Origin of the sequence: Pseudomonas sp. NEEL19 (assembly GCF_028751975.1) — a bacterium.
Lineage (GTDB): Bacteria > Pseudomonadota > Gammaproteobacteria > Pseudomonadales > Pseudomonadaceae > Aquipseudomonas > Aquipseudomonas juntendi.
On record NZ_CP081491.1, the window covers coordinates 173,015 to 228,352 of the forward strand.

Annotated in this window: 52 protein-coding genes and 1 tRNA gene (2 of these 53 only partly in view); 30 read left to right on the forward strand and 23 right to left on the reverse strand. The window is 62.4% G+C overall.

Features of this window, described 5'->3' with window-relative positions:
- The 7 genes from K4A76_RS00715 to K4A76_RS00745 all read left to right on the forward strand — a co-directional run.
- Positions 1 to 512: the end of an FUSC family protein gene (locus K4A76_RS00715; RefSeq protein ID WP_274411332.1), read on the forward strand. It extends 1,576 nt beyond the left edge of the window; the window shows 512 of its 2,088 coding nt (coding positions 1,577-2,088); its start codon lies beyond the left edge, outside the window; its stop codon occupies positions 510 to 512.
- The gene (locus tag K4A76_RS00720; RefSeq protein WP_009682394.1) at positions 509 to 721 is read left to right on the forward strand and encodes a DUF1656 domain-containing protein; all 213 of its coding nucleotides are present in this window, start codon (positions 509 to 511) and stop codon (positions 719 to 721) included. Before K4A76_RS00715 ends, K4A76_RS00720 begins: the two co-directional genes overlap by 4 nt.
- On the forward strand, positions 718 to 1,593 hold the full coding sequence (locus K4A76_RS00725) for an efflux RND transporter periplasmic adaptor subunit (RefSeq protein ID WP_274411333.1): 876 nt from the start codon (positions 718 to 720) through the stop codon (positions 1,591 to 1,593). Before K4A76_RS00720 ends, K4A76_RS00725 begins: the two co-directional genes overlap by 4 nt.
- Positions 1,590 to 3,032 carry an efflux transporter outer membrane subunit gene (locus K4A76_RS00730; protein WP_274411334.1) on the forward strand — a complete coding sequence of 481 codons (1,443 nt, stop codon included), beginning with the start codon at positions 1,590 to 1,592 and terminating at the stop codon, positions 3,030 to 3,032. The genes K4A76_RS00725 and K4A76_RS00730 overlap by 4 nt, the downstream gene beginning before the upstream one ends.
- Positions 3,033 to 3,102: 70 nt before the next feature.
- Complete coding sequence (locus K4A76_RS00735) at positions 3,103 to 4,014, forward strand: RHS repeat-associated core domain-containing protein (RefSeq protein ID WP_274411335.1); 912 nt, start codon at positions 3,103 to 3,105, stop codon at positions 4,012 to 4,014.
- 456 nt (positions 4,015 to 4,470) lie between these two features.
- Positions 4,471 to 4,722 carry a DUF3077 domain-containing protein gene (locus tag K4A76_RS00740; RefSeq protein WP_274411336.1) on the forward strand — a complete coding sequence of 84 codons (252 nt, stop codon included), beginning with the start codon at positions 4,471 to 4,473 and terminating at the stop codon, positions 4,720 to 4,722.
- 580 nt (positions 4,723 to 5,302) lie between these two features.
- Positions 5,303 to 7,246 (forward strand): cytochrome c/FTR1 family iron permease, encoded by a 1,944-nt coding sequence (locus tag K4A76_RS00745; protein WP_274411337.1) that lies wholly within the window; start codon positions 5,303 to 5,305, stop codon positions 7,244 to 7,246.
- 155 nt (positions 7,247 to 7,401) lie between these two features.
- Here the strand turns inward: K4A76_RS00745 and K4A76_RS00750 are convergent, their stop codons facing one another.
- Both K4A76_RS00750 and K4A76_RS00755 read right to left on the reverse strand, forming a co-directional pair.
- Positions 7,402 to 7,647, reverse strand: coding sequence for a TIGR02647 family protein (locus tag K4A76_RS00750; protein WP_003255900.1), 246 nt, complete (start codon positions 7,645 to 7,647; stop codon positions 7,402 to 7,404).
- A gap of 69 nt (positions 7,648 to 7,716) precedes the next feature.
- Positions 7,717 to 8,016 (reverse strand): hypothetical protein, encoded by a 300-nt coding sequence (locus K4A76_RS00755; RefSeq protein WP_274411338.1) that lies wholly within the window; start codon positions 8,014 to 8,016, stop codon positions 7,717 to 7,719.
- Between the two features lie 149 nt (positions 8,017 to 8,165).
- Here K4A76_RS00755 and K4A76_RS00760 point away from each other — a divergent pair, with 149 nt between their 5' ends.
- Positions 8,166 to 8,828 (forward strand): glutathione S-transferase, encoded by a 663-nt coding sequence (locus K4A76_RS00760; RefSeq protein WP_009682192.1) that lies wholly within the window; start codon positions 8,166 to 8,168, stop codon positions 8,826 to 8,828.
- 89 nt (positions 8,829 to 8,917) lie between these two features.
- On the opposite strand, the gene argH is transcribed toward K4A76_RS00760, so the two are convergent.
- The gene (argH, locus tag K4A76_RS00765; RefSeq protein WP_029887272.1) at positions 8,918 to 10,312 is read right to left on the reverse strand and encodes an argininosuccinate lyase; all 1,395 of its coding nucleotides are present in this window, start codon (positions 10,310 to 10,312) and stop codon (positions 8,918 to 8,920) included.
- 296 nt (positions 10,313 to 10,608) lie between these two features.
- On the opposite strand from argH, the gene K4A76_RS00770 reads away from it, so the two are divergent.
- The 7 genes from K4A76_RS00770 to rsd all read left to right on the forward strand — a co-directional run bounded on the left by K4A76_RS00770 (position 10,609) and on the right by rsd (position 17,031).
- Positions 10,609 to 11,352 carry a LytR/AlgR family response regulator transcription factor gene (locus K4A76_RS00770; protein WP_054912030.1) on the forward strand — a complete coding sequence of 248 codons (744 nt, stop codon included), beginning with the start codon at positions 10,609 to 10,611 and terminating at the stop codon, positions 11,350 to 11,352.
- A 163-nt stretch (positions 11,353 to 11,515) separates the two neighbouring features.
- Positions 11,516 to 12,457: a hydroxymethylbilane synthase gene (gene hemC, locus K4A76_RS00775; RefSeq protein WP_274411339.1), complete on the forward strand. Its 942-nt coding sequence runs from the start codon at positions 11,516 to 11,518 to the stop codon at positions 12,455 to 12,457.
- Positions 12,454 to 13,221, forward strand: a complete 768-nt coding sequence (locus K4A76_RS00780; protein WP_029887269.1) for a uroporphyrinogen-III synthase — start codon at positions 12,454 to 12,456, stop codon at positions 13,219 to 13,221. The genes hemC and K4A76_RS00780 overlap by 4 nt, the downstream gene beginning before the upstream one ends.
- A gap of 45 nt (positions 13,222 to 13,266) precedes the next feature.
- Positions 13,267 to 14,367 (forward strand): uroporphyrinogen-III C-methyltransferase, encoded by a 1,101-nt coding sequence (locus K4A76_RS00785; protein ID WP_274411340.1) that lies wholly within the window; start codon positions 13,267 to 13,269, stop codon positions 14,365 to 14,367.
- Positions 14,364 to 15,602, forward strand: coding sequence for a heme biosynthesis HemY N-terminal domain-containing protein (locus K4A76_RS00790; protein ID WP_274411341.1), 1,239 nt, complete (start codon positions 14,364 to 14,366; stop codon positions 15,600 to 15,602). The genes K4A76_RS00785 and K4A76_RS00790 overlap by 4 nt, the downstream gene beginning before the upstream one ends.
- Before the next feature lie 221 nt (positions 15,603 to 15,823).
- Positions 15,824 to 16,330, forward strand: a complete 507-nt coding sequence (locus K4A76_RS00795; protein WP_274411342.1) for a disulfide bond formation protein B — start codon at positions 15,824 to 15,826, stop codon at positions 16,328 to 16,330.
- A gap of 230 nt (positions 16,331 to 16,560) precedes the next feature.
- Complete coding sequence (rsd, locus tag K4A76_RS00800; protein WP_274412256.1) at positions 16,561 to 17,031, forward strand: sigma D regulator; 471 nt, start codon at positions 16,561 to 16,563, stop codon at positions 17,029 to 17,031.
- Positions 17,032 to 17,040: 9 nt separating this feature from the next.
- Here the strand turns inward: rsd and K4A76_RS00805 are convergent, their stop codons facing one another.
- Positions 17,041 to 17,679, reverse strand: coding sequence for an FKBP-type peptidyl-prolyl cis-trans isomerase (locus K4A76_RS00805; RefSeq protein WP_274411343.1), 639 nt, complete (start codon positions 17,677 to 17,679; stop codon positions 17,041 to 17,043).
- A gap of 270 nt (positions 17,680 to 17,949) precedes the next feature.
- Here K4A76_RS00805 and K4A76_RS00810 point away from each other — a divergent pair, with 270 nt between their 5' ends.
- Positions 17,950 to 19,035: an AlgP family protein gene (locus K4A76_RS00810; RefSeq protein WP_274411344.1), complete on the forward strand. Its 1,086-nt coding sequence runs from the start codon at positions 17,950 to 17,952 to the stop codon at positions 19,033 to 19,035.
- Here the strand turns inward: K4A76_RS00810 and K4A76_RS00815 are convergent.
- Positions 19,011 to 19,493, reverse strand: coding sequence for a TIGR02444 family protein (locus tag K4A76_RS00815; RefSeq protein ID WP_274411345.1), 483 nt, complete (start codon positions 19,491 to 19,493; stop codon positions 19,011 to 19,013). The genes K4A76_RS00810 and K4A76_RS00815 overlap by 25 nt on opposite strands.
- A 50-nt stretch (positions 19,494 to 19,543) precedes the next feature.
- Between K4A76_RS00815 and K4A76_RS00820 the strand changes: the two genes are divergently transcribed.
- The 5 genes from K4A76_RS00820 (at position 19,544) to K4A76_RS00840 (ending at position 23,908) form a co-directional block, all read left to right on the forward strand.
- Positions 19,544 to 21,454, forward strand: coding sequence for an ATP-binding cassette domain-containing protein (locus K4A76_RS00820; protein WP_274411346.1), 1,911 nt, complete (start codon positions 19,544 to 19,546; stop codon positions 21,452 to 21,454).
- The gene (locus K4A76_RS00825; RefSeq protein ID WP_029884787.1) at positions 21,454 to 22,041 is read left to right on the forward strand and encodes a mechanosensitive ion channel family protein; all 588 of its coding nucleotides are present in this window, start codon (positions 21,454 to 21,456) and stop codon (positions 22,039 to 22,041) included. The genes K4A76_RS00820 and K4A76_RS00825 overlap by 1 nt, the downstream gene beginning before the upstream one ends.
- Before the next feature lie 103 nt (positions 22,042 to 22,144).
- Entirely contained in the window at positions 22,145 to 22,777 is a 633-nt protein-coding gene (locus K4A76_RS00830) for a LysE family transporter (protein ID WP_274411347.1), read from the forward strand.
- Positions 22,778 to 22,957: 180 nt separating this feature from the next.
- Positions 22,958 to 23,200 (forward strand): DUF2789 domain-containing protein, encoded by a 243-nt coding sequence (locus K4A76_RS00835; RefSeq protein WP_173887193.1) that lies wholly within the window; start codon positions 22,958 to 22,960, stop codon positions 23,198 to 23,200.
- Between the two features lie 69 nt (positions 23,201 to 23,269).
- The gene (locus K4A76_RS00840) at positions 23,270 to 23,908 is read left to right on the forward strand and encodes an NADH:ubiquinone oxidoreductase subunit N (RefSeq protein WP_173887195.1); all 639 of its coding nucleotides are present in this window, start codon (positions 23,270 to 23,272) and stop codon (positions 23,906 to 23,908) included.
- A 6-nt stretch (positions 23,909 to 23,914) separates the two neighbouring features.
- Here the strand turns inward: K4A76_RS00840 and K4A76_RS00845 are convergent, their stop codons facing one another.
- From K4A76_RS00845 to K4A76_RS00855, 3 genes are all read right to left on the reverse strand, one after another.
- On the reverse strand, positions 23,915 to 24,352 hold the full coding sequence (locus tag K4A76_RS00845) for a CBS domain-containing protein (RefSeq protein ID WP_009682213.1): 438 nt from the start codon (positions 24,350 to 24,352) through the stop codon (positions 23,915 to 23,917).
- Between the two features lie 220 nt (positions 24,353 to 24,572).
- A complete protein-coding gene (locus tag K4A76_RS00850; protein WP_274411348.1) occupies positions 24,573 to 26,303 on the reverse strand; it encodes a dipeptidase in 1,731 nt (576 codons plus the stop codon).
- Positions 26,304 to 26,465: 162 nt separating this feature from the next.
- Positions 26,466 to 26,542: transfer RNA gene (locus K4A76_RS00855), tRNA-Arg, on the reverse strand.
- A 315-nt stretch (positions 26,543 to 26,857) separates the two neighbouring features.
- On the opposite strand from K4A76_RS00855, the gene gabD reads away from it, so the two are divergent.
- The 3 genes from gabD to K4A76_RS00870 all read left to right on the forward strand — a co-directional run bounded on the left by gabD (position 26,858) and on the right by K4A76_RS00870 (position 31,158).
- The gene (gene gabD / locus K4A76_RS00860; protein ID WP_009682215.1) at positions 26,858 to 28,300 is read left to right on the forward strand and encodes an NADP-dependent succinate-semialdehyde dehydrogenase; all 1,443 of its coding nucleotides are present in this window, start codon (positions 26,858 to 26,860) and stop codon (positions 28,298 to 28,300) included.
- A gap of 182 nt (positions 28,301 to 28,482) precedes the next feature.
- Complete coding sequence (gabT, locus tag K4A76_RS00865) at positions 28,483 to 29,760, forward strand: 4-aminobutyrate--2-oxoglutarate transaminase (protein WP_274411349.1); 1,278 nt, start codon at positions 28,483 to 28,485, stop codon at positions 29,758 to 29,760.
- Positions 29,761 to 29,895: 135 nt separating this feature from the next.
- Positions 29,896 to 31,158: a response regulator gene (locus K4A76_RS00870; protein WP_274411350.1), complete on the forward strand. Its 1,263-nt coding sequence runs from the start codon at positions 29,896 to 29,898 to the stop codon at positions 31,156 to 31,158.
- A gap of 21 nt (positions 31,159 to 31,179) precedes the next feature.
- Here K4A76_RS00870 and K4A76_RS00875 read toward each other — a convergent pair whose 3' ends face one another.
- Entirely contained in the window at positions 31,180 to 32,208 is a 1,029-nt protein-coding gene (locus K4A76_RS00875) for a GGDEF domain-containing protein (protein WP_029884782.1), read from the reverse strand.
- A gap of 99 nt (positions 32,209 to 32,307) precedes the next feature.
- Positions 32,308 to 33,492, reverse strand: coding sequence for a delta-9 fatty acid desaturase DesA (gene desA, locus K4A76_RS00880; protein ID WP_110678935.1), 1,185 nt, complete (start codon positions 33,490 to 33,492; stop codon positions 32,308 to 32,310).
- A 146-nt stretch (positions 33,493 to 33,638) separates the two neighbouring features.
- Here desA and dibA point away from each other — a divergent pair, with 146 nt between their 5' ends.
- A complete protein-coding gene (gene dibA, locus K4A76_RS00885) occupies positions 33,639 to 35,534 on the forward strand; it encodes a phosphodiesterase DibA (protein WP_274411351.1) in 1,896 nt (631 codons plus the stop codon).
- A 31-nt stretch (positions 35,535 to 35,565) separates the two neighbouring features.
- Here dibA and K4A76_RS00890 read toward each other — a convergent pair whose 3' ends face one another.
- The 9 genes from K4A76_RS00890 to tcyJ form a co-directional block, all read right to left on the reverse strand.
- The gene (locus K4A76_RS00890) at positions 35,566 to 36,210 is read right to left on the reverse strand and encodes a methionine ABC transporter permease (RefSeq protein WP_274411352.1); all 645 of its coding nucleotides are present in this window, start codon (positions 36,208 to 36,210) and stop codon (positions 35,566 to 35,568) included.
- Positions 36,200 to 37,309 carry a methionine ABC transporter ATP-binding protein gene (locus K4A76_RS00895; RefSeq protein ID WP_274411353.1) on the reverse strand — a complete coding sequence of 370 codons (1,110 nt, stop codon included), beginning with the start codon at positions 37,307 to 37,309 and terminating at the stop codon, positions 36,200 to 36,202. Before K4A76_RS00895 ends, K4A76_RS00890 begins: the two co-directional genes overlap by 11 nt.
- A 1-nt stretch (position 37,310) precedes the next feature.
- Positions 37,311 to 38,111: a MetQ/NlpA family ABC transporter substrate-binding protein gene (locus K4A76_RS00900; RefSeq protein ID WP_173887230.1), complete on the reverse strand. Its 801-nt coding sequence runs from the start codon at positions 38,109 to 38,111 to the stop codon at positions 37,311 to 37,313.
- On the reverse strand, positions 38,104 to 39,501 hold the full coding sequence (locus K4A76_RS00905) for an LLM class flavin-dependent oxidoreductase (RefSeq protein ID WP_274411354.1): 1,398 nt from the start codon (positions 39,499 to 39,501) through the stop codon (positions 38,104 to 38,106). Before K4A76_RS00905 ends, K4A76_RS00900 begins: the two co-directional genes overlap by 8 nt.
- Entirely contained in the window at positions 39,501 to 40,682 is a 1,182-nt protein-coding gene (locus tag K4A76_RS00910; protein WP_125855084.1) for an SfnB family sulfur acquisition oxidoreductase, read from the reverse strand. Before K4A76_RS00910 ends, K4A76_RS00905 begins: the two co-directional genes overlap by 1 nt.
- 150 nt (positions 40,683 to 40,832) lie before the next feature.
- Positions 40,833 to 42,074 carry an SfnB family sulfur acquisition oxidoreductase gene (locus K4A76_RS00915; RefSeq protein WP_274411355.1) on the reverse strand — a complete coding sequence of 414 codons (1,242 nt, stop codon included), beginning with the start codon at positions 42,072 to 42,074 and terminating at the stop codon, positions 40,833 to 40,835.
- Positions 42,075 to 42,380: 306 nt separating this feature from the next.
- On the reverse strand, positions 42,381 to 43,139 hold the full coding sequence (tcyN, locus tag K4A76_RS00920) for an L-cystine ABC transporter ATP-binding protein TcyN (RefSeq protein WP_054914111.1): 759 nt from the start codon (positions 43,137 to 43,139) through the stop codon (positions 42,381 to 42,383).
- 2 nt (positions 43,140 to 43,141) lie between these two features.
- Positions 43,142 to 43,810, reverse strand: coding sequence for a cystine ABC transporter permease (gene tcyL, locus K4A76_RS00925; RefSeq protein ID WP_009682229.1), 669 nt, complete (start codon positions 43,808 to 43,810; stop codon positions 43,142 to 43,144).
- Positions 43,807 to 44,601, reverse strand: coding sequence for a cystine ABC transporter substrate-binding protein (gene tcyJ / locus K4A76_RS00930; protein WP_161893222.1), 795 nt, complete (start codon positions 44,599 to 44,601; stop codon positions 43,807 to 43,809). Before tcyJ ends, tcyL begins: the two co-directional genes overlap by 4 nt.
- A gap of 307 nt (positions 44,602 to 44,908) precedes the next feature.
- Here tcyJ and epsC point away from each other — a divergent pair, with 307 nt between their 5' ends.
- Both epsC and betT read left to right on the forward strand, forming a co-directional pair.
- Entirely contained in the window at positions 44,909 to 45,841 is a 933-nt protein-coding gene (epsC, locus tag K4A76_RS00935; RefSeq protein ID WP_110678923.1) for a serine O-acetyltransferase EpsC, read from the forward strand.
- A 330-nt stretch (positions 45,842 to 46,171) separates the two neighbouring features.
- A complete protein-coding gene (betT, locus tag K4A76_RS00940) occupies positions 46,172 to 48,133 on the forward strand; it encodes a choline transporter BetT (RefSeq protein WP_192441754.1) in 1,962 nt (653 codons plus the stop codon).
- A gap of 125 nt (positions 48,134 to 48,258) precedes the next feature.
- On the opposite strand, the gene tauD is transcribed toward betT, so the two are convergent.
- The 4 genes from tauD to tauA are packed head-to-tail and all read right to left on the reverse strand — an operon-like array spanning position 48,259 to position 51,750.
- Positions 48,259 to 49,092 carry a taurine dioxygenase gene (tauD, locus tag K4A76_RS00945; protein WP_274411356.1) on the reverse strand — a complete coding sequence of 278 codons (834 nt, stop codon included), beginning with the start codon at positions 49,090 to 49,092 and terminating at the stop codon, positions 48,259 to 48,261.
- 48 nt (positions 49,093 to 49,140) lie between these two features.
- Positions 49,141 to 49,980, reverse strand: a complete 840-nt coding sequence (gene tauC / locus K4A76_RS00950; protein WP_274411357.1) for a taurine ABC transporter permease TauC — start codon at positions 49,978 to 49,980, stop codon at positions 49,141 to 49,143.
- Positions 49,977 to 50,765 carry a taurine ABC transporter ATP-binding subunit gene (gene tauB, locus K4A76_RS00955; protein ID WP_274411358.1) on the reverse strand — a complete coding sequence of 263 codons (789 nt, stop codon included), beginning with the start codon at positions 50,763 to 50,765 and terminating at the stop codon, positions 49,977 to 49,979. The genes tauC and tauB overlap by 4 nt, the downstream gene beginning before the upstream one ends.
- Positions 50,766 to 50,778: 13 nt before the next feature.
- Positions 50,779 to 51,750, reverse strand: coding sequence for a taurine ABC transporter substrate-binding protein (tauA, locus tag K4A76_RS00960; RefSeq protein ID WP_274411359.1), 972 nt, complete (start codon positions 51,748 to 51,750; stop codon positions 50,779 to 50,781).
- Positions 51,751 to 52,358: 608 nt separating this feature from the next.
- Between tauA and K4A76_RS00965 the strand changes: the two genes are divergently transcribed.
- The 3 genes from K4A76_RS00965 to ssuE all read left to right on the forward strand — a co-directional run.
- A complete protein-coding gene (locus K4A76_RS00965) occupies positions 52,359 to 53,690 on the forward strand; it encodes an OprD family porin (protein ID WP_054913225.1) in 1,332 nt (443 codons plus the stop codon).
- Positions 53,691 to 53,858: 168 nt separating this feature from the next.
- On the forward strand, positions 53,859 to 54,497 hold the full coding sequence (locus K4A76_RS00970; RefSeq protein WP_009682239.1) for a peroxiredoxin: 639 nt from the start codon (positions 53,859 to 53,861) through the stop codon (positions 54,495 to 54,497).
- A gap of 252 nt (positions 54,498 to 54,749) precedes the next feature.
- Positions 54,750 to 55,338, forward strand: partial view of an NADPH-dependent FMN reductase gene (gene ssuE, locus K4A76_RS00975; RefSeq protein WP_029884767.1) — the 5' portion only. Its footprint extends 5 nt past the window's final position; only the first 589 of its 594 coding nucleotides appear in the window; it begins with the start codon at positions 54,750 to 54,752; its stop codon lies off the right edge, out of view.

Genomic DNA, 55,338 nt, shown 5'->3' on the forward strand with positions numbered 1-55,338 from the left:
CTGCCAAGCGCATGACCCGCTTCGCCTGGCGCGACATTGTCGAAATGACCGAGCCGGCGACCCTGGCCGAACACCGCAAGCTTGGCGTACAGATGCTAGACCGCCTGATGCAGCACCTGCCGCGCCTTTCGCAAACGGGCCAGGACAGCGGTGTAGCGCTGCGTGACCTGCGTGTGGGGTTGAACCTGCTCGACTTGCTGGCCTATCTGCCGCGCGCTGGTCAGCAAGCCCGTGACCGCCTCAACACCGTGGTTACCGAGGTGGGTGCGCACTACGCCGCCTGCCTGCATGCTGGCCAGCGGCTGCACGCGCCGGCCGCGCTGCTGCGCAACATGGAGCGGGCGCGGCTGGCACTGAACCTGGATGAACTGTACGAGCGTGGCGATGCCCGCACCCATCTGCTGCATGCGCTGAGCGGCCTGCGCCTTGCCCTGCTGCCAGGTGTGGAGGTGATGCTCGAACCCGCCGAACAACTGCAACTGCCTGCCGGCCTCGACGGAGCGCCCCTGTGATTGGTGAACTGGATATCAGCGGGGTGTTCCTACCCACGCTGTTGGTGATGATGCTTGGCACCTACCTGCTGTTCCTTGGGTTGCACGCGGTGCTGGTGCGCATGCATTTCTACCGCCTGGTCTGGCACCGGGCGTTGTTCAACGTTGCCCTGTATGCCGTGCTGCTTGGCGCGGTGGACCACTTTTGCCGAAACCTGATGCTGCCATGAAAAAACCTTTGCTGACCCTGGGCCGTGTGGTCCTGACCTTGCTGGTAGTGACGTTCGCCGCCGTGCTCGTATGGCAGATGGTCGTCTACTACATGTTTGCGCCCTGGACGCGCGACGGCCATATCCGCGCCGACGTGATCCAGATCGCCCCCGATGTGTCGGGCTTGATTCAGAAAGTCGAGGTGCACGACAACCAGACCGTCAAGCGCGGCGACGTGCTGTTCACCATCGACCAGGACCGCTTCACCCTGGCCCTGCGCCAGGCCAAGGCCACCCTCGGCGAGCGCCAGGAAACCCTGGCCCAGGCCTCCCGCGAAGCGCAGCGCAACCGCAAGCTGGGCAACCTGGTGGCGGCCGAGCAACTGGAGGAAAGCCAGTCCCGCGTGGCCCGCGCCCGCTCGGCCGTCAGCGAGGCACAGGTGGCGGTCGATACCGCCCAGCTCAACCTCGACCGCTCGGTGGTACGCAGCCCGGTAGATGGCTACCTGAACGACCGTGCGCCGCGTAACCACGAATTCGTCACCGCCGGCCGCCCGGTGCTGTCGGTGGTCGACAGTGCCTCGTACCACGTCGACGGCTACTTCGAAGAAACCAAGCTTGGCGGCATCCATATCGGCGATGCCGTGGATATCCGCGTGATGGGCGACAACACCCGCCTGCGCGGCCATGTGCAGAGCTTTGCCGCCGGTATCGAAGACCGCGACCGCAGCAGCGGCGCCAACCTGCTGCCAAACATCAACCCGGCGTTCAGCTGGGTGCGCCTGGCCCAGCGTATTCCGGTGCGCATCGCGTTTGACGAAGTGCCAGAGGACTTCCGCATGATCGCCGGGCGTACCGCCACGGTGTCGATCATCGAGGGCCAGCACCCATGAAACAGCTCATCCTGGCTGGCCTGTGCCTGTCGCTGGGGGCCTGCATGATGGTCGGCCCCGACTATGAGGTGCCGAAGGACGCGGCGATGCAACGCAGCGACCTCAATGGCCCGCTGCGCCAGGATGCCGACAGCGTGGTTTCGGCGCCGGTGCCCGAGGACTGGTGGCAGCTGTATCAGGATCAACGGCTGAACGAGCTGGTGCGCCAGGCCCTGAGTGCCAATACCGAGCTGCGCGTAGCCGCGGCCAACATCGCCAAGGCCCGCGCCCAGGTCGAAGTGGCCGAGTCGCAAGGTGGCTTCAACGGCGGCGTCAAACTGGGTGCCCAGCGCTTGCAGGAGTCTGGCGAAGCTTTCCTGCAGCCTGAGAAGGTGCCGGTGGCCAACATTGGCGAGGCCATCATCAGCGCTTCGTATCAGTTCGACCTGTGGGGCACGTTCAAGCGTGGCACCGAGGCTGCAAAGGCCAATGCAGACGCGGTGCAGGCTGCTGCCGATACCGCCCGCATCACCTTGGTGGCCGACGTGGTCAAGGCGTATACCCAAGTGTGCTCGGCCAACGAGGAATACCACATCGCCCGCCAGTCGCTCGACTTGCAGGAGCAAAGCGTAAAGCTTAACCAGCGCTTGCGTGATGCAGGTCGTGGCGATGAAACCCAGGTCACCCGCTCGCAGACCCAGTTCAAGTCCTTGCGCGCCGAACTGCCGCGCTTCAAGGCCGAGCGTGAAACCGGCCTGTACACCTTGGCTGCGTTATTGGCCAAACCGGTAGACCAGTTGCCCGCCGGCACCGCCGATTGTGCCGAGCTGCCGCACCTGAACCAGTTGGTGCCGGTGGGTGACGGTGCTGCGTTGCTCAAACGCCGCCCCGACGTACGCCAGGCCGAACGCCAGCTGGCCGCAGCAACTGCCTCTATCGGGGTTGCTACCGGCGCGCTGTACCCGGACATCAGCATCGGTGCCCAGGTGGGCACGATTGGTATTCTGGAAAACCTTGGAGAGCCGTCGACCAACCGCTGGGGTTTCGGCCCGCAGATCAGCTGGAGCATCCCCACCAACGGCACACGCGCCCGCATTCGCATGGCTGAAGCCTCTACGCAAGCAGCCTTGGCGAATTTCGACGGCGTGGTACTGAACGCCATCCGCGAGACCCAGACTCGCCTGGCGCAGTACAGTGCCCTGCTGGACCGGCGTGATGCGCTGGCCGAGGCAGAGAAGTCGGCCAAGGATGCGGCTGACCAGACGCACCGGTACTACCAGGCCGGGCGTGAGTCGTTCCTGGCGGACTTGCAGGCAACGCGGACATATACCGATATGCGTGCGCAGCTGGCTGCGGCGAAAAGCCAGGTGACATTGGGGCAGATTGGGGTGTTTCTGGCGTTGGGTGGAGGGTGGAAAGAGGCGGGTAAGCCGTCACTGCAGTTGCATGAAAAACTGTAATTTTTGCTAGTAGACGCTCGGCGCGTGCCGCCATAGGATTTGATGAAACAAAGGATTTTTTGCCGGCACTATGAATATCTATTGGAATTACCTGCCTGCCGCTGTGGTGAGTTATTCACCCTATGGATACGCACCGTCTAAAAGTTTTAATACTGTGCTCGGATTCAATGGGGAGCATCGAAGTGACCGTTCAGGGCTCTACATTCTTGGTAGAGGCGTTCGTTCATTCTCCCCCAGTTTGATGCGTTTTTTGAGCCCTGATCCCTACTCCCCATTTTCAATAGGTGGATTGAATTTTTATGCCTATTGTGCCGGTGATCCAGTTAATCGCATAGACCCAAGTGGCTACTCGTTTACCCCCGCCATGACACAGAAAATTCATCGCTGGCGAATTAGCGCGCAGCTTAATGTAGTGTATCGTAATGCGCCTGGCGCTAAGCAGTCCTTAGATACACGCGCTGCTGGGCTAGCGGAGCGTTATAGGGGAACCTTGATAACCGCTTCGATCAAGCAAAACCGATCAAGAGTTATCGATAATATACAGAGGATGACTGTGCGTCACCCTCGCGTGCTAGGCGACATCGTTCGTAATTCCATAGTTCTTCCACCCGATAATTTACTTGGGGCAGCCAGAGAGTTTGCGAGGCTTTTTAAAACTAAGCCCCAAGTTTTCAACGGTACAGATGCGGGTTTTCATGGAGTCCGTGTCCGCTCTAAACTCAATGCAGGGATACATGGTGAAACACAATTTCTCACCAAGCAGCAAGCGTTTGCGATGTTCTCAGAGGATGTCGCGCGCCCCGCGATAGGGAATGACCTCTATGATACTTGGTCGTCCAAAGCTAGCGCGCAGGGTTTCTCTCCCGGCCAATCCCATGAACTCTATGAAATCTTTCGGAACAGCGAAAATGCCCAAAGCATCAGGCAAGAGGCGTTAGCGAAGAGCAGGAAGTATTGGTCATTTATCGGCTCATTGAATTAGCTGTTAGGTGGTCAGGCCCAACCTTATCCGCTCGCGTCCGTAAGACATTTCCGAACTTGAAACCAAATGCTTCAGTTTGGATGCTCTGTCGAATTATCCTACAGCACCTGTCGGAAGGTGCTGTCTCGGCTGGGAGGTGTTCCCGGACTACTGTCGTGGGGTCGCCTCGAAAGGCGATCGGGCGTGAGACACCCGGTTTTCATTCGGTAGCACCGCTTTGTGGCGGTCGTGTGCGGACAGGCTTCGGCCTGGCCGGGGTTACCGTATGTCCCGGGTCTCACACCGTGCACGACTGCCAGCCAACTTCGTGAGACAAGGAGGAGAGCAGTTCAATCCACAACCCTCCTGGCGATATGCGCAATGCCATGGGCATGAATATTCGATTGCTCTGCCGTCTGATCAACGCCGTGTGTGAACACACACACATGCGACCCACCGAGATCAGGGAGTGGCGACATGAGCAATGATCCGAGAGATTCTGCAACCGCAGGGGTGGAAACCTTCGACCTGTTCCGCCTGCAGCCCAACGTGCCGTTCAGCCATGCCTTTTCGCAGCTATCGGTATTGCTCGGCTGTATCCGCCACCTGACCACCGAAGCGGAAATGGAAAACGACCGTATTGCTGGCAGTGCAGCGCGGATACTCAGTGAGATGGCCAAGGCGCTGATTGATGATATTGAGCTCGGGCTGAAAAAGGTTCTTCAATAGCTTTCAGGCACCTGGGGCCGCTGTGCAGCCCATCGCAGGCAAGCCCGCACCGGGATCGCATCAGGGCTGACAGGTGTTTGCCACAATCCTACGTTTGTTTCGGGCCAGTGAGGCCTGGGGGAGGCGCGCGCGATCGCCTGGTTCATACGACGCGATATCAAGCTCAAGGCATTCGCGCGCAAATCCCACAGGAATAATTGGCCCGAAACGTAGGAGCGGGTTCACCCGCGAAGGGGCCGGGCCTGCTGGCCAATATCTTCTGGGTATTCACCGTTGCAGCCACCACCGTATTCGTGGCTAAAGCCACTCCTACATTGATCGGCGGTGGGCACATATCCGCGATAGCGGTAGCTCTACCCTGCCCGACGAGCGAGAGCAGCTGGCGATGCGCCGCGCGGGCGGCGCTCGACCTCACAGGCGCTGAAGATGCAGTGACGAGCACCTGGCAACCCTGATGTCATTGCCAGGAAACACAGAATTTCCCCATACGTACCGTGCTCTCCCGCTTCGTCTTATTTGTACCAAGATTTTTCATGAAATCCGCCCAGCACCCTTGAGTGAAGCAAAGTGGAAGTGAACAATGTTCTCTTTCGCATTCCCTTCGAGACTGGCCATGAAAACCCGTTCCCGTCCGCTTGCCTGGCTGCCGGCTTTATTGCTCGGCACGGTGCTGGCGCTGTGCAGCGCTGCGGCACAGGCTGAAGCACCTGCCGAGGCTACCAAGGCGCTGCACCTGCTTGACTACATTGGTGCCGACTACCCGCCAACCGTGAGTGACGGCAAGGTGGTCGACAGCGGCGAATACGACGAGCAGCGCGAGTTCGGCGCGGTACTGGCCGAACTGGTCAAAGGCCTGCCTGCAAATGCCGAGCACGCGGCACTGGCGCAGGGCGTGCAAGCGCTGCGCCAGGCCATCGACCAGCGTCTGGACGGCCCAGCGGTATCCAGGCAGGCCCGGCAACTGGGCGCACGCCTTGCGGTGGCTTATGAGGTGAGCCAAGCCCCGATAATCACCCCGGACCCGGCCCGTGGTGCTGCCCTGTACGCACAAAACTGTGCCATCTGCCACGGTGAAAGCGGCGCGGGCGATGGCCCGGCAGGCGTCGGCCTGGAGCCCGCGCCAGCCAACCTGCGCGACGTCGCGCGCCTTGACCAGTTGAGCCTGTTCGACCTCTACAACACCCTTGCCCTGGGCATCGACGGCACCGAGATGCCGTCCTTTGCCGACCAGCTGGACGACCGCCAGCGCTGGGACGTGGCGGCCTACATCGCCAGCTTCACCGCCAAGCCGGAAGCCGGCAAAGGCGACAAAACCTGGAACATCGCCGACCTGGCCCGCCAGACCCCAGCCGAAATCGCCGCCAACGAAGGTACCGCGGCCGTGGAAGCATTCCGCGCCCAGCGTGCCCAGCCGCCGCAGGTCAAGCGTGGCCCTGCGCAATTGCTCGAATACACCGCCAGTACGCTCGACAAAAGCCTGGCCGCGTACCGCGCAGGCGACCGCGACCAGGCTTATGACCTGTCGGTTGCGGCCTATCTTGAGGGCTTCGAGCTGGTAGAAAGCTCCCTGGACAACATCGATACCCAGGCGCGCAAGGCCACTGAAAAGACGCTGATGGCTTACCGCCAATCCTTGCAGGATGGCCTGCCCGTGGCCCAAGTCGAGCAGCGCCTGGGCGAAGCCAAGGTCAAGCTTGAGCAAGCGGCAAAGCTGCTGGGTAGCAATGGCCTGAGTTGGTCGCTGAGTTATATCTCAGGCCTGCTGATTCTGTTGCGTGAAGGCCTTGAGGCGATTCTGGTGCTGGCGGCGATCCTGGCGTTCCTGCGCAACACCGGCCAGCAGTCAGCGGTACGCAGTGTCAACATCGGCTGGGGCCTGGCGCTGGTCGCTGGCTTCGCTACCTGGGCGCTGGCGGCCTATGTGATCAATGTCGGCGGTGCCCAGCGTGAGTTGCTGGAGGGTTGCACGGCGCTGTTTGCGGCCGTGATGGTGCTGTGGCTTGGGGTATGGATGCACGACCGACGCCACGCCGCTGCGTGGACGGACTACATCAAGAACAGCCTGGTCAGCGGTGGCGGGCGCTTTGGCTTCGCGGTGCTGGCGTTCTTCTCGGTGTACCGCGAGTTGTTCGAAGTGATCCTGTTCTATGAAACCTTGTGGCTGCAGGCGGGCCCTGCCGGGCACCAGGCGGTGCTGGCAGGCGGCGCCACGGCGCTGGTGCTGCTGGTGGGCCTGGCTTGGGTGATATTGCGCGGTTCGGCCAAGCTGCCCCTGACGCTGTTCTTCAGCATCAATGCGGCACTGCTGTGCACGTTGTCAGTGGTGTTCGCCGGGCACGGCGTGAAGGCGCTGCAAGAAGCCGGGGTGCTGGGCACGCGCCCGGTAGCGTTCTTCGAGTTCGACTGGTTGGGGATACATGCCGACGCCTACTCGCTGTCGGCGCAGGCGGTGGCCTTGCTGGCGATCATCTTGCTGTACGGGCGCTCGCGCCTGGCAGAGAAGCGCAGGGCAACTGCTAACTAAAACCTTGCGCCGTCCCCCTGTAGGAGCGGCCTTGTGTCGCGATCGGGCCGCAAAGCGGCCCCAGGATTTCGGCAGCGCTGCACAAATTGTCGGGGCCGCTCTGCGGCCCGACCGCGACACAAGGCCGCTCCTACACACTTGACCGCGAAGGGCACTCAGGCCGGCTGTGGCGCCTTGAGAATGTTCTGCAGCAACTGCACACTTTCAACCGCGTCATGACCCAGGCTGGTCAGGTAGCCGCCATCCGGTTGATCGGTCAGCCCCTTTTCATGCAGGCGCTGCGCAGCGGCGATCAGGGCGGGGGATGCAGTGCTGGTTATCTTGATGCCTTCCTGGCTGCTGTCGTGCTTGAACAGCGCGAGTACTTCCATTTCATCAATAAGATCGGGGGTAAAAGGCATGGTAACTCCTGACTTCCAGACAAGGATTACGGCACTTTCTACGGTGCCTGATCTTCGAGTGTAGCCGGGTTATTCGTCCTCGCCTTGATCCATCTCAGGTGGCAGCTGGGGCAGCGCACGCAGGGCTTTTTCGTACCACTCGCCGTTGAACGCGCGGTCTTCTGCCAGCATGTTGTCAATCTCGTAGGCCAGCACATGGGCCATCACGTTGAGAATGTCTTCACGTTCCCAACCAACCAGGGTCAGCTTGTTGAAAGTGGCCTTGGCCGCCGGCGGCTCGCCGCTTTCGATCTGGTTCTCGATGGCTTGGGTCAGCGTTGCCTCGGCGAAGGCTTCGTCGTCATTGTCGATGTCGGTGGGCTCGCTCATTGGCGGTACTCCTGTGGTGGGATGCACAGTGTGCCACGCCTGTAGCGGCAATGCCCGGTCATAGACGAGGTGCATGACGCTGGTCAGGAACAGGCTTACGGTCTATAAAAGCCGAGCCAAACCCCTTACGGCCCGGAGGCTGTTACCTCATGCTCAAGCTTCATGGATTCTCGGTCAGCAACTACTACAACATGGTCAAGCTGGCGCTGCTGGAAAAAGGCCTGCCTTTCGAAGAGGTCACCTTTTACGGCGGCCAGGCGCCAAAGGCGCTGGAAGTGAGCCCGCGGGGCAAGGTGCCGGTGCTGGAAACCGAACACGGTTTTCTCAGCGAAACCAGCGTGATCCTCGACTACATCGAGCAGACTCAGGGCGGCAAGGCGCTGCTGCCGGCCGACCCGTTCCAGCAGGCCAAGGTACGCGAGTTGCTCAAGGAAATTGAACTGTACATCGAGCTGCCAGCCCGTACCTGCTACGCCGAGTCCTTCTTTGGCATGGCGGTAGAGCCACTGGTCAAGGATAAGGCACGTACCGACCTGCTGGCCGGCTTCGCCACGCTCAAGCGTAACGGGCGCTTTGCGCCGTATGTAGCGGGTGAGCAACTGACGCTGGCAGACCTGATGTTCTGCTTCTCGGTCGATCTGGCTTATGCGGTGGGTAAGAAGGTGCTGAACATCGACCTGCTGGCGGACTTTCCGCAAGCCAAGGCGTTGCTCCAGCTGATGGGTGAGAACCCGCACATGGCGCGGATCGTGGCAGACAAGGAGGCAGCGATGCCGGCCTTCATGGAGATGATTCGCAGCGGTAAGCGCTGAGCCTGGTGTTGAGCCCTTCGTGGGCACGCCCGCTCCCACTTTGGGAGCGGGCGGGCCCGCGAACGAGGGCGAAGCCCTCGCCTTGAGGCTTAGCGAGACGCCAACAGGGCTTTGCCACGAACAACGGCAGCCCGCACCTGCGCCGGCGCCGTACCACCAATATGGTCACGCGCATTCACCGACCCTTCCAGGGTCAGTACGGCAAACACATCCTGCTCGATCTGGTCGCTGAACTGGCGCAGTTCGTCCAGGCTCATCTCGGCCAGGTCCTTGCCGGTATCCACCCCATACTTCACCGCATGGCCAACGATTTCGTGGCAGTCGCGGAACGGCAGGCCACGGCGTACCAGGTAGTCGGCCAGGTCGGTAGCCGTAGAGAAGCCACGCAGCGCCGCTTCACGCATGATGGCGTGCTTGGGCTTGATCGCCGGGATCATGTCGGCAAAGGCACGCAGCGAGTCGCGCAGGGTATCGGCAGCGTCGAACAGCGGCTCCTTGTCTTCCTGGTTGTCCTTGTTGTAGGCCAGCGGCTGGCCTTTCATCAGGGTCAGCAGGCCGGTCAAGGCGCCGAACACGCGGCCGGTCTTGCCACGTACCAGCTCTGGCACGTCGGGGTTCTTTTTCTGCGGCATGATCGAGCTGCCGGTGCAGAAGCGGTCCGGCAGGTCGATGAACTGGAACTGCGCGCTGGTCCACAGCACCAGCTCTTCGGAGAAGCGCGAAAGGTGCATCATCGCCACGCTGGCTGCAGCGCAGAACTCGATGGCGAAGTCACGGTCCGAAACGCCGTCCAGCGAGTTGCCGCCCACGGCCTCGAAGCCCAGCAGCTTGCAGGTCAGTTCGCGGTCGATCGGGTAGGTGGTACCGGCCAGTGCGGCGCTGCCCAGCGGCATGCGGTTGGTGCGCTTGCGGCAATCGACCAGGCGCTCGTAGTCGCGGCTGAGCATTTCGAACCAGGCCAGCAGGTGGTGGCCGAAAGTGACCGGCTGCGCGGTCTGCAGGTGGGTGAAGCCCGGCATGATGGTTTCGGCTTCGCGCTCGGCCTGCTCCAGCAGGCCCTGCTGCAGGCGGGTGATTTCGGCCAGGATCAGGTCTATTTCATCGCGCAGCCACAGGCGGATATCGGTTGCCACCTGGTCGTTGCGGCTACGGCCGGTGTGCAGCTTCTTGCCGGTGATGCCAATGCGGTCGGTCAGGCGTGCCTCGATGTTCATGTGCACGTCTTCAAGGTCGACGCGCCAGTCGAAGTTGCCGGCCTCGATCTCGGCCTGGATGGTTTTCAAACCATCGATGATGGTGTCGCGCTCGGCATCGCTGAGCACGCCGACTTGCGCCAGCATGGTGGCATGGGCGATCGAACCCATGATGTCGTGGCGGTACAGGCGCTTGTCGAAATCGACCGAGGCGGTGAAGCGGGCGACGAAGGCGTCGACGGGCTCACTGAAGCGGCCGCCCCAGGACTGATTGGTCTTGTCGGTGCTCATGGATTCACTCATTGCAGGCGTGAACGAAAAAGTGGCGCCGATAATAACAGGGTTGAGACGGCTGCCGCAGGGCGCCGGTCGACAGAAATGCCCGGAAAATGGCAGTGAATGATTTGAAGGAATGAACGGCAGTGTTCCACGGACCGTCTACAGTTGGACAGAAGACTGGCAGTGAATCTGCCGGCCGAGTGAATCTTTGGCCATCGCACCGGTCTAGAGCGTGACCGCAGTGTCGCTCGAACCACACCTGTCTACGCTATACCTGTGCGAGACTCATTCAGGAATCCAGCGCAATTATGAATGTCCTGATCGTTGATGACGAACCCCAAGGCCGTGACCGCCTTAGCCGGCTGCTCGGCGAACTGGAGGGTTACACCGTGTTGGAGCCCAGCGCTACCAACGGGGAAGAGGCCCTGACCCTGATCGACAGCCTCAAGCCCGACGTGGTGCTGCTGGACATCGCCATGCCAGGCCTGGACGGCTTGCAGGTCGCGGCCCGCCTGTGCGAGCGCGAGGCGCCGCCGGCGGTGGTGTTTTGCACCGGGGATGACCAATACAGTGCCGAGGCATTCAAGGACAGTACCCTCAGCCATGTCGCCAAGCCCGTTCACCCTCAAGCGCTGCGGGATGCACTGCGCAAGGCCGATAAACCCAACCGGGCGCAACTGGCGGCACTGACGCGGCCGGCCAATGAAGGCGGTGGCCCGCGCAGTCATATCAGCGCCCGCACCCGCAAAGGTATCGAGCTGATTCCGTTGGACCAGGTGGTCTACTTCATTGCCGACCACAAGTACGTGACCTTGCGCCACGAAGGTGGGGAAGTACTGCTCGACGAGCCCCTCAAGGCGCTGGAAGACGAGTTTGGCGACCGCTTTGTACGTATTCACCGCAATGCCTTGGTTGCCCGGGAACGCATCGAACGCCTTCAGCGCACGCCCCTGGGCCACTTCCAACTGTTCCTCAAAGGCCTGAACGGCGATGCCCTTACCGTAAGCCGGCGTCATGTGGCCGGTGTGCGCAAGATGATGCAGGCCCTCTGAACCGGTGCCCGCATGGCAAGGGCTGGGCCCTTGCTGGCCGGCAGGTCGGCATCACCGTCAGGGTGCAGGGCAGCCCTGAAGGGGCCCTTAGCTGATCCACATCTGCTAGCGATCCTTGCGATGCTGTTATGATCCACGGCATTTCTCTGGATCGGGGCGTTTCATGTCCACTCGCGAAATCCGCATTGCCACCCGTAAAAGCGCCTTGGCCCTGTGGCAGGCCGAATACGTCAAAGCCCGCCTCGAGCAGGCCCACCCTGGGCTGCTGGTGACCCTGGTGCCCATGGTCAGCCGCGGGGACAAGCTGCTCGACGCCCCGCTGGCAAAAATCGGTGGCAAGGGGTTGTTCGTCAAGGAGCTGGAAACCGCCCTGCTGGACAACGAAGCCGACATCGCCGTGCATTCGATGAAGGATGTGCCCATGGACTTCCCCGAGGGGTTGGGCCTGTACTGCATCTGCGAGCGTGAAGACCCGCGCGACGCCTTTGTCTCCAACCATTTTGCCAGCCTTGAAGCGCTGCCTGCCGGCAGCGTGGTCGGCACCTCCAGCCTGCGCCGCCAGGCCCAACTGCTGGCGCGTCGCCCCGACCTGCAGATCCGCTTCCTGCGCGGCAACGTCAACACCCGCCTGGCCAAGCTCGATGCCGGCGAATACGACGCCATCATCCTCGCGGCCGCCGGCCTTATCCGCCTCGGTTTCGAAGAACGTATCACCGCCACCATCAGTGTCGACGACAGCCTGCCTGCCGGTGGCCAGGGGGCGGTAGGCATCGAATGCCGTAGCGCCGACCACGCGATCCATGCCTTGCTGGCGCCGCTGCACCACCATGACACGGCTGACCGGGTGGTGGCCGAACGCGCCATGAACAAGCGCCTGAACGGCGGTTGTCAGGTGCCGATCGCTTGCTACGCGGTGCTGGAAGGCGACCAACTGTGGTTGCGCGGCCTGGTCGGCCAACCGAGTGGCGGCACCCTGTTGGTGGCCGATGCCCGGGCCCCCCGTGCAACTGCCGAGGCCCTTGGTGTAGAGGTCGCCGAACATCTGCTGGGGCAGGGTGCCGAGGCCATCCTCAAAGAGGTCTATGGCGAGGCCGGCCACCCGTGAGCCAATGGCGCCTGTTGCTGACCCGGCCTGCCGAGGACTGTGCGGCGCTGGCGCAAAGCCTGGCGGCAGCGGGGGTGGCCAGCCACTGCCTGCCGTTGCTGGAGATCGAACCCGTGCAAATCCAGGCTGGGCAGCGCGCGTTGCTGCAGGGCCTTGGTGGCTTCCAGGCGATCATCGTGGTCAGCAAGCCAGCTGCACGGCTGTTGCTTGAACAGTTGGCCAACGCCAGCCTGCAGCCGCCCGTTCAAGGCTGGTTCACCGTAGGCGAGGCCACTGCCGCAGTATTGCAGCAGGCGGGTCTGAGGGTGAGTTGCCCGCCGCGTGGCGACGACAGCGAAGCACTGCTGATGCTGCCGGCACTGCGCCAGGCGGTTGCCGTGCCAGCAGCGCGGGTATTGATCGTTCGCGGCGTTGGAGGTCGCGAACTGCTGGCAGAGCGTCTTGCAGAGCAAGGTGCTAGTGTCGATTATCTGGAACTGTATCGTCGCTGCCTGCCGGTTTACCCCGCAGGCACGCTGATGCGCCGCATCGAAGCGGAACGCCTCAATGGCCTGGTGGTCAGCAGTGGGCAGGGTTTGGAACATTTGCAGCAACTGGCTGGCGCCGATTGGCCACAGCTGGCCCGGTTGCCGTTGTTCGTGCCGAGCCCGCGGGTAGCCGGGCAGGCCAGGGCCGCTGGGGCCCAACAGGTTGTGGATTGCCGTGGCGCCAGTGCCGCGGCCTTGCTGGCAGCTGTGCAGTCTTGCACTGCACCTGCCTCTTAAGGCGCTAAGCTGAACGCGATGCGCCCCCATGCAAAGGATGGATACGTGAGCGAGACTGTCTTGTCCAATAACGATCAGCCGTCGGCGCAAACGCCGGCGGATCCCGTTACCACCCCGCCTGCCAAGCGCTCCGGCAATGGCCTTGCTGCGCTGGCCTTGCTGCTCGGCGCGGCCGGGGTGGCGGTAGGTGGCTGGGGGGCCTGGCAGGTGCGTCAACTGCAAGGCAGCGAGTTCGACCAGGGCCAGCACATCGAGGCGCTTAACCAGCGCGCCGAGGCCTTGCAACAGCGTGAGCAGCAGATCAGTGCGCAACTGGCCAGCCTGCCAGCCGCCAGCGAACTGGAAGACCGCCGGCGGCTGGTAGCGCAGTTGCAGGGCGACCAGCAGCGCCTCAGCCAGCGCCTGGAAACCGTGCTCGGCGAAAGCCGCAAGGAGTGGCGCCTGGCAGAAGCCGAGCACCTGCTGCGCCTGGCTACCCTGCGCCTGTCGGCCTTGCAGGACATCACCAGCGCCAAGGCCCTGGTCGAAGGTGCCGACGAGATCCTACGCGAGCAGAGCGACCCAGGTGCCTTTGCCGCCCGCGAGCAACTGAACCGCAGCCTGGCCAAGCTCAACAGCACCCAGCAACCAGACCGCACGGGCCTGTTCCTGAAGCTGGCTGCGCAGCGTGACTTGGTCCAGCAACTGAGCGCGCAGTCACCGGAGTTCGACAGTAATGCCGATGCCCTCGGCGCCTTGACCGCCGATGGCGACGGTGTCAGCCGCCTGTCGCAGTGGTGGGCGGAAATCTCCAAGTATTTCCAGGTTGACTTCAATGCCGACGAAAACGTGCGCCCATTGCTGGCCGGGCAGCAACTCAACCAGTTGCGCCTGGCATTGAGCCTGACCATCGAGCAGGCCCAGTGGGCGGCGCTCAATGGCGACGCGAAGGTCTATACCCAGGCGCTGGATGATGCCCGCAGCGTGCTGCTGGCCAACTTCAATGCCGACAACCCGCAAAGCAAGGCCATGCTCGACAGCCTGAATGCCTTGGCCGAGCAGCCGGTGTCGGTGGTCACCCCTGACCTCAGCGAAAGCCTGGCAGCCGTTCAGGCCTACATTCAGCGCCGCCATCTGCCGGCCGAGGCCGAGGGGGGCAAGCCATGAAGCGAGTCTACCTGCTGGCCGTACTGGCCATCGTGGTCGCTGCTGCGCTGGGTGTCGCCGTCGCCAAGCACAGCGGTTACGTACTGGTTTCCTACGGTGGTTTCCGTTATCAATCGGGGCTGTGGGCGGCGTTGGGTGGGCTGCTGGCGGTCGTTCTGGTGTTGTGGTTGCTGCGCTACCTGGTGGGGCTGTTGCTGACCTCCAGCGGCGTGGTCAACCCTTGGTCGCGGCGCAACCGTCGCCGGCGTATTCGCTTGGCAATCGAACAGGGCCAGCTCGACCTGGCCGAGGGTCGCTGGGCCAGCGCCCAGCGCCATTTGCACCGTGCCGCGGAGGCCGAGCGCCATCCCTTGCTGTACTACCTCGGTGCAGCGCATGCCGCCAACGAGCAAGGTCGCAGCCAAGACAGCGACAACTTGCTGGAGCGTGCCCTGGAGCGCCAGCCACAGGCAGAACTGGCCATTGCCCTGACCCATGCCCAACTGCAGATGGACCGGGGTGAAAGCGATGGCGCGCTGGAGACCTTGCTGGCCATGCAGGAGCGCCACCCGCACAACAGCCAGGTCCTGCGGCTGTTGCAGCGCCTGTACCTGGAGCGCGGTGATTGGTCCGCCTTGATTCGCCTGTTGCCCGACCTGCGCAAAGGCAAGGTTCTACCGGCCGCCGAGCTTGCTGCCCTCGAGCAGCGCGCCTGGGGCCAGAACCTGAGCCTGGCCACAACCCGTGGCGAGGACGCGCAAAGTGCACGGCAGGCCCTGGAGCGCGCCTGGCAGCAACTGACTGCCGCCCAGCGCCAGGAGCCGCAACTCGTGCTGGCGTACGCTGAACAGCTACGCCAGGTAGGTGCCGAGAGCGATGCCGAACAGGCATTGCGTACGGCTCTCAAGCGGAACTACGAAAGCCATCTGGCTCGCCTGTATGGCCTGGTGCGTGGCGATGACCCGGTGCGCCAGTTGCAAACCGCCGAGGGCTGGCTCAAAGACCACCCGCAAGATGCCAGCCTGTTGCTCACCCTTGGCCGCCTCAGCCTGCAGAACCGTCTGTGGGGCAAGGCGCGCGATTACCTGGAAAGCAGCCTGCGCATGGAGCGCAACCCCGAGGCCTGCGCCGAACTGGCGCGCCTGCTCGCCGGCCTGGGTGAGACGGAGCGCAGCAACCAACTGTTCCAGGAGGGCCTTGGCCTGCTCGACGAACGCCTGCTGGCGTTGCCGCTGCCAGAAGGCGTACGCGCCTGACCTACCCCATAGCCCGCGGCAAGGCGCGGGCTTTGGGGGCTGGTGATTTATCTTCCGTTGCATGCTGAATCTGCATTCCCAGTCCTCAGTCGCCTCCTATCGAATAGACGGAAATTTCTTACGCGTTTCAGCGACTTGTCGTTGCTGTAGCGCCTTGAAACAAAGCCCGTCTTTCCTCTACCGTTCCAGGCCACACTCTCATCCCGGGACCTTCACCACCCATGCTGCTGGCCCGTTTGCGCACCTTGTTTCTTCCTGCTTGCCTGGCCGCACTGGCAGTGCTGGCTGCGTCCTTCCAGTTGGATAACATGCTTGGGCTGGCGCCATGCCCGTTGCGCTTGAGCCAGCGGTTGCTGCTAGCCCTGTATGCCCTGCTGAGCCTGGCCAGCGTGCTGCAGGCACCGCGTGCACGTGGCCTGCGGCGTTACGCATGGGCGACGTTGGCCTGCTCGCTGGGCGGGGCGGCGCTGGCCGCGCGGCAGGTCTGGCTGCAGGGTGCTGAAAGGGTTGTCGATGCATGCCCGCTGCCGATCGGGCGTGTATTCGAGCAGGGTTGGGTGGAGGCGGCCCGGCAACTGCTATTCGGCGGCCCGGAGTGCAGCGCGCTGAGCTGGAGTTTTCTCGACCTGACCCTTCCCGAGTGGAGCCTGTTGGCTTTCCTGCTGCTGGCGGCGCTGCCCGCGAGCTGCCTGCTGGCGTATCGTTTCCGCACCCTGGCAGGCGCTTGACCTGGCGCAAGGTTGAGTCATCAGAATGACCAATGGCCATGTAACACGGTATTAAACACTTGTATGAAGTTTGTCCACTGCGTACCTTGAAGGGCAACACGTGCGGGAATAATCTCGCAGCACGGATACTCAAAACACAACTGCTCGATGCCGTCCTGCTGATATCACCTTTGTGCGCGCCTTCGCAGCGCGAGGTGCAGCGGCATCTACCCAGAAGGGAAGAGATCGCCATGCTCGATAGTTGTCAGAACGCTCAGGAACGCTGGGGTGGGGTTCACGAACTTATTGATCGTTGGCTGAAGGAGCGCAAGGAATTGGTGCAGTCTTTCCGCGCGTTGCGCGCCAAAGAGCTGGCCTTTGCCGACAAGGATACGAACGGGGATTTCTGTGGCCTGCTTGTGGACTACTGTTCGGCGTGGCACTTCGAGGTCTGCGAGCAGCTGGTCAGGGAAGCCAAGGCTTTCGGTGACGAGAAGGCACTGAAGCTGGCCGAAGAAATCAACCCACGCATCAATGACATCACGCAGATCGCGTTGGCGTTCAACGATCATTGTGCGAAAGCTGAGTGCAAGGACACAGAGCGCTTTGCCGAAAAACTGGGCAAGCTCGGTGGCCTGCTGCATGAGCGCTTCGAACTGGAAGACTGCCTGATCGAAGTGCTGCACAACGCGCACAAGGAAGAGGACGCGGTACAGGCCTGATGGTTGGCGTCAGTCGCCAACCCCCAGCAGTTCGATTTCGAACACCAAGGGGGTATAGGGTGCGATCAAGTCGCCTGCGCCCTCTGCTCCATAGGCTTGTGCAGACGGAATGACAAGGCGCCACTTGGCGCCAACGTGCATCTGCGGCAACGCTACCTGCCACCCCTCGATCACCGAGCCCAGGCTGAACCACTGTGGCGTCTGGTTCTGGTCGAATACCGAGCCGTCCGGCAACCTGCCTACGTAGCGCACCTGCACTTTGCCACCGGCTTTCGGCTGCGCGCCACTTCCTGCCTGCAGCTCGTTGTAAAGCACGCCCTCTGGCAACTCATGCACGCCAAAACGCCCCCGCTCATTGGCCATGAAGCGTTTTTCCGCCGCTTGCTGCTTTTGCGCCTGGTCATCGCTTTCCTGTGCATCATGCTGCTGCAGCACGGCCTGCATGCGTGCCTTGTCGAGCTTCAGCGGCTGCCCTTGGTAGGCCTGGCGCAAGCCATCGACCAAGGCATCCAGTTGCAGGCCAGGCATGTCCTGGCGCAGCCGCTCGCCCAGGCTGGCCCCAAGGCTGTAGGCGAGATCGTGTTCATCACTGTCGGCCAGGGCGAGGGGCGCCAGCAGGCATAAACCTAAAACAAGAAATCGAGGCATGGTCAGTTCCTGCGCCAATGAGCGTGGAAGTATGCCAGTGTTGAATATGTGTATTGGCTTTTTCGCGGCTTTGCGTGGGCGCGGCTTTGAGTCGCAACAGGGCAGCGGCGCGGCAAGGCTTTGTCCAGCATCTACACTTACCCGCAGCTGCAAGCTTACAACGTTGCCCAGGCATGCAACGCGGCGTAACTATTACGGTCAACATGCCCTAGCGGCGGTAGCAGCAGAAGCATAGTATGAGCCGCACTCTCGTCAGCCAGGAGGTAAACCATGTCGGCCAAAAAGAAGCCAGTAAGTACGCCGTTACACCTGCTCCAGCAACTTTCGGGTAGTTTGCTCGAACATTTGGAAGAAGCCTGCTCGCAAGCGCTGGCTGATGCGGAAAAACTGCTGGCAAAGTTGGAAAAGCAGCGTGGCAAAGCGCAGGAAAAACTGCACAACGCTCGCTTGAAACTGCAAGGTGCAGCCAAGGCCGGTAAAGCCAAGGCACAGACCAAAGCGCAAAAAGCCAGCGCTGAACTTGAAGAACTGCTGGACTCCCTCAAGGAGCGTCAAACCCAGACGCGCGCCTACATTCAGCAACTCAAGCGCGATGCCCAAGACAGCATCAAGTTGGCCCAAGGTGTAGGCAAAGTGCGTGAAGCCGCGACCAAGGCCCTTGACCAGCGTGCAGCCAAAACTGCCAAGCCAGCTGTTGCCAAGCCGGCGACCAAGCCAGCCAGTCGAGCCACTACCGCAGCCAAGCCAGCAGCTAAAGCTACCGCCGCCGCAAAACCTGCGTCTAGGCCTGCCGCCAAGGCCCCCGCCGCCGCAAAACCTGCGCCCAAGCCAGCCGCCAAGGCCACTGCCGCCGCAAAACCTGCGTCCAAGCCAGCCGCCAAGGCCCCCGCCGCCGCAAAACCTGCGCCCAAGCCAGCCGCCAAGGCCACTGCCGCCGCAAAACCTACGCCCAAGCCAGCCGCCAAGGCCACTGCCGCCGCAAAACCTACGGCCAAGCCAGCCGCCAAGGCCACTGCTGCCGCGAAACCTGCGGCCAAGCCAGCCGCCAAGGCCACTGCCGCCGCAAAACCCGCAGCCAAGCCAGCCGCCAAAGCAACAGCCACCGCCAAGCCTGCGTCCAAGCCGGCAGCCAAAGCATCTGCAGCCACCAAACCTGCGCCCAAGCCAGCTGCAGCCAAGGCGCCAGCACGTACCGCAGCGAAACCGGCTGCCAAGCCTGCCGCCAGCAAACCAGCCGATGCCAAACTGGCTACGCCTGCCCCCAGCGCTCCGGCTGCCGCTGCCAACTCGGCCACTTCGGTAGCGCCATCGGCGCCGGCCAGCACGCCTGCTCAGGCACCGTCTTCGGCGTCCTGAAGCGCTGCAGCCGCGGCGCGTAGCTGCAGCAACGCGTCATGTTGTCGGCCCTGGTCCGGCACCAGCCGTGCCAGCCAGTCGTCCGTGGGCTCAGCAGAGTTCACGGGCCACTGCTGGGCACGTTCTTGCAAGCGTTCCAGCAACGCTCTTTCTGCCTGTAATTCCAACCCTTTCACTTGCTCGCGCACAAGTGCCAGCCGGCTATCCAGCTGTGCTGCCGCGCGCCATTGCTGGCGCAGGTCGCGTAGCGGGGTGACCACTGTCCGTTGCCAGGGGTCGGCAATGCCTTGCAATGCCTGCGCGCGCTGGTCTGTCACGGCAACCCCACGCGCCTGCAACCACGTGGCGCACAGCAGCAGGCAGACATCGCCACCCAGTGTTTGCAGTTCAAGGCAGGCGGCTTCTACGCCAGGCCTGGCGTACAAGGCCAGGGCGTGATTCCACAGGTCGGTGTGCATGGTTCCACTCGCGCTATGGGCCGAGGAAGCTGGTAGACTCCGCGACCATCATGATCAGACTATCCAACCTCACTTTACAGCGTGGTCCGCAGCGCTTGCTAGAAGGCGCCGAGATGACCCTGCACGCCGGTCACAAGGCCGGTCTTATCGGCGCCAACGGTGCCGGCAAATCCAGCCTGTTCGCCTTGCTGCGAGGTGAGCTGTCGCCCGATGCCGGCGACTGCCAGCTGCCCGGCGACTGGCGCATCGCCCACATGCGCCAGGAGGTTGATACCCTCGATCGCCTGGCCGTGGACTATGTGCTCGACGGTGACGTGCGCCTGCGCAAGGTCCAGGCCGAATTGGCGGCTGCCGAGCAAGCGCACGACGGCACCGCCCTGGCGCGCCTGCACAGTGAGCTGGAAAGCGCTGACGGCTACACCGCCGACGCTCGCGCCCGCAAGCTGCTGGCCGGCCTGGGCTTTACCAACGAGCAGATGGACCGCCGAGTCGGTGACTTCTCTGGCGGCTGGCGTATGCGCCTCAACCTGGCCCAGGCGCTGATGTGCCCGTCCGACCTGCTGCTGCTCGACGAGCCCACCAACCACCTGGACCTCGACGCCATTCTGTGGCTGGAAGACTGGCTCAAGGGCTACCCTGGCACGCTGCTGCTGATTTCCCACGATCGTGACTTCCTCGATGCCGTGGTCGACCATGTGTTGCATGTAGAGCAGCGCAAGCTGAACCTCTACAAGGGCGGATATACCGCCTTCGAGCGCACCCGTGCCGAACGCCTGGCGCAACAGCAACAGGCCTACGAGAAGCAGCAGGCGCAGCGCGCGCACATGGAAAAGTACATCGCCCGCTTCAAGGCCCAGGCCACCAAGGCGCGCCAGGCGCAGAGCCGGATCAAGGCCCTGGAGCGCATGGAGGAGCTGTCGGCGGCGCACGTCGATTCGCCATTTGACTTCGTCTTCCGCGAGTCGCAGAAAATTTCCAGCCCGCTGTTGAGCATGTCCGAAGGCCGCCTGGGGTATGGCGACAAAGCCATCCTCGACAAGGTCAAGCTGCAACTCACCCCGGGCGCGCGTATTGGCCTGCTCGGCCCGAATGGCGCAGGCAAGTCGACGCTGATCAAGAACCTTGCCGGTGAGCTGGAGCCGTTGTCCGGCCGGCTGGTCCGCGGCGAGAACCTGGCCGTGGGTTATTTTGCCCAGCACCAGCTGGACTCGCTGGACGACAAGGCCAGCCCGCTGCTGCACTTGCAGCGCATTGCCCCCGCCGAGCGCGAGCAGACCCTGCGCGACTTCCTGGGAGGCTTCGATTTCCATGGCGCCCGTTGCGACGAGCCGGTGGTGAACTTCTCTGGTGGCGAGAAGGCCCGGCTGGCGCTGGCGCTGATCGCCTGGGAACGGCCGAACCTGCTGCTGCTCGACGAACCCACCAACCACCTCGACCTGGAAATGCGCCTGGCGCTGACCATGGCCTTGCAGGAGTTCGCCGGCGCCGTGGTAGTGGTATCCCACGACCGTCACCTGCTCAAGAGCACCACCGACGACTTCCTGCTGGTCGCTGACGGCAAGGTCGACACCTTCGACGGTGACCTGGACGACTACAGCCGTTGGCTGGTCGAGTATCGCCAGCGCAGCGCGCCGGCCAGTACTGCGCCGGTCAACCCGGACAAGACCGACAAGAAAGCCCAGCGCCAGGCCGCTGCGGCCTTGCGCCAGCAATTGGCCCCGCACAAGAAGGCCGCTGACAAGTTGGAAGCCGAGCTCAATCAGGTGCACGCGCAGTTGGCCGAAATCGAGACTGCGCTGGGCGACGCTGGGCTTTACGACGCGGCGCGCAAGGATCAATTGCGTGACCTGCTGGCGCGCCAGTCCAAGCTCAAGCAACGCGAAGGGGAGCTGGAAGAGGGCTGGATGGAAGCACTGGAAACCCTCGAAAGCATGCAAGCCGAGCTTGAGGCGCTGTCCTGATGGAGGAGCTGCGTGGTTTGCTGCCAGGGCAGTGGATGGACACCTTCTGGCTGGGCTTGCAGATACTCCTTATCCTGGCGGTGGCTTTTGGCCTGCAGCGCATCGTGGCCCGTGGCCTCAGCCGCCTGGGCCAGCGCTACCCCTTGCCACCGGAGTTGCTGGTGCCCGTGCGCGGTGGCCTGCGCTGGTTGATCATGGGCAGCGCGCTGCTGTTCGTGCTGGAGCGCCTGGGGGTTTCGGCAACGGTGCTGTGGACGGCCCTGTCCGGTTTCGTGGCGGTGGCGGCGGTGGCGTTCTTCGCCATGTGGAGCGTACTGTCCAACCTGCTGTGCGCGGTGCTGATCTTCACGGTCGGGCCGTTTCGTATTGGTGATGTGGTCGAGCTGGTCGACACCCTCGACAAGCCGGGCGTAAAGGGCCGGGTAATCGCCATCAACCTGCTGTTCACTACCCTGCTAGAAGTGCCCGAGGCAGGCGGGGCATTGGTGCAGGTGCCGAACAGTCAGTTCTTCCAGAAGTCGGTGCGGCGCTGGCGCGGGGCCGAAGTGCAGGCCATGCACAAGGACGTGTTGCTCGAGGCGGACTGACATGGCCCGCACAAGCACGCTGAATTCTGCAAAATTTGCTGGTCATATTTTCACCAACACCTTAGCTTAATCTTTTGCAACACTAGTGCGAGCGAGGTGTGTGATGTCGATGGAAGTATGGTTAGGCTTTTTTGCCGCCTGCTGGGTGATCAGCCTTTCCCCTGGCGCCGGGGCGATTGCCTCGATGTCCAGTGGCCTGCAATACGGCTTCTGGCGCGGTTACTGGAATGCCCTGGGCCTGCAACTGGGCCTGATTTTGCAAATCGCCATCATCGCCGCCGGCGTGGGCGCCGTGTTGGCCGCCTCGGCCACGGCGTTCCAGTTCATCAAGTGGTTTGGCGTCGCTTACCTCGTTTACCTGGCGTACAAGCAATGGCGTGCGCTGCCGATGGACATGACCGATGAGTCGGGCGTGCGCCCCATCGGCAGGCCGTTGAGCCTGGTGTTCCGCGGTTTTCTGGTCAACGTCAGCAACCCCAAGGCGCTGGTGTTCATGCTTGCGGTGCTGCCGCAGTTCATCAACCCGCATGCACCGCTACTGCCGCAGTATGTGGCAATCACCCTGACCATGGTCAGTGTCGACCTGTTGGTAATGGCGGGCTACACCGGTTTGGCCGCGCGGGTATTGCGCCTGCTGCGTACGCCCAAGCAGCAGAAGCGCTTGAACCGCACGTTTGCCGGGTTGTTCATTGGTGCAGCGACGTTCCTGGCAACCTTGCGCCGTTCACCCATCTGACAGGCGCGCTGGGATAAATGCAGGTTCGATCGAGTCTTGTCCGTCGGGGTGCTGTCTATCAGGGGGCGGATGATCACAATCATCTGGTTCACATGAGCATGGAGCAAAACCTGCAGCTGGTGCTCTCAACCCATGCCGGGCCGGCATCTTCCATGCGCGCCCCGGCACCGAGGAGGAAACATGGACAAGCCGATTCATCCTTTGTCGGAGATCTTCAAACAGTTGGGGCTGTCTGACGACCCGGTCGAAATCGACCGCTTCATCACGACACACTCACCGCTCGAGGACGGTGTGAAACTGGTCGATGCGCCTTTCTGGAGCGATTCGCAGCGCGCGTTCCTGAAAGAAAAGTACATCGCCGATGACGACTGGATCCCGATGATCGACCAACTCAACGAGGCGCTTCACCCCCAGAAAAAATAAAGCGCCGAGCGGCACCTGACGAGTGAATGGCCGTTGCTATGCTCAGGAAAACAATCGGGGGATAGCGCGATGAAAGATCCCTACGTATCAGGTTTCTGGTGCTCCGTTTCCATCCTGGGCATTCTGACGGCCAGTTACTTCTACGGCATCAGGCAGGCGCATCAACTGAACCAGGCGGTGCAGTTCCTCTACGCCGCCGCCGCGGTCACCGTGGCTGTCGCCGTGGTGGCGCTGGCCTGGATCGCCTGGCAACAGTTGCATCTGAACAAGCGCGAGGTGATCCAGGGGCGCACGTTGCTGACCATCTGGAACACCAAAGTTGCACTACGCCGCGTGGAAACGGTCTTCGATCGTTATTTCTGGGGCAGCTACTGGCATTCGGGGCGCACTTTCGAAGAGGTCATGGGCGAACTCAAGGGCACCCCGCTGGAGCAAAGCCTCGATGCGCTGAAGCGCCAGTGCCGGGTGCTCGACCGCGAGATCCACGACCACCATCATCATTGGCTGGCCAACGCCCGCGACCTGTCCAGCGTGGCCCAAGCCATGGCCCGCGAACGCTACCAGCTGGACCTGGGCGAACCCACGCAAAGCGGGCATGGCAATACCGCTGTGCTCAATCGCGACCTCGAAGTGCTGGTCTACACCTGGTCGGCGCGCCTGCGCAGTTTTGACCACCAGCTGGACGAACTGGAGCGCGGCTACCACTGAATGCGCTTATTCGCCGCGGATGTACTGCTCCAGCTGCTTGATCAGGCTGGCCTGCTCGGCAATGGTTTCCTTCACCAGGTCGCCGATCGACAACAGCCCTAGCAGCTCGCCATTGCTCACGACCGGCAAGTGGCGCAGGTGGCGGTCGGTCATCAGGTTCATGCAGTACTCGAGGTTCTGCCTGGGTTCGACCGTGACCACTGGTGCACTCATGATTTCCCGTACCGGGGTGGCGGCAGAAGAGCGGCCCTTGAGCACCAGCTTGCGTGCATAGTCGCGCTCACTGACGATACCCACCACCTGCTTGCCCTCGACTACCGGCAGTGCACCGATGTTTTTCTCCGCCAGCATTTTCAGGGCGTCGAGCACCGAGTCATCCGGGCCGATGGTGTACACGGTCTGGTGCTGGGACTTGGTCTTGAGGATTTGTTCGACGGTCTTCATACGGGCCTCTGCGGGTGGAAAAGCGCTGTCTCGGTGTAACTAAAGCATCCGGTACGGCGCTCTGCACGGCAATGCAGGAAACGGCATGGAGTCGATTGAAAAACGTCATCGGTGTTCGCCTATGCGGGCCTCTTCGCGGCTAAAGCCGCTCCCACAGGTATGTCATTGGCCTCAGAGCCTGTGATGCACCCTATGGGAGCGGCTTTACCGGTACAGCCGATCAGAGCTTCGGCATTTGCCCGATCCGCGCGACCATTTCGCTGACGACCTGCAGGTCCAGCATGAACTGCTCTACCGTCTTGAACTCGTTGTCGTTGTGCCCGGTGTACTTCACGTCTGGCATGGCCAGGCCGAACTGCACGCCGTTGGGCAGGTCGTGTACCGACGTGGCACCCGCCGAGGTGCCGAACTCATGCTTCATGCCCAGGTTCTCGCTGGCCACCGCGAGCAGAGCCTTCACCCACTCGCCCTCGGGGTTGCGATACATCGGTTCGTCCAGGCTGTAGTCGAAGGCTACCGAGGTGCGGCTCTGCCGGGTCCATTTGTCCAGTCTGGTGGCCAGTTCGTCCTTGATCGTGGCAAGCGGCTTGCCCTTGGGAATGCGCAGGTTCACCGCCAGTTTCAAGCCTTTTTCGTCCACCCCTACATAGGTCAACGACGCGGTCAGCGGGCCCATGAACGGGTCTTTGAAGGCCACGCCCAGCTTGTTGCCCAAGTAGTCCAGGCCCCAGTTGTCGGCAGCGTAGCGGGCGGCGTCGGTGAATTGGTTGTGCTTGAGCGGTACCTGCTGGCCCAGGCCAGCAAGGAAGTCGAGCATGCGTGCAACCGGGTTTACCCCGGACTCCGGCTCCGAGGAATGCGCGGAAACCCCGGTTACTGTCAGCACCACCTGCTTGCCGTCGGCCTTGGCGTCGATGCTGAAGTCACCACCGTGCTGCTTTACATACCCGGCGCCGGCTTGCTGCAGTTGTTTGGCGAGTGCTGCCGGGTTGTCGGTGGCCAGGGTTGCGACCGAGGTGGTGGGGATCTGGTTGGTGGCCAGCCCGCCAGTCAGGTTGATGATTTCAGCACCGTTACCCGTGGCCGGGCGTTTGCTGAAGCTGGCCATGATCGTACCGTAGCCCTTTTCGGCAATGACCACCGGGTAGCCGCCATCCAGCGCCAGGTTGTAATCAGGCGTGGGGTTGCGCTCGAAGTAATAGGGGATCGCATCCCCACTGGTTTCTTCCGTCGTGTCGATCAGCAGCTTGAATTGGCGGGCCAGTGGCAGGTTTTCGTCCTTGGCCACTTTCAACGCGTACATCGCGACAACGATGCCGTTCTTGTCGTCTTCGGTGCCGCGGCCATACATGCGGTCGCCAACCAGGGTGACCTTGAACGGGTCCAGGCGGGTGCCGTCGGCCAGCTTCCAGTTGTCCGGATTGACCGGCACCACATCGGCGTGGGCATGGATGCCGATCACTTCCTTGCCGCTGCCGAGCGAAATTTCGTAAACCCGGTTATCGATGTTGCGGAACGCCAGGCCGAAACTGTCGGCCAGTGCTTTGATCTTGTCGGCGATTTTCAGGAACGCCGGGTTTTCGTACTGCGGCGTACCCTCGACGTTGTAGGTTGGAATAGCCACCAGTTCGCGCAGGGTTTCAGTGGCAGCCTTGCCGTACTTGATGCGGGTATACAGGCCAAGCAGGCGGTTGATCTCGTCCTGTTGCCCGGCGGCCAGCGGTTTGCCGTTCAGGTAGGCCTGCAGTGTCGCCTCAAGGTTATCGGCCTTGGCCAGGTCACTGCCTTTGAGCTTGCCGAGGAACTGCTTGAAGTCACGCGGGTCGCTGCCGTCGAAGGTTTTGACGATTGCCGCGGCCTGTTGCTGAGTGAGGTTGGCCTGGGCCGGTTGGGTGAACAGGCCGATGCTGGCCAGCAACAGGGTGGTGGCGGTGAGTTTTTTCAGGTGCATGGTTGCGCGCATTCCTTCGCCATGGATTGTTATGGGGTACCCGTTGGAGGCAACGGGAGGACGCCCACGCTAACATCAATGGCCAGTGGCACGGGAGTGCCAGAAACGCGACATGTCGCACAAATGAAAAAGCCCCGGGCACAGGCCCAGGGCTTTTTGATATGGCGCACTCGGCGGGATTCGAACCCACGACCCCTGCCTTCGGAGGGCAGTACTCTATCCAGCTGAGCTACGAGTGCAACGCGCACGCATGATACCCATCTGCGCCGGTCGCGTCCATCGCCTTGATCTGTAGCCTTTTTTCCCGGTTGCCTGTGCCGGCCGGTTCGCGGCTGAAGCCGCTTCCGCCCAGTGGGAGCGGGCGTGCCCGCGAAAGGGCCGGTCGCCAGTACGCAAATGATGACTTTTCCGCCCAGCTGTTCAACCATTCGTTCTTTTTTTCGAACAGCCTATTGTCCAACACCCCAGCAGCCGCTTAGCATTCGTTTGAGATTTCAAACGCTCGATGCCCTGCCTTGGGCGCTTTTCAACAATCAACAATTCGGGAAGCCGACATGCAGCTCAAAGACGCTCAGTTGTTCCGCCAGCAAGCCTACATCAACGGTGAGTGGCTGGATGCGGACAATGGCCAGACCATCAAGGTGACCAACCCGGCCACCGGTGAAGTCATCGGTACCGTGCCTAAGATGGGCACCGCGGAAACCCGCCGCGCCATCGAAGCTGCCGACAAGGCCCTGCCGGCCTGGCGTGCCCTGACCGCCAAAGAGCGCTCGACCAAGCTGCGTCGCTGGTTCGAACTGATGATCGAGAATCAGGACGACCTGGCTCGCCTGATGACCACCGAACAAGGCAAGCCGCTGGCCGAAGCCAAGGGCGAAATCGCCTACGCCGCCTCGTTCATCGAGTGGTTCGCCGAAGAAGCCAAGCGTGTCTATGGCGACACCATTCCGGGCCACCAGCCAGACAAGCGCCTGATCGTCATCAAGCAGCCAATCGGCGTAACCGCGGCCATCACCCCGTGGAACTTCCCGGCTGCCATGATCACCCGTAAAGCCGGCCCGGCCCTGGCCGCTGGCTGCACCATGGTGCTCAAGCCTGCTTCGCAAACCCCGTACTCCGCCCTGGCCCTGGTCGAACTGGCCCACCGTGCCGGTATCCCGGCTGGCGTGCTGAGCGTGGTTACCGGCAGCGCTGGTGAAGTTGGCGGCGAACTGACCGGCAACTCCCTGGTACGCAAGCTGTCCTTCACCGGCTCGACCGAAATCGGCCGCCAGCTGATGGAAGAATGCGCCAAGGACATCAAGAAGGTTTCCCTGGAGCTGGGTGGCAACGCCCCGTTCATCGTGTTCGACGACGCCGACCTGGACAAGGCGGTCGAGGGCGCGATCATCTCCAAGTACCGTAACAACGGCCAGACCTGTGTCTGCGCCAACCGTATCTACGTGCAGGACGGCGTCTACGACGCGTTCGCCGAGAAGCTGGCGGCTGCGGTGGCCAAGCTGAAGATCGGTAACGGCCTGGAAGATGGCACCACCACTGGCCCGCTGATCGACGGCAAGGCTGTCGCCAAGGTTCAGGAGCACATCGAAGACGCCGTTTCCAAAGGCGCCAAGGTACTGTCCGGCGGCAAGCTGATCGAAGGCAACTTCTTCGAGCCGACTATCCTGGTTGATGTACCGAAAACTGCTGCTGTCGCCAAGGAAGAGACCTTCGGCCCACTGGCGCCGCTGTTCCGCTTCCAGGACGAAGCCGAAGTCATCGCCATGTCCAACGACACCGAATTCGGCCTGGCTTCGTATTTCTACGCCCGCGACATGAGCCGTGTGTTCCGTGTTGCCGAAGCCCTGGAGTACGGCATGGTGGGTATCAACACCGGCCTGATTTCCAACGAAGTGGCGCCATTCGGTGGCATCAAGGCTTCTGGCCTGGGCCGCGAAGGTTCCAAGTACGGTATCGAGGACTACCTCGAAATCAAATACCTGTGCATCAGCGTTTGATCGCACGGTAACGGCTTTACCTCTGCCAGCGGGGCGCGAGAGCGACGTCTCGCTGGCCTTTTTTACATTGCAGTACCTGGTGGCTAGGGCGCTTGTGGCAGTCGATCAACGAATACTGTTCGCGAGCACTCCCAGCCACCCCCGAATAAAAGCGCCATTACTGTCGGCGCAATGAGGGCATTATGAGCAAGACCAACGAATCCTTGATGCAACGTCGTGTAGCTGCCGTCCCGCGTGGCGTTGGCCAGATTCACCCGATCTTCGTCGACAGCGCGAAGAACTCGACCGTGATCGACGTTGAAGGCCGCGAAATGATCGACTTCGCCGGCGGCATCGCAGTGCTGAACACCGGCCACCTGCACCCGAAAGTGGTTGCAGCCGTGCAAGAGCAGCTGACCAAGGTCAGCCACACCTGCTTCCAGGTGCTGGCCTACGAGCCTTACGTCGAGCTGTGCGAAAAGATCAACAAGCTGGTCCCAGGCGACTTCGACAAGAAGACCCTGCTGGTCACCACCGGCTCCGAAGCCGTTGAAAACGCCGTGAAAATCGCCCGTGCCGCCACTGGCCGTGCCGGCGTTATCGCCTTCACCGGCGGCTACCACGGCCGCACCATGATGACCCTGGGCCTGACCGGCAAAGTCGTGCCGTACTCCGCAGGCATGGGCCTGATGCCAGGCGGCATCTTCCGCGCCCTGTTCCCGAGCGAGCTGCACGGTGTGAGCGTTGACGACGCCATCGCCTCGGTCGAGCGCATCTTCAAGAACGACGCAGAGCCACGCGACATCGCTGCAATCATCCTGGAGCCTGTACAAGGCGAAGGCGGCTTCCTGCCAGCGCCTAAAGAGCTGATGAAGCGCCTGCGCGCCCTGTGCGACCAGCACGGTATCCTGCTGATCGCCGACGAAGTTCAGACCGGCGCTGGCCGCACCGGCACCTTCTTCGCCATGGAGCAGATGGGCGTTGCGCCTGACCTGACCACCTTTGCCAAGTCCATCGCCGGCGGCTTCCCGCTGGCCGGTGTATGTGGCAAGGCCGAGTACATGGACGCTATCGCTCCGGGTGGCCTGGGCGGCACCTACGCCGGCTCGCCGATCGCTTGCGCCGCAGCCCTGGCCGTGATCGAAGTGTTCGAAGAAGAGAAACTGCTGGACCGCAGCAAGGCAGTGGGTGAGCGCCTGACCACCGGCCTGCGTGAAATCCAGAAGAAGCACCCGATCATTGGCGACGTTCGTGGTCTGGGCTCGATGATTGCCGTCGAAGTCTTCCAGAAAGGCACCCACACTCCTGACGCCGCTGCTGTTGGCCAGGTTGTGGCCAAAGCCCGCGAAAAAGGCCTGATCCTGCTGTCTTGCGGCACCTACGGCAACGTTCTGCGGATTCTGGTTCCGCTGACCGCCGAAGACGCGCTGCTGGACAAAGGCCTGGCCATCATCGAAGAGTGCTTCGCTGAACTTGCCTGATGTGACGCGCTTCAGAAAAAACCCGCCTCGGCGGGTTTTTTTATGCCCGGTGATGCGTCGGAGGCTATGGTTGTTGGATGATGCGCCCAGCACGTTGTAAAAGACTGAGGCAAGGATTTACAGGAGTAGTTGGCGATGAACGCTGCAGAGCCCACCCCACCGAGCGTACTGATCGTCGAAGGCGACCCATGGGTACGCGACATGCTCAGCGAGATGCTGCTGAGCGTTCGCTGCGATGCCCGCCTTCAGGTCTGCGCCGACGGCTCGCAAGCGCTCACCGCCCTGGCCGCCAAGCCGGACCTGATCATTGCAGCACGTGAGCTGGCTGGCATCGACGGCCTCGACCTGCTGCGCAAAGTACGCGCCAAAGGGTCGGGATTGCCGTTCATCCTCATGAGCAACCGCAGTGACAGTGCGAGTGTGCGTGAAGCCCTGCCGCTGCACCCCACGGCGTACCTGAGCAAGCCCCTGAACCTGGGTAACCTGCGCAAGCGCCTGGAACAGTTGCTGCTGGGCGTGGGCGAAGAAATCGCCTGCCCGGTGCCGCCCTTGCAGCCCGGTGCCAGCCTGCGCGCTTACCTCGAACAGCGCCGGGCTACTGCCGATGGCGGGCCGCTGCTGGCCGATTTGCAGGTGGCGATCAAGCGAGCCCTGAACCCTGAGGGCCTGAACCTGAAAGTGCTGGAAGAAGAAGTCTGCCGTGACCCGCAAGTGACCGCGGTGCTGATAGCGGCTGCCAACAGCGCAGCGCTGCACCGTGAAGCACCGGTGCAAACCCTGCTGCAAGCCCTGAACAAGCTGGGCAGCACGCAAAGCATGAACCTGATTCTGGGCATGACCCTCAAGCGCAGCGCCCGCCTGAGCGACCCCTTGCTGGCGCAGCATGCGGCGCAGTACTGGGACTTGTCCCTGCACACCGCCGAATATGGCCGTACGCTGGCGCGCCTGCTGGCGCTGGACGAAGGGCTTTGCTATTGCGCAGGGTTGCTGCATTGCCTGGGCGACCTGGCGGTGCTGCGCTGCCTGCAGGAATGGCGCCTGGCGGGCGGCGAGCTGGACGAAGACAAGGTCCAGTTGTCGCTCAACGAGTTCGGTGCCGCATTCGGCTCGGCGCTGCGCACCCGCTGGCGCTTGCCGTTGGCTTTACGCGAGCTGATCGCGGCGATCTATCAACTCGGTGGCGGGGTGTACTCGCGCGATATTCTGGCCATGAACCTGGCCGGGCAGTTGGCGCGGCTACCGGCTGAGCAGGGGCTGGCGAAGATTGCCAGTGGCAAGACGGCGCGTTTGCTGAAGATGGGCTTGCCGGAGCTGACCCGGTTGCGCAAGGTGGAGAACCCCGAAACCAGTTCGCAGCCCGCGGCTGAAGGCCCGATACAAGCCGACGATGCTCCTTGAACCGGGCAGGCGTAAGGGGGTTCAACCGCGCACGATCTGGTTCTTGCCCTGCCGCTTGGCCTGGTACATCGCCGCATCGGCGCGGGCATACAGGCTGTCCAGCGCCACATCTTCAGCGGTCAACCCGGTAAGCCCCTGGCTCACCGTTACCCCGTAAGTGTGCGCCCCATGGCTGAAGCTCAAACGCTGAATCTGCCGCTGTAGCCGCTCGGCTATCTGCCCGGCCAGCTCGGCACTGCACCCTGGGAAGACTGCCGCGAACTCTTCGCCGCCAATACGCCCGAACAGGTCGCCACGGCGCAACACGGCCTTGCCGCTGTCGGCGATGTGCTGCAGCACCTGGTCGCCTTCCTGGTGGCCATAGCTGTCGTTTATCTGTTTGAAGTCGTCGATGTCCAGTAACAGGAAGGCCAACGGCGTGCCGTTTTCCCGGGCGCTGTCAAACGCCGCTTGGGCGCATTCGAAGAAGTGCCGGCGGTTGCTGCTTTGGGTCAGCACGTCAATGGTGGCCAGGCGCTGCAACTCGCCTTCCAGCTGCTTTTTCTCGGTGATGTCTTCGGCAATGCCGACGATGATCACGCGGTCGCCGTCATGCTGCTGGTTGATGTAGCACTTGTCGCTCAACCAGCGCACTTGCCCGTCGGCATTGATGATACGGTACTCGCGGTCCTCGACCGCGCCTTTGAGCAGCACCTGGGCCAGGCTGCGCTCGGCGTATTCCAGGTCGTCGGGGTAGATGCTGTCGCGCCACTCGTTGAAGTCGGCCAGTACCAGGCTGGCCGGGCGGCCGAAGATGCGCTCGTAGGCGGGGCTTACGTACAGCACTTCGCGTGTTTCCCAATCGAAGGCCCAGAGCACCGCGTTGACACTTTCGAGCAACGAGCTGAACAGCTGTTCGCGTTCGCTCAGGCGGGCGACTTCACCTTGCGCATGAAGGAGCGCCAGTAAAGTGCGGGCGGCTCCCGGTGGTACCGGGCCTGGCGATGTCATTGGAATATTCTTGGCCATGTGCACGTAGCGAGTCTCGACGTGAAAGCGTGCGGCCAGCATCCTGCCCGCCACGCGGGCGATGTGCGGGGTTTGAGTGGGGGCGAGGTGGGGAAGTTCCAGCTGGCACGCCCCATGCTGGGGCGTGCCGATCAACGGCGATCAGGCGCCGATCGGGCGCAGGGAATAGGTTTTCAGCTGTGCCGCGAAGTCGCGCAGGGCTTGAATACCACTGGTTTCGGCTTCGTGTACCCAGTCCTTGATGGCGGCCAGCATGTCATGGCCGTTGGCGCTGGTGCGGGCCCAGATCTGCTGCAAGGCCAGGCGCTTTTCGTAGATGGTCTTCAGGGCCTGGCTGTGCGCAAGCATCGATTCGATGCGCACATGATGGCGGTCTTCGAGCAGGCTGGTTTCACGGGATAGCAGGCGCTTGGCACGGCGGAAGTGGTGGCGCACCGAGGCGTCGACACGCGCCAGTTCCAGCTTTACCAGTGGGGCGATCACCAATTTGCGGTACTGGGCCATGATCTGAAAGCGGTTGTTGAGGATCGCCATGGCGGTGTCCATGTCCAGGCTACCTTTGCCTTCCACCCGATGGGCAATCGGCGCCACACGCTGCACCTTGGCCAGGCGCAGCAGGCAGAACAGACGGATCCACGCCCAGCCCATGTCGAACTCCCAGCGCTTGACCGACAGCTTGGCCGAATTGGGGTAGGTGTGGTGATTGTTGTGCAGCTCTTCACCGCCGATCACGATGCCCCACGGCACCAGGTTGGTGGCCGCGTCACGGCATTCGAAGTTGCGGTAGCCGAACGCGTGGCCCAGGCCGTTGACGACACCGGCAGCCCAGAACGGGATCCACATCATCTGGACCGCCCAGATGGTGATACCGAGGGTGCCGAACAGCAGCAGGTCGATCACGGCCATCAACGCGATGCCGCCCAATTTGTAACGCGAGTACAGGTTGCGCTCGATCCAGTCATCAGGGCAGTTCTTGCCGTAGATGCGCAGGGTGTCTGGGTTGCGGGCCTCTTCGCGATACAGCTCGGCGCCTTTGCGCAACACCGTGCTCAGGCCTTTGTGCACGGGGCTGTGCGGGTCGTCGGGTGTTTCGCACTTGGCGTGGTGCTTACGGTGAACCGCCGTCCACTCGCGGGTGTTCTGCGCCGTGGTCAGCCACAGCCAGAAGCGGAAGAAATGCTTGAGCGCGCCGTTGAGCTCAAGGGCTCGGTGCGCAGAGTAGCGATGCAGGTAGACCGTGACGCTGACAATGGTCACGTGGGTCATCAACAGGGTGATGCCGACCAGTTGCCAGGCCGACAAGTCGAGCAGGCCGTTGTACCACATAGATGTAAATGCCCTCGAAATGCGGGGGGAAGGGTCGATTATCCCTTGGTGGGGAAATAAAACCAGTCAACTGTTCAGACAGGAGGTCACGACATGTTTCAGCCTTTATAATGCCCCTTTCTTTTCAATGGGCTATCCCACCCGACATGTCTGTTTCCGTTCGCGACGCCTTGCGCATGGCCGCGCTTTATGTGGTGCTCTCGATCCTCTGGCTGGTGCTGGCCGAGGTGATGCTGCAGAGCATGACCGACGACCCCCTGGCATTGACCGTGGGGCGGCAGATCAACGTGGTGGTGTGGGTGCTGTGCAGTGCCTTGCTGATTTATCTGTCCAGGGTTCGGCTGCTGCATTTCATCGGCCATGGCGCGCGGTTGCGCTGCGAAGACCGGGAACGCCTGCGCATGGCCGCCGCGGTGTTCGACAGTACCTTGGAAGGGGTGCTGGTAACCGACCGCCAGGGCCTGATCGTGCACGTCAACCGTGCCTTCATGCGCATTACCGGTTACCAGCAGCACGAGGTGATCGGCCAGCGCCCGAGCAAGTTCAAGTCGGGCCGCCATGGCCAGGCCTTCTACCAGCAGGTTTACGCCACCCTGGCTGAAAAGGGCGAGTGGAGCGGCGAAATCTGGAACCGGCGCAAAAGCGGCGAAATCTACCCGCAGTGGCAAACCATCTGCGCTATTCACGATGACGAGGGTGAGCTGAGCCATTACGTGGCCGTGTTCAGTGACATCAGCGCGATCAAGCATTCGGAGCAGGAACTGGCCTACCTGGCCCACCACGACCCGCTGACCGGCCTGCCCAACCGCTTGCTGTTCAACGACCGCGTCGAGCAGGCCCTGGCCGCGGCGCAGGCCAACAAGCGTGGGTGCGCCCTGCTGCTGCTGGACCTGGACCACTTCCAGAGCATCAACGATGGCCTTGGCCACACCATCGGTGACCAGTTGCTGAGGCTGGTGGGGGAGCGCCTGGGCAAGATACTGGGCAATGGTGTGACCTTGGCCCGGCTGGGCGGTGACGAGTTCGGCGTGCTGGCCGAAGGCTGCCAGCAAGTCGGCCAGGCAGGCAAACTGGCGCAGGGCATCATCGAGCGCATGCGCGAGCCGTTCCTGTTCGATGGCCATCGGTTGTTCATCAGTGTCAGTGCCGGTATCAGCCTGTTCCCCAGCGATGCCTTGTGTGCCGAACAGTTGCTGCGCAACGCCGATTCGGCGTTGTACAAGGCCAAGGACAATGGGCGAGCCTGCTATGCGCTGTACACCGAAGAACTGACGGCCCACGCCCAGCACCGGGTTGAAACAGCGGGCGAGTTGCGCCGCGCACTGGAGCACGACGAACTGCGGGTGTTTTTCCAGCCAGTCCACGACCTGGCGACCGGCAGCCTGGTCGGGGTCGAGGCGTTGGTGCGCTGGCAGCATCCGCAGCGCGGCCTGGTGCCGCCGGGCGAGTTCATCCCGATCGCCGAGCGTACCGGCCTGATTGCCGAAATCGATGCCTGGGTGCTGCGCCAGGCCTGCCGGCAAATGGTGCAGTGGCAGGCGCAAGGCCGGCAATTGGCGTTCGTGGCGGTGAACATCTCCAGCCGGCTGTTTGGCCAGCATGAGTTGTACCGGCAAGTGGCCGACGTCCTGCACGACACCGGCCTGGCCCCCGCCTTGCTGGAGCTGGAAGTGACCGAAAGCGCTGTGATGGAAGACCCGGAGGTGGCGCTGGAGCAACTTCACCGCTTGCGTGAGCTTGGCGTGACCCTGGCCATTGATGACTTTGGCACCGGCTATTCTTCGCTGCTGCGGCTCAAGCGTTTGCCCGTTCAGAAGCTGAAAATCGACCAGGGCTTCGTTGCCGGGTTGCCGCTGGATGAGGATGACATCGCGATCGTGCGGGTGATCATCGCCCTGGCCCGCAGCATGGGCATGCAGGTGCATGCCGAGGGTATCGAGCAGGCAGAGCAGGCCGCCTTCCTGCTGCAGCAGCAGTGCCAGCTGGGGCAGGGGTACTGGTTCGGGCGGCCGGTGCCGGCTGCGGATTTGCACTGGGGTTGAGGGCCTCTTCGCGGGTTTGCCCGCGAAGAACTCAACGCTTGTTCAAGCCTTTCGCCAATCGGTCGCCACCCAGCTGGATCAACGCCACCAGCGCCACAAGCATGGCGATCACGGTCAGCATGATCTGGCTGTCGAAGCGCTGGTAGCCATACCGGTAGGCGATGTCGCCTAGCCCTCCGGCACCGATCGCCCCGGCCATGGCCGAGGAGTTGATGAGGGTCACCAAGGTGATGGTGAAACCGCCGACAATGCCCGGCAACGCTTCGGGCAACAACACATGCCAGACAATGTGCCAGCGCCGGCAACCCATGGCCTGCGCGGCTTCCACCAAGCCATGGTCGACTTCGCGCAGGCTGACCTCGGCGATCCGGGCAAAGAACGGCGTGGCGGCGATGGTCAGCGGGACAACCGCCGCCCACACACCATAGGTCGTACCCACCACCAGCCGGGTGAACGGGATCAGCGCGACCATCAGGATCAGGAACGGGATTGAGCGGAACAGGTTGACGAAGGCGCCCAGTACCCGGTTCAGCAAAGCTGCCTCGAATATGCCGCCCTTGCCGCTGGTGACCAGCAGCAGCGCTAGGGGTACCCCCAGCAGCAGGGCGATAAGCGACGACACGCCAACCATCAGCAGGGTATCGAGCAAGCCTTCCAGCAGACGATCAAACCACATGGCCCAGCACCTCCACGTTGTCCGCCCAACGGCGGGCGCGTTGCAGCAATTGTTGGGTATCGTGCGGTGCGTGCTGCACCGACAGGATCAACTGGCCCAGGGCGTGCTCGCCAATGGTCGCCACGCCGCCCTGCAGCAGGCGCACGCGACCGCCCAGGTCGTGGAACAGGGCAGACAGTTCCGGCTCGCCAAGCACAGTCAGTTGCAGTACCACGGCGCAGTCACGGCTTGTGGGGTGGGGCTGCAGGCTGGCTTGCAGCGCCGCAGGCAGCCGCGCCTGCAGCGGCGCAAGCAGGGTTCGGGTGACCTCGTGGTGAGGCGCGCCGAAGACACGCCAGACTTCGCCCTGCTCGACCACCTCGCCGCGGTCCAGCACCACCACCCGGTGACAGATATCACGGATGACCGCCATCTCGTGGGTAATCAGCACGATGGTCAGGCCCAGGCGCCGGTTGATATCGCGCAGCAGTTCCAGGATCGAGGCCGTGGTCTCCGGGTCCAGCGCGGAGGTGGCTTCGTCGCACAGCAGGATCTCGGGGTCATGCACCAGTGCCCGGGCAATGCCCACGCGCTGTTTCTGCCCGCCTGACAATTGCGCGGGGTACACGTGGTGTTTCTCCTGCAGGCCGACCAGTGCCAGCAGCTCCCGGACCTTGCGTTGTCGCTCGCCCTTGGCCACGCCCGCCACCTTCAAGGGCAGCTCGACGTTCTGCCACACCGTCTTCGCCGACAGCAGGTTGAAATGCTGGAAGATCATGCCGATACGCCGGCGCAGCGCCACCAACTGGTCGTCATCGAACGCCGCGATGTCCACCTGGTCGATCAGTACCCGGCCGTGGCTGGGGCGTTCCAGGCGGTTGATGGTGCGTAGCAACGAAGACTTGCCGGCGCCGCTGCGGCCGATGATGCCGAACACTTCGCCCTGGCGAATGTTCAGGTCAATGCCGTGCAAGGCGGGTTGCGCCTGCCCGTGGTAGGTCTTGCCCAGGCCGATGAAGCGTACATGGGCTTGATTGATTTCCGGGTGCAGGGCGTGCTCCCTGGCCGTTGACGCTAGCGGTTGGGGGGTGGGCGCCTTGAATGCGCTGGCCTGGCTCATGTCAGCCTTCCCAACCGGCCTGGTACAGCTTGCCGTGAGCCTTGTCCAACGCTGCGCGTACGGCAGGCGAATGTTGGTAGATGTCGACGAACTGTGCCAGGCGTGGGTCGTTTTTGCTCTGCGGGCGAATCACGAATTGAATCACGTACTCCTTGTTTTCCAGACCGTCGAACAGCAGCGCTGAACTGGCATCGAAGCTGTTGGCCAGGCGAATGTATGCCGGGTACCCCTGCACCAGGTCGGCATCGTCATAGGCACGCACCAACTGCACGGCTTCGACTTGCAGGATCTTCAGCTTTTTCGGGTTGGCGACAATGTCGTCCTCGGTGGCTTTGTAGCCAACCCCTGGCTTGAGCGTGATCAACCCGGCCTTGGCCAGCAGTTGCAGGCCGCGGCCGCTGTTGATCGGGTCGTTGGCGATGGCCACGCTCGCCCCTTCAGGCAGGTCGGCGAAGCTTTTGTACTTTTTCGCGTACAGCCCCACGTTGTTGATGATGCCCGGTGCATAGGGCACCAGGTCGAAGCCCGCAGCCGCCTTGGCATTCTCCAGGAACGGGATGTGCTGGAAGTAGTTCACGTCGATGTCGCCGCTGTTGAGGCTGACATTGGGCGCGATCCAGTCGCTGAACTCGATCAGCTTCACCTCCAGGCCTTGCTTGTGGGCTTCTTCCACGGCGGCTTCCAGCGGGATCGCAAAGGCCGAGGTAGTGCCGATCTTCAGGGGTTCGGCGGCCTGGGCAGCGGCGCACAGGCCAAGGGACAGGGCGATGGCCACGACGGGCCGGAACAGTTTTTCAAGCATGGTGCAGGGCTCCAGTCGGTGCAGGGGTAGGGGTGCGGGTAAAGCGGTAAGCCGAACCAGGGTGGTCGGCGGGCAAGTGCGGGTGGCCGGCTTGGAACAGTTTCTGGCGCAGGGTGCCCTCGGCGTACGCGGTCTTGTAGCGGCCGCGTTGTTGCAGTCGAGGAACGACCAGGTCGATGAAGTCCTCAAAGCTCTCCGGGGTGACGGTGCGGGTCAGGTTGAAACCGTCCAGGCCGGTCTCGTCGAGCCAGGCGATCAACTGTTCGGCGACCTGCTCGGGGTTGCCGACTAGCTTCACGTAGCGCCCGCCCAGCGCGTGCTGTTGCAACAGGCGCCGGCGGGTCCAGGCGTTGCCCTGCAACTGGCGCGTGGCTGACTGAATGGCGTTGCCCTGGCTGAAGGGGATCGGCTCGTCCAGTGCATAGGCCGCGAAGTCAATGCCGGTCGAGGCCGCAAAATGTGCGACGCCGGCCTCGGCGCTGGCGTGCTGCAGATACTCGGCATGCTTGGCCTGGGCCTGTTGCTCGGTCGCCGCGACGATCACCGTGATGCCCATGAATACCTTGACCGCCTGTGGGTCGCGCCCGGCAGCCGAGGCAGCCGCGCGTACCTGCTCGACCTGGGCGCGGGCCGCGGTCTTGTCCTGAGCACTGATGAACACACATTCGGCATGTTGCCCGGCGAAGCCCAGGCCCCGTTGCGAACTGCCTGCCTGGAACAGTACCGGAGTGCGCTGCGGCGAGGGTTCGCACAGGTGGTAGCCCTCGACCTTGTAGAACTCGCCCTGGTGCTGCACCTTGCGCACCTTGTCGGGGCGGGCATAAATGCGCTGCGCGCGGTCAGCGACCACCGCGTCGTCGGCCCAGCTGCCCTCCAGCAGCTTGTACAGCACCTGCAGGTACTCGTCAGCCTGGTCGTAGCGGCGGTCATGTTCGAGTTGCTGTGCCAGGCCCATGGCCCGGGCGGCACTGTCGAGGTAACCGGTGACGATGTTCCAGCCAACCCGGCCCTGGCTCAGGTGGTCCAGGGTGGATAGGCGTCGGGCGAACAGGTACGGCGCCTCGTAGGTCAGGTTGGCGGTAAGGCCGAAACCCAGGTGGCGAGTGACGGCGGCCATGGCCGAAACCAGCAGCAAGGGGTCATTGACCGGCAACTGGATGGCCTCTTTGAGGGTGACGTCCAGCGATTGCCCATAGATATCGTAGGTGCCGACGATATCGGCAATGAACAGCCCATCGAACAGGCCGCGCTCCAGCAGGCGTGCGAGCTGGGTCCAGTACTCCAGGCTGGTGTACTGGGTCGAAGTGTCCCGTGGGTGGGTCCACAGGCCGTGGTTGATATGCCCTACGCAGTTCATGTTGAAGGCATTGAGCAGGATTTGCTTGGCCATCAGAGGGTCCCCCGGCGTGGCGGGTTGACGTCGTTGAGGTAGTAATTGCCGATGGCGTGGTATTTCCAGCGGACCGGGTCGTGCAAGGTGTGCACGCGGGCGTTGCGCCAATGGCGGTCGAGGTTGTGCTCGGCCAGCGTCGCTTGGCTCCCACTCAGTTCGAACAGGGCAGTGCCGGCGGCAAGCGCGATTTCCGTGCTGATGGCACGCGCTTCGGCCACGGCGATAGACGCTGCGGCGACGGTGTCGGCGGTGCTGTCGTTGCGGGCGCGGTCGAGGTATTCGCCAGCGCGTTCCAGCAGGGCTTCGGCCGCGTGCAGGCGGATCGCCAGGTGGCCGAAGCTTTTCAACGTCAGAGGGTCATCGCTTGCCTTGTCCAGGCCTGCGTCGACCCATGGTCGGCTGCGGGTGCGCACGAAGTGCAGGGCATCCTCGTAGGCGGCGCGGGCGATGCCGGTGTCGATGGCGGCGTGAAGAAGCTGCGCCAGCGGGCCGACCGGGGTGGGGCGCTCGAAGGCGCTCTGGAAAGGCACCACGTCCGCTGCGCTGACGTAAACGTTGTCCAACAGGACCGAGCCGCTGCCGGTGGTGCGCTGACCAAAGCCGCTCCAGTCGTCGATCACCTGTACGCCCTGGCTATCGGCCGGCACGAACACCAGGTGCTGCACGCCCTGTTCATCGACCACCGACGTAGGGATACGCTGGGCGTAGATGGCGCCAGTCGCGTAGAACTTGCGGCCGTTGATGCGAAAGCCGTCACCGTCACGGCTCAGGCGGGTGGTGCGTTCGTTGGCGGTCTTGGTACCCAGCTCGGCCAGGGCATTGCCGAAACGGCGGCCGGCCAGCACTTCGCCATACAGCCGCTTCTGTTGTTCGGGGCTGCCGTTTACCCGCAGTACTTCCAGGCTGTAGAAATGATTCTGTGGGATCTGCCCCAGCGAGCCGTCGGCCTGGGCGATGCGGGCGATGACCTTGGCCAGGGTGACGTTGGACACGCCAGCGCCGCCGAAGGCCTTGGGCACACTGATGGCCCACAGGCCGGAGCGGGTGAACAGGTCCAGTTCGCTGTGCGGCAGCCGGCGTTCGCGGTCGCGCAGGGCGCTGTCGCGGCGCAGTTGTTGGGCGATTTCGTCGGCGACATGCAGGGCTTGGGTGTCGCTGGTGATGATTCTGATGGTCATGGGTTTCTCCGGGCCTTGGGAGCGCAATGCGGCCCATCGCGACACAAGGCCGCTCCTGCAGGGATACGCGGTTCCATGCCGGTCCGCGCCACGGGTAGGAGCGGCCTTGTGTCGCGATGGGCTGCAAAGCAGCCCCCAAGGCCATTGAATTCAGATCCAGGAATGCCGCGCGGGCAAGGTCCCGTTAAGGTGGTAAGCCCCAACCGCGTGGTACTTCCAGCGCACCGGGTCATGCAGCGTGTGCACCCGGGCATTGCGCCAGTGGCGGTCGAGGTTGAATTCGGCAAGGGTGGCGCGGCTGCCAGCCAGCTCGAACAGCTTTTCGCTGGCCTGCAAGGCAATTTCAGTGGTCAGCACCTTGGCTTCGGCCACCGCAATGGACGCGCGCGCAGCGCTCGCGGCATCGACTGGCGCGGCGCTGACCTCGTCAAGCACCTGCGCGGCCTTGCGTAGCAACGCTTGCGCCGCATGCAGTTCAAGCTTCAGGTGCCCGACGTCAGCGATCACGTAAAGATCGTCGCTGGCGCGCTCGACATTGGCGTCGACCCAAGGCCGCGACTTCTCGCGAACGAACTTGATCGCATCTTCGATGGCCGCTTCAGCGATACCTGCATCGATTGCTGCCTGGATCAACTGCGAGACCGCGCCCTGGGTATTGGGTATATCGCGCTGGCGCCAGTTGTCGATCACCAGCGCCGCCTCCACCGGCACCTGGTCCAGCAGCACCGTGCCGCTGGCGGTGGTGCGCTGGCCAAACCCGGACCAGTCATCGACGATGCGCAGCCCCGGGCTGCCTCTACGTACGAACGCCAGGCGCTGACGGCCGTCGTCGTCCAAGGCTTTGACCGCCACCCAATGGGCGAACAGGGCGCCGGTGGAATAGAACTTCTCGCCACTGATGCGATAACCGTCGCCGTTGCGGGTGATACGCGCGGTGAGCGTGAGGGTGTCCTTGGTGCCGCGCTCGGGCCCGGCATTGCCGATGCGCCAGCCTTCGAGCACGCTGCGGAAAACAAACGCCTGTTGCGCTTCGCTTGCCGTCAGGCGCAGCAGTTGCAAGATGCCGAACTGGTTCTGCGGGATTTGCCCCAGGGCCGGGTCGGCGGCGCTGATCAGGCGGAACACTTCAGCGATGGTGGCGAACGAAACATCGGGGCCACCGTGGGCTCTGGGTACGCTGATGCTACCCAGCCCGCTGCGGGTGAACAGCTCGACCTCGGCCCATGGCAGCTTGCGTTGCTGGTCGCGGCGGGCGGCATGCTCGCGGGCGATCCCGGCCAGTTCGCGTGCCGCTTGCAAGGCTTCGGCGTCGTTGCGCAACACCTTGGCTGGCAGTAACGGGGGAGCGCTGTCGAGATCGCTGTGTAATAGGCTGTTGGGTTGGCTGGACATCAGTACCGCTCCTTGGCTGTACTCAATGCCCTGGCGTTACGCACTGGGGAAATTGTGATGCTGACCATTCCTGACCTCGCGAAAAGTAAAGCCGCTACAGCTGGTCGCGGCGAACGTGTGCTGGTCCGGTGGTCCGGTTGATATACCCTAATGCTTTATAAAAATTTAATGAACTAACTCTTTGGAATATATATAGAAGAAGAGATTTCGCTGGCTACGCCGACCTCTTCGCGGATGAACCCGCTCCTGCACGACCAGCGTTAACCCTGTGGGAGCGGGCGAGCCCGCGAAGGGCCCAGAGCAGGCCTACTCGGAAGCAGCAGTCCCAAGGAACTTGCGCAAGAACTGCCGGGTACGCTCTTCCTTCGGCGCCGCAAACAGCGCTTTGGCCTCGCCTTGCTCCACGATCACGCCTTTGTCGAAGAAGATCACCCGGTTAGCCACGTCCCGGGCAAAGCTCATTTCGTGCGTGACGATGACCATGGTGCGCCTTTCTTCGGCCAGGCCGCGAATAGTCGCCAGCACTTCACCCACCAGTTCCGGGTCCAGCGCCGAGGTCGGCTCGTCGAACAGAATCACCTCGGGCTCCATGGCCAAGGCGCGGGCAATGGCCACCCGCTGCTGCTGGCCACCGGACAGGCGCCGCGGGTAGGCATCTTCCTTGCCCGCCAGGCCAACCTTGGCCAGCAAGCGGCGGCCCAGTTCGACAGCCTGTTCGCGCGGGGTCTTCTTGACGATCACCGGCCCTTCGATCACGTTTTCCAAGGCTGTGCGGTGCGGAAACAGGTTGAAGTTCTGGAACACAAACCCCGCCTGCTGGCGCAACCGGCGGATTGCACTTTGCTGCCCCCCCAGCGGGCGGTTGGCATCGATGCTGATGGCGCCGATCTGGATCTGCCCGGCGTCGGGCGTTTCCAGCAGGTTCAGGCAGCGCAGGAAGGTGGTCTTGCCCGAGCCGCTGGGGCCGATGATGGCCACCACCTCGCCGGGCTGTACGGTCAGGTCGATGCCGTTGAGCACGGTCTGGCCCTTGAACCGCTTGGTCAGGCCTTTGACTTCAATCATGCTCAATGCTCCTGGTCATGCTGGTTGACCCGCGCTTCCATACGGTTCTGGAAGTGCGCGAGGATGCTGCACAGCACCCAGTAGATAACCGCCACCGCCACGTACATGGTGAACACTTCGAAGGTGCGTGCAGTAATCAGCTGCGCCTGGCGGAACAGCTCGGGTACCTGGATGGTGGCTGCCAGGGCGGTGTCCTTGACCAGCGAAATGAAACTGTTGCCCAGCGGTGGCAGGGCGGTGCGCAGGGCCTGGGGCAGGATCGCACGGCGCATGGCCTGCACCCGGGTCATGCCGATGCTGGCCGCGGCTTCCCATTGGCCACGGTCAATCGATGAAATCGCCGCGCGCAGGATTTCGCAGATGTAAGCCGCCATGTTCAGCGACAGGCCAATCAGCGAGGCCGGGATCGGGTCGAGTTCGATCCCGATCTGCGGCATGCCGAAATAGATCACGAACAGTTGCACCAGCAGCGGCGTGCCGCGAAAGAACGACACATAGATCCGCGCCAGCCAGTTGAGCGGCAATACCTTCGACAGCCGCATCAGCGCCAGGGCAAAGCCCAGCACCAGGCCGAAGAACATGCCGCCCACGCTGAGCAGTACGGTGTAACCCGCGCCCTTGAGCAGGAAGGGCGCGGAGTCGGCGACGAGTTGCAGGCTTTCGGCGATCATTTAGTGACATCGGCACCGAAATATTTTTCCGACAGCTTGGCCAGCGTGCCGTCAGCCTTGAGCTTGTCGATGGCCTTGTTGATGGCCGCCAACAGTTCAGGCTCGCCCTTGCGTAGAGCCACGCCGCTTTCCAGGCGCGAGAAGGCATCGCCGGCCAGTTCTGTGTCCTTGGCTTTCTGCGCGTATTCCAGCGCCGCCAGGCGGTCGATCAGGATGGCGTCGATGCGGCCGTTGCGCAGGTCGGCGAATTTGCTCGGGTCGTCTTCATAAGTGCGCACTTCGGCTTTCGGTACGTCTTGTTTCACCCACTGCTCGTAGTTGGTGCCCAGACCCACGCCGACCTTTTTGCCGGCCAGATCCTGCGCACCGTTGATATTCAGCTGCTCGGCCTTCTTCTTGAGGATCAGCGCCTGGATGCCGGAGATGGTGTAAGGCTCGGAGAAGTCATACTTCTTTTTGCGTTCTTCCGAGATGGTCACCTGGTTGACCACGATGTCCAGCCGTTTGGACTCCAGCGCGGCCAGAATACCGTCCCACTTGGTTGGCTGGATCTTGGCCTTGACCCCCAGCTCTTTGGCCAGCAGTTCGGAGAGCTCGACTTCGAAACCGGTCAGCTTGCCGTTTTCATCCTGAAAGCTGAACGGCGGGTAGGTGCCTTCGAGGCCGACGTTGATCACGCCTTTTTCCTGAATGGTTTTCAGCTCTTCGCCGGCGAAGGCCTGGCCGAGCAGACCAGCACCCAGCACAAGGGCCAGGCTGGCATTGAGTAGCGGTTTGGCGAACTTCGACATGGCAGAGCCCCGCGCGTGTTGTGTAGGGAGAGGGTGGCGACTATAGAGTTGGCTTTTTAGGCCTGGAAATAATAAAAAATTATTTTGTTACTTCCATTTTGTTCGTTATCAGAGCGTGATTGCTTTGAGGGTAGGCGAGGTTGCCTGCACCGTCACCGCAGGGTGTGCCCGACATGGCGCAGGATGGAATAAAGCATAGTTTTTTCCAAGAGGCGGATTTGCCGTAGAGTGGATTGCACGCAGGCACGCCCGGCCCTTTCGCGGGCATGGCGAAACAACCCGATGGCCTATACGGCAGGAGAAAACCGTGAGCGAACAACCATTATCCGGGCGCTGGCAGTTGCAGAGCATCGTAACCGGCCTGCGCGGCGCGCGTGAGCAGTGGCGCACCCGCAATGGCCGCAGCAGCGGCGAGCAGGGTGGCCGCGAGCTGCCGTCGCGCGAGGCGATGCGGCAGATCCTCGAGCAACTCTGTGGTGCGCTGTTCCCTATGCGCCTGGGCCCGGTCGACCTGCGCGAAGAAAGTGAAGATTTCTACGTGGGCCACACCCTCGATGCCGCCCTGACCGCCTTGCTGGCCCAGGCCCGCCTGGAGCTGCGTTACGCCGCCCGGCAAAGCCAGGCCGAGCTGGCCGGTGTGGATGCTCACGCGCTGAGGCTGGTACAGGATTTCGCGGCAGCCTTGCCAGCGCTGCGGGTGTTGCTCGACACCGATGTGCTGGCTGCCTACCACGGCGACCCGGCGGCCCGTAGCGTCGATGAGGTACTGCTGTGCTACCCGGGCATCCTGGCGATCATCCACCACCGCCTGGCGCACCATCTGTACCGGGCAGGCCTGCCACTGCTGGCGCGCATCAGTTCGGAACTGGCGCATTCAGCCACCGGTATCGACATTCACCCTGGCGCGCAGATCGGGCCGAGTTTCTTCATCGACCACGGTACGGGGGTGGTCATCGGCGAAACCGCGATCATCGGCGAGCGCGTGCGTATCTACCAGGCTGTGACCCTTGGCGCCAAGCGTTTCCCAAGCGACGAGTCGGGCACCTTGCACAAAGGCCTGCCACGCCACCCAATCGTCGAAGACGATGTGGTGATCTATGCCGGCGCCACGGTACTGGGGCGCATCACCATCGGTAAAGGCTCGACCATTGGCGGCAACGTGTGGCTGACCCGCAGTGTGCCAGCCGACAGCAACATCACCCAGGCCAACTTGCAGCTGGATTGCCAGGACAAGCATTGACCTGAAATTTGCCTGGCGTGCACCGGCACTTTTCAAGGTGAAACGGGCTCCTACAAGGACCGCACAGCTAGCGACCGATGTGCGCGCCAGGCGCGGGTTAACCCGCGAAAAGGCCGGGCCAGAAGCGCGCCAGTCGGCGCCCCAATTCGCATTGAACACCGATCCATGTTTAACTTGAACGCTTGTTCAATGAAAAAACGCTGGTCCGCTGCCGGTGTTCAACAGGAGGATTCCTTTGCTGAACCCGTTCATTCCGAACCTCACGTCTTTTGACGAGGTGCCTGCCCCATGAGTGCACCGACCCCATCCCTTTCCAACAGCAAGATCCGCATGAACCCGCCGGTGTTCTACTTTGCGGCAAGCTTCATCCTCATCTTCGGCCTGGTGGTCATCTCCAACCCGCAAACCGCAGGCGACTGGTTGCTGGCGGCGCAGAACTGGGCGGCCAATACGGTCGGCTGGTACTACATGTTGGCAATGACCCTGTACCTGGTCTTCGTGGTGGTCACCGCCTTGTCCGGCTACGGCAAGATCAAGCTCGGTGCCGACCACGACGAGCCCGAGTTCAGTTACCTGTCATGGGCTGGCATGCTGTTTGCGGCTGGCATCAGCATTACGTTGTTCTTCTTCTGTGTGTCCGAACCGCTGACCCATATGCTGCAGCCGCCCCAAGGCGAAGCGGGCACTGCGGAGGCCGGGCGCCAGGCCATGCAGATCCTGTTCCTGCACTGGGGGTTGCATGGCTGGGGCGTGTTCGCCTTCGTCGGCATGGCGCTGGCCTACTTCGCCTACCGCCATAACCTGCCGCTGGCGTTGCGTTCGGCGCTGTACCCGCTGATCGGCAAGCGCATCAACGGGCCGATCGGTTATGCGGTGGACGGCTTCGGCATCATCGCCACCGTGTTCGGCCTGGGCGCCGACATGGGCTTTGGCGTGCTGCACCTGAACGCCGGCCTGGATTACCTGTTCGGCATCAGCCACAGCCAGTGGGTGCAGGTGATCCTCATCACCCTGATGATGGGCGCGGCAGTGGCCGTAGCCGTTGCCGGGGTAGAGAAGGGCGTGCGGGTAATGAGCGACATCAACCTGTTCCTGGCCTGCGCACTGCTGCTGTTCGTGCTGTTCGCCGGGCCTACCCAGCACCTGTTCAACACCCTCATCCAGAACCTTGGCGATTACCTGGGCGCCTTGCCGCGCAAGAGTTTCGACGTGTATGCCTACGGTGAGAACCGCGACTGGCTGGGTGGCTGGACAGTGTTCTACTGGGCCTGGTGGATTGCCTGGGCGCCGTTCGTGGGCTTGTTCATTGCGCGCATTTCCCGCGGCCGTACCATCCGCGAGTTCGTCTTTGGCGTGCTGCTGATTCCGCTGGGCTTCACCCTGGCGTGGATGTCGATCTTCGGCAACAGTGCCCTGGACCAGGTCATTAACCACGGCATGACCGCGCTGGGCCAGTCGGCTTTGGACAACCCGTCCATGAGCCTGTACCTGCTGCTGGAAACCTACCCCTGGAGCAAGGTGGTGATCGCCACCACGGTGTTCATCAGTTTCGTGTTCTTCGTCACCTCGGCCGACTCTGGCACCGTGGTGCTGTCGACCTTGTCGGCCACCGGTGGGGATGCCGATGAGGACGGGCCGAACTGGCTGCGCATTTTCTGGGGCGCGATGACCGCGCTGGTCACCAGTGCGCTGCTGTTCGCGGGCAGCATCGATTCGCTGAAGTCGGCGGTGGTACTGACCTCGCTGCCCTTCTCGTTGATCTTGCTGTGCATGATGTGGGGGTTGCACAAGGCCTTCTACCTGGAGTCGCAACGGCAGATCGCGCAAATGCACTCGCTGGCACCGTTCGCCCAGTCACGCCGCGGCCGTGGCGGCTGGCGTCAACGTTTGAGCCAGGCGGTGCACTTCCCGTCGCGTGACGAGGTGTACCGCTTCATGGACGATGTGGTGCGCCCGGCGATTGCCGATGTGCGTGAGGTGTTCGAGCAAAAAGGCCTGGTGCTGATCACCCAGGATGACCCAAGCCACGACAACGTCAGCCTGAAAGTGGGGCATGGTGAAGAACAGCCGTTCATTTACCAGGTGCAGATGCGTGGCTACTTCACCCCATCGTTCGCCCTGGGTGGGCTGGGCACGCAGGAGTTGAAGAACCGCCGCTACTACCGGGCGGAGGTGTACCTGAGCGAAGGCAGCCAGAACTACGACCTGGTTGGCTACAGCAAGGAGCAGATCATCAACGACATCCTCGACCAGTACGAGCGGCACATGCAGTTCCTGCATCTGGTCCGCTGACCAGGCGTTCCTGCTCTGGCCTCTTCGCGGGCACGCCCGGTCCCACAGGCACATCACAGGTTTCGAAACCGGTGCCGGACCTGTGGGAGCGGGCTTGCCCGCGAAGAGGCCGGTACAGGCAACAACTAAAAGGGCACATCCCCGAGGATCGTCGCCCGATGCATCACCCGCCGATTGGGCCGGTAGTCATCCACGGCAAAATGCTGGGTCACGCGGTTGTCCCAGAACGCCACGTCATTCTCCTGCCAGCGCCAGCGAATGCTGAACTCCGGCCGTGTGGCATGGGCGAACAGCAGCTTCAGCAACGCCTCGCTCTCCAGCTCGCTCAGCTCATTGATGCGCGTGGTAAACCCCTCATTGACGAACAACGCCTTGCGCCCGCTCACCGGATGCGTACGCACCACCGGGTGCGACAAGGGTGGATTGTTGCGCCGCGTGGCTTCCCAGCGCGCCAGGTCTTCAGCGGTGGTGCCAAAGCGTTCCAGCGGGAACGACTTGGTGAAGTCGTGAGTGGCGGTCAGCCCGTCGAGCATGCCCCGCAGCGGCGCCGACAAGGCTTCAAAGGCAGCGATGCCGCTGGCCCACAAGGTATCGCCACCGTAGGCCGGCAACTGCTTGGCACTGAGCACCGCACCCAGTGCCGGGGTTGGCAGGAAGGTCACGTCGGTGTGCCACACGGCGTTGTCGCGCACATCAGTGACCGCCGTGTCGAGCACCAGCACCTGCGGGGTGTCCGGCACATTGGGGTAGATCGGGTGAATGTGAAGGTCGCCGAAGCGGGCGGCAAAGCGCGCCTGTTGTTCCGGGTTGATCGGCTGGTCGCGGAAGAACAGCACCTGGTGCTGCAGCAGCGCCTGTTCAATGGCGTCGCGTTGTGCTGCGGTGATGTCGCGGCTGATGTCCACGCCGCTGATCTGGGCGCCGAGCGCCGGGCTGAGGGGAGTGATGGTCAGGCTCATGTCAGTCTCTTCAATCAGGCGCCAGTGTGCTGGCGTGGACAATGGGGTTCAGTGGCTTTGCCCGTGCCAGGGCACCAGCTTGCGTTGCAGGGCGCGCAGGCTCATTTCCAGTGCGAAGGCGATCAAGGCGATCAGCAGGATGCCCAGCACTACTACGTCGGTAACCAGAAACTGCGCCGCCGACTGCACCATGAAGCCCAGGCCACTGGTGGCGGCAATCAGCTCGGCGGCTACCAGCGTCGACCAGCCAACCCCCAGGCCGATGCGGATCCCGGTGAGGATGTCGGGTAGCGCGCTTGGCAGGATCACGTGCCGGATCAGCTGAGCCTTGCTTGCGCCCAGCGACTGCGCTGCACGCAACTTGGCCGGGTCGACGGTACGTACCCCGGTGGCGGTGGCAATGGCGATCGGCGCAAAGATCGCCAGGAAGATCAGCAACACCTTCGACAGCTCGCCGATGCCGCACCAGATGACAATCAAGGGCAGGTAGGCCAGCGGCGGTATCGGCCGGTAAAACTCGATCAGCGGGTCGAGGATGCCGCGTGCCACGCGGTTGTAGCCGATGGCGATGCCCACCGGGATGGCGGTCAGCGCGGCGGCCAGCAGGGCCACGCCGATGCGCCCCAGGCTGGCGCCCAGGTGCTGCCACAGGCTGGCATCCATGTAACCCTGGGTCAGCAAGGTCCAGCCCTTGGCCAGGATGTCGCCGGGCGAGGGCAGGAACAGCGGCTCGACCCAGCCGGCGGCAGTCACCAGCCACCACGCCAGCAACAGGCTGGCGAGGGTCAGGGTGCTGATCCAGCGGGTGGAACGTGGCTGGCGCAGCTTGATGGCTGGCCTGGGTTGGGCGTTGTGTTTGCCGGTTACCGGCAGGTCCAGGCTGCTCATGCGCGCTCCTGCAGGCTTTGGCGTTGGGAAAACACCCGCGCCAGTACGTGCTCGCGGGTTTCGATGAAGGCCGGGTCGGACTTGATCGCCCGGGCCGATTCGCCAGCGGCATAACGCTGGCCGAAGTCCAGTTGCAGGCGTTCCACCACGCGCCCCGGGTTGGGCGCCAGCAGTACCAGTTCGCTGGCCAGGAATACCGCTTCTTCGATGTCGTGGGTAATCAGGAACACCGGCTTGGCGGTGCGTTGCCATACCTGCAGCAGCAACGCCTGCATCTGCTCGCGGGTGAAGGCATCGAGGGCGCCGAACGGTTCGTCCATCAATAGCACCCGTGGGTCGGCTGCCAGCGCCCGGGCCAGGCCCACGCGTTGCTTCTGGCCGCCGGACAACTGCCAGATGCGCCGCTCGCCGAAGCCGGCGAGGTTGACCAGGGCCAGCATCTCGCGGGCTTTGGCTTCACGCTCGGCGCGCGGTACGCCGGCCAGCTCCAGGCCGAATGCGACGTTGCCCAGCACGTTCTGCCAGGGCAGCAGCGCGTCGTCCTGGAACACCACACCGCGCTCGGCTCCAGGCCCTTGCACCGGTACACCGTCGAGGGTGATGCGGCCGCCACTGGGGGTAACGAAGCCGGCGATCAGGTTGAGCAGCGAGGTTTTGCCGCTGCCGGATGGCCCCAGGGCCACCAGCAGTTGGCGCGGCCCCAGGCTCAGGTTGATGTCGGCCAGCACCGGGGTGGCGGCACCGGGGTACTGTGCGCTGATGCGCTCCAGTTCGAGCAAGGCCATGGCGGGCTCCGGTTCAGTTTGGAAGGAACTTGGCGCTGACGTACGGCGAGTAGTCCGGCAGTACGGCGTCAACCTTGCCTTGCTGCTTGAGGAAGTTGGCCGTGTCGGTCAGTGCCTGGGTGGTGGGTGCGCCCAGTGCGCTGGCCTGGTCGGCGGCCAGTGGGTAGACGTTGCCCTCCAGCAGCACCGGAATGTCGCTGGCCTTGGCGCCGGACAGCTTCACCAGTTTGTCCACGTTGCCTTTTTCCGCCAGCCAGGCTTGCGGGTCTTTGCGGTATTCGGCGTAGGCATCGAGGGTGACCTTGGCGAAAGCCTTGACCACGTCGGGGTGCTTCTCGGCGAAGTCCTTGCGCACGATCCAGGCATCGAAGGTGGGTGCGCCTTTTGCGGCCAGCTCGCCCGAGGTGATCAGCACCTTGCCGTTTTCCTTGGCCACGCCCAGGGCCGGGTCCCAGACGTAGGTGGCGTCGATGTCGCCGCGTTTCCAGGCGGCAATGATCGCAGGGGGCGCGAGGTTGAGTATCTGCACCTTGGAGGGGTCGATGTTCCAGGTCTTCAGGGCTGCCAGCAAGCTGTAGTGGCCAGTTGAAACGAATGGCACGGCGACTTTCTTGCCGACCAGGTCTTGTGGCGTCTTGATGCTGTCGCGGGCGACCAGAGCCTCGCCTGCGCCAATCTGCGTTGCAATCAGAAACGTCTCGACCGGCAGCTTGCGGGTGGCGGCGGCGGCCAGCGGGCTGGAGCCCAAGTAGCCGATCTGCACGTCACCGCTGGCTACTGCGGTGATCACATCGGCGCCGTTATCGAACTTGCGCCAGTCAATGCTGGCCTTGCTGGCTTTTTCGTAGTCGCCATCTACCTGCGCCACCTTGGCGGGGTCGACAGTGGTCTGGTAGGCAACGGTCAGGTCGGCCGCCTGGGCCAGCCAGCTGGCGCTGGCGAGGGTCAGGGCGGCGAACAGTCGCAGCGGGGCATGCGGGATCATGGTGAACCTCTCGTCAGGCAAACTGGGGTATGCGAGAAGGCTAAATGATCTAAAAAATTTAAAATAAATAACTTTTTCGCATTAGCTTAGGAGGTAAAGCTGTAGGAGCGGCCTTGTGTCGCGATGGGGCGCGAAGCGGCCCTGACGATGGCTGCTGCGACGCTGAGCGTTCAGGGCCGCTTCGCGCCCCATCGCGACACAAGGCCGCTCCTACAAAAGCCTGCGAAGAGCCATAACCTGGGTCAATGGCGAAATCAGATCAGCCTGCTAGGCTTCTCCGTCCGTATAGAACTTTAAGGAATTAGGTTATTAGCAAACGTTTGCAAATAGCTAAATGCTATTAGAACCCGCAGAGCTACAACGATTGGTTGCAAAGGTTCGTTACATATTCCCTAAAAATCTTAGAAATTCACAAAACGGTCATTTTGGATTTATAGGATTGTCATTATCCTGTAGCGCAGGTGGCGCCTTAGACCAAAGTCGAGAAACGTTTAGAAACGTTTGACTTACCAGTCGCACTTTGGGACTAAATCGCCAATCCACGGTGAGCGGGGCACAAGACCCTGCCGCCAGAGATACACAAAAATTAGAACGTAGAGGAGCACAGCATGTACAAGTCCAGCCTGGCCGTGGCCGTGGCACTGGGGGTTTTCGCCCAAACAGCAGGCGCTGCCGGTTTCGTTGAAGACAGCAAACTGTCCCTCAGCTCGCGCACCATGTATTTCAACAACGACAACCGCGATGGCGGTGCTGACAACCGCGAGTCGGGTCAGGGCTTCAAGCTCGACTACATTTCCGGTTTCACTGAAGGCACCGTTGGCTTTGGTGTCGATGCCCAGGCCTTGTGGGGTATCCACCTGGACGGTGGCCGTGGCAAACACCCTGACAACAGCAGCTTCTTCCCAAGCGACTCGGACGGCTCGGCCGCCAGCCAGTGGGCACGTTTTGGCGCCAACGCCAAGGCTCGCTTCTCCAAGACCGAAGTGCACTTCGGTAGCGCCCTGGCGCCAAACCTGCCGATCCTGGTAGCCAACGACGGGCGTCTGCTGCCGCAAACCTTCGAGGGTGGCACCATCCAGTCGAAGGAAATCGACAACCTGACCATCAACGCCGGTCAGCTGACCCACGCCATGGGTCGTGCGTCGAGCAACCGTACCGGCCTGTCGGTCGCTGGCGCCACTGCCGACAGCAACAAGTTCCGCTACGGCGGCCTGGACTACAAGCTCACTCCAGACCTGACCCTGCAGTACTACTACTCGAACCTGGAAGACTTCTACAAGCAGCACTTCCTGGGCGCCACGCATGTCTTCAAGATCGCCGACGACCAGTCGTTCAAGACCGACCTGCGCTACTTCGACAGCAGCAGTGACGGCAACAACGGTCACGGCGGTGGCTACAACTTCAGCAACAACGGTGGCTACGCCAAGAACACTGGCAAAGTCGACAACAAGACCTGGACCGCCATGTTCACTTACACCCTTGGTGGCCACGCGCTGATGCTCGGTCGTCAGCAAGTCAGCGATGACGGCGGTTTCGTCTGGCTGAACCAGGGCAACGTGGTTGACGGTAACGGTCGCCCTGAAGGCGCTGCCGGTTCCAGCTTCTACCTGTTCACCGACAGCATGATCAACCAGTTCGCCCGTGCCGGTGAGAACACCAACTTCGGCCAGTACTCGTATGATTTCGCCTCGCTGGGCGTTCCGGGCCTGAAGGCTTCGGTTTCCTACCTGCGCGGTGACGACATTCGCTACAAGAGCGGCCACGGCACCTACAATGAATGGGAACGTGACGCCCGCGTCGACTACACCATTCAGCAAGGTACCCTCAAAGGCCTGGGCTTCAGCCTGCGCCAGGGTGTGTACCGCGGTGGCAGCAACGAAGCCAGCGCCGACCAGGACCAGACTCGCTTCATCGTGAACTACACTTACAGCTTCCTGTAAGCCGCAGCGACACCAAAGAGCCTCGCCTAGTGCGAGGCTCTTTCATGTCTGCAGACTGTAATGTCAAAAAGCTATAAATAAATCATTATTTATTCTTTTTGTTTTTAGTCAGTTGCAGGCACAGTCAATTCACACGCTGACCACAACCCAGCCCAGGAGCCGCAGCCTATGAGCCTAAAACTCGGCGATATCGCCCCCGATTTCGAACAGGATTCCAGCGAAGGCAAGATCCGTTTCCACGAGTGGCTGGGTAACAGCTGGGGGGTGCTGTTCTCCCACCCGGCTGACTTCACCCCGGTATGCACCACTGAGCTGGGCCTGACTGCCAAGCTCAAGGACGAATTCGCCAAACGCGGAGTCAAGGCCATTGCCTTGTCGGTCGACCCGGTCGATTCGCACCACAAATGGATCGCCGACATCAACGAAACCCAGAACACCGTGGTCAATTTCCCGATCATCGCCGACGCCGACCGCAAGGTTTCAGACCTTTACGACCTGATCCATCCGAACGCCAGCGACACCCTGACCGTGCGCTCGCTGTTCGTGATCGACCCGAACAAGAAGGTGCGGCTGACCATCACCTACCCCGCCAGTACCGGGCGCAATTTCAATGAAATTCTGCGGGTGATCGACTCGCTGCAACTGACTGACAACCACAAAGTGGCCACGCCAGGTAACTGGCAAGACGGCGACGACGTGGTGATCGTGCCTTCGCTCAAGGACGAAGAAGAGATCAAGCAGCGCTTCCCCAAAGGGTATCGGGCCGTCAAACCCTATCTGCGCCTGACCCCCCAGCCCAATCGTTAACGCATTCCTCGTTGCATCGCTCTTAGCCTCACAGGGATTTTCGGGCCGTTTCGACGGCCCTTTTTTTTTTGCACTTTCACCGTTACCCGCCCCCTGTAGGAGCGGCCTTGTGTCGCGATGGGCCGCAAAGCGGCCCCAAGATCGCGACGCCACCAAATAACATTAAGGAATAAACAAATAAAAAAATATGATTTCTAGATATATAAACTGACTGCTAATGTCACCCCCAACAGAACACAAGGAACCGCTGCAATGTTGGTCGTCTCAATCGGTGGTAGCCCAAGTCCTCGTTCACGCTCCGGCGTGCTGCTGGAGCGTTCGCGCCAGTGGCTGCAGCATCGCGGCGTCGAAGTGGTGACGTTCCAGGTACGTGACTTCCCCGCCGAAGACCTGCTGCATGCCCGTTTCGACAGCCCGCAGGTACAGCACTTTCAGCAACTGGTGGCCCAGGCCGATGGCCTGATCGTCGCTACACCGGTTTACAAGGCATCGTTTGCCGGTGCTCTGAAAACCTTGCTCGACCTGCTGCCGGAACGCGCGTTGGCACACAAGATCGTGTTGCCGATCGCCACCGGCGGCAGCATCGCCCACATGCTGGCGGTGGATTACGCACTCAAGCCCGTGCTGTCTGCACTCAAGGCGCAAGAGACCCTGCAAGGGATCTTCGCTGACGACAGCCAAGTCGCTTACGCAGAGGGCAGCAAGCCCGCGCAACTGCTCCCCGCGCTGGAAGAACGCCTGCAGGACTCGCTGGAAACCTTCCACGTTGCCCTGGCCCGTCGGCCGCGCCCCGTGGCCCCCGGTGTACTGAACGAACGCCTGCTCAGTGCTCGTTGGAGCA

What these genes read in the sequence shown, in the direction of transcription:
- K4A76_RS00750 (WP_003255900.1), bottom strand. Translation starts at nt 7,647, where the DNA reads ATGCCTTTTACCCCCGATCTTATTGATGAAATGGAAGTACTCGCGCTG.
- K4A76_RS00830 (WP_274411347.1), top strand. Translation starts at nt 22,145, where the DNA reads ATGTCGATGGAAGTATGGTTAGGCTTTTTTGCCGCCTGCTGGGTGATC.
- K4A76_RS00905 (WP_274411354.1), bottom strand. Translation starts at nt 39,501, where the DNA reads ATGGCCAAGCAAATCCTGCTCAATGCCTTCAACATGAACTGCGTAGGG.
- K4A76_RS00895 (WP_274411353.1), bottom strand. Translation starts at nt 37,309, where the DNA reads ATGAGCCAGGCCAGCGCATTCAAGGCGCCCACCCCCCAACCGCTAGCG.
- gabD (WP_009682215.1), top strand. Translation starts at nt 26,858, where the DNA reads ATGCAGCTCAAAGACGCTCAGTTGTTCCGCCAGCAAGCCTACATCAAC.
- K4A76_RS00770 (WP_054912030.1), top strand. Translation starts at nt 10,609, where the DNA reads ATGAATGTCCTGATCGTTGATGACGAACCCCAAGGCCGTGACCGCCTT.
- hemC (WP_274411339.1), top strand. Translation starts at nt 11,516, where the DNA reads ATGTCCACTCGCGAAATCCGCATTGCCACCCGTAAAAGCGCCTTGGCC.
- K4A76_RS00805 (WP_274411343.1), bottom strand. Translation starts at nt 17,679, where the DNA reads ATGCCTCGATTTCTTGTTTTAGGTTTATGCCTGCTGGCGCCCCTCGCC.
- K4A76_RS00890 (WP_274411352.1), bottom strand. Translation starts at nt 36,210, where the DNA reads ATGTGGTTTGATCGTCTGCTGGAAGGCTTGCTCGATACCCTGCTGATG.
- K4A76_RS00915 (WP_274411355.1), bottom strand. Translation starts at nt 42,074, where the DNA reads ATGTCCAGCCAACCCAACAGCCTATTACACAGCGATCTCGACAGCGCT.
- tcyN (WP_054914111.1), bottom strand. Translation starts at nt 43,139, where the DNA reads ATGATTGAAGTCAAAGGCCTGACCAAGCGGTTCAAGGGCCAGACCGTG.
- betT (WP_192441754.1), top strand. Translation starts at nt 46,172, where the DNA reads ATGAACCCGCCGGTGTTCTACTTTGCGGCAAGCTTCATCCTCATCTTC.
- K4A76_RS00970 (WP_009682239.1), top strand. Translation starts at nt 53,859, where the DNA reads ATGAGCCTAAAACTCGGCGATATCGCCCCCGATTTCGAACAGGATTCC.
- K4A76_RS00790 (WP_274411341.1), top strand. Translation starts at nt 14,364, where the DNA reads ATGAAGCGAGTCTACCTGCTGGCCGTACTGGCCATCGTGGTCGCTGCT.
- K4A76_RS00840 (WP_173887195.1), top strand. Translation starts at nt 23,270, where the DNA reads ATGAAAGATCCCTACGTATCAGGTTTCTGGTGCTCCGTTTCCATCCTG.
- K4A76_RS00835 (WP_173887193.1), top strand. Translation starts at nt 22,958, where the DNA reads ATGGACAAGCCGATTCATCCTTTGTCGGAGATCTTCAAACAGTTGGGG.
- K4A76_RS00760 (WP_009682192.1), top strand. Translation starts at nt 8,166, where the DNA reads ATGCTCAAGCTTCATGGATTCTCGGTCAGCAACTACTACAACATGGTC.
- tauB (WP_274411358.1), bottom strand. Translation starts at nt 50,765, where the DNA reads ATGGCCTTGCTCGAACTGGAGCGCATCAGCGCACAGTACCCCGGTGCC.
- K4A76_RS00900 (WP_173887230.1), bottom strand. Translation starts at nt 38,111, where the DNA reads ATGCTTGAAAAACTGTTCCGGCCCGTCGTGGCCATCGCCCTGTCCCTT.
- K4A76_RS00725 (WP_274411333.1), top strand. Translation starts at nt 718, where the DNA reads ATGAAAAAACCTTTGCTGACCCTGGGCCGTGTGGTCCTGACCTTGCTG.
- dibA (WP_274411351.1), top strand. Translation starts at nt 33,639, where the DNA reads ATGTCTGTTTCCGTTCGCGACGCCTTGCGCATGGCCGCGCTTTATGTG.
- K4A76_RS00875 (WP_029884782.1), bottom strand. Translation starts at nt 32,208, where the DNA reads ATGCTGGCCGCACGCTTTCACGTCGAGACTCGCTACGTGCACATGGCC.
- rsd (WP_274412256.1), top strand. Translation starts at nt 16,561, where the DNA reads ATGCTCGATAGTTGTCAGAACGCTCAGGAACGCTGGGGTGGGGTTCAC.
- K4A76_RS00745 (WP_274411337.1), top strand. Translation starts at nt 5,303, where the DNA reads ATGTTCTCTTTCGCATTCCCTTCGAGACTGGCCATGAAAACCCGTTCC.
- tcyJ (WP_161893222.1), bottom strand. Translation starts at nt 44,601, where the DNA reads ATGTCGAAGTTCGCCAAACCGCTACTCAATGCCAGCCTGGCCCTTGTG.
- K4A76_RS00810 (WP_274411344.1), top strand. Translation starts at nt 17,950, where the DNA reads ATGTCGGCCAAAAAGAAGCCAGTAAGTACGCCGTTACACCTGCTCCAG.
- K4A76_RS00910 (WP_125855084.1), bottom strand. Translation starts at nt 40,682, where the DNA reads ATGACCATCAGAATCATCACCAGCGACACCCAAGCCCTGCATGTCGCC.
- K4A76_RS00825 (WP_029884787.1), top strand. Translation starts at nt 21,454, where the DNA reads ATGGAGGAGCTGCGTGGTTTGCTGCCAGGGCAGTGGATGGACACCTTC.
- tauD (WP_274411356.1), bottom strand. Translation starts at nt 49,092, where the DNA reads ATGAGCCTGACCATCACTCCCCTCAGCCCGGCGCTCGGCGCCCAGATC.
- tauA (WP_274411359.1), bottom strand. Translation starts at nt 51,750, where the DNA reads ATGATCCCGCATGCCCCGCTGCGACTGTTCGCCGCCCTGACCCTCGCC.
- K4A76_RS00815 (WP_274411345.1), bottom strand. Translation starts at nt 19,493, where the DNA reads ATGCACACCGACCTGTGGAATCACGCCCTGGCCTTGTACGCCAGGCCT.
- tauC (WP_274411357.1), bottom strand. Translation starts at nt 49,980, where the DNA reads ATGAGCAGCCTGGACCTGCCGGTAACCGGCAAACACAACGCCCAACCC.
- K4A76_RS00755 (WP_274411338.1), bottom strand. Translation starts at nt 8,016, where the DNA reads ATGAGCGAGCCCACCGACATCGACAATGACGACGAAGCCTTCGCCGAG.
- K4A76_RS00845 (WP_009682213.1), bottom strand. Translation starts at nt 24,352, where the DNA reads ATGAAGACCGTCGAACAAATCCTCAAGACCAAGTCCCAGCACCAGACC.
- K4A76_RS00730 (WP_274411334.1), top strand. Translation starts at nt 1,590, where the DNA reads ATGAAACAGCTCATCCTGGCTGGCCTGTGCCTGTCGCTGGGGGCCTGC.
- K4A76_RS00735 (WP_274411335.1), top strand. Translation starts at nt 3,103, where the DNA reads ATGAATATCTATTGGAATTACCTGCCTGCCGCTGTGGTGAGTTATTCA.
- tcyL (WP_009682229.1), bottom strand. Translation starts at nt 43,810, where the DNA reads ATGATCGCCGAAAGCCTGCAACTCGTCGCCGACTCCGCGCCCTTCCTG.
- K4A76_RS00965 (WP_054913225.1), top strand. Translation starts at nt 52,359, where the DNA reads ATGTACAAGTCCAGCCTGGCCGTGGCCGTGGCACTGGGGGTTTTCGCC.
- gabT (WP_274411349.1), top strand. Translation starts at nt 28,483, where the DNA reads ATGAGCAAGACCAACGAATCCTTGATGCAACGTCGTGTAGCTGCCGTC.
- K4A76_RS00740 (WP_274411336.1), top strand. Translation starts at nt 4,471, where the DNA reads ATGAGCAATGATCCGAGAGATTCTGCAACCGCAGGGGTGGAAACCTTC.
- K4A76_RS00820 (WP_274411346.1), top strand. Translation starts at nt 19,544, where the DNA reads ATGATCAGACTATCCAACCTCACTTTACAGCGTGGTCCGCAGCGCTTG.
- K4A76_RS00795 (WP_274411342.1), top strand. Translation starts at nt 15,824, where the DNA reads ATGCTGCTGGCCCGTTTGCGCACCTTGTTTCTTCCTGCTTGCCTGGCC.
- argH (WP_029887272.1), bottom strand. Translation starts at nt 10,312, where the DNA reads ATGAGCACCGACAAGACCAATCAGTCCTGGGGCGGCCGCTTCAGTGAG.
- K4A76_RS00850 (WP_274411348.1), bottom strand. Translation starts at nt 26,303, where the DNA reads ATGCACCTGAAAAAACTCACCGCCACCACCCTGTTGCTGGCCAGCATC.
- desA (WP_110678935.1), bottom strand. Translation starts at nt 33,492, where the DNA reads ATGTGGTACAACGGCCTGCTCGACTTGTCGGCCTGGCAACTGGTCGGC.
- K4A76_RS00870 (WP_274411350.1), top strand. Translation starts at nt 29,896, where the DNA reads ATGAACGCTGCAGAGCCCACCCCACCGAGCGTACTGATCGTCGAAGGC.